This is a genomic window from Streptomyces sp. NPDC051664, assembly GCF_044453545.1.
Lineage (GTDB): Bacteria > Actinomycetota > Actinomycetes > Streptomycetales > Streptomycetaceae > Streptomyces.
Window position 1 is genome coordinate 1 of the sequence record NZ_JBITCU010000018.1, and the last position, 57,671, is coordinate 57,671.

A 57,671-nucleotide genomic window follows, 5' to 3' on the forward strand; every position below is an offset into this window, starting at 1 on the left:
AGCGCCGATGGTACTGCAGGGGGGACCCTGTGGGAGAGTAGGACGCCGCCGAACAATTATTCCGGGAAAGCCCCGCACCTCTGGTGCGGGGCTTTTCTGCGTTTATCGGATGCCGAATCGCCGGGGTGCCGGCACGCCGTGTCGGACCGTGGGGCGGGCGAAGGCAGGTGCCGACGATAAGGTTTGGACTCAGGCCGCGCGTGGTTATGACTCACCCTGAGTTCGGGGTATGCTCTATCTCGTTGCCACCGCGCAGCAGGCCCCAATAGCTCAGTCGGTAGAGCGTCTCCATGGTAAGGAGAAGGTCTACGGTTCGATTCCGTATTGGGGCTCAGGTAATGCGAAAGGCCCCCGCCGATGGCGGGGGCCTTTCGCATGTCCGGTGCCTACAGGCTCACTCTTCTGGAGGTGGTCCGGGTTGCCGCTGCCGGGGGCGGCGAGCAGCTCACCGATGAGTCGCTGTCAGGCCGTGTGCGGTTCCGGGACCCGCATGGCCAGGATGGCCATGTCGTCGGAGGCCGGTTCGGCGGCGAAGCGTTCGACGGCCCGCAGGACACGGGACGCCACCGCTCCGGCCGTGAGGCCCGTACAGGTGGTGAGAACGTCGGCCAGGCCGTCGTCCCCCAGCATGCGGGTACCTTCACGGCGTTCTGTCACGCCATCCGTCACGCAGAGCAGGACGTCGCCGGGGGTGAGGGTGACCGTCTGCTCGTACAGTTCGAGGTCCTCGATGACGCCCAGCAGCGGCTGCGGTTCGGCTGCTGCCTCGACCGTCCCGTCCTGGCGCAGGCGCAGTGGCAGGGGATGCCCGGCGCACACCACCTTGAGCAGGGCGCTGCCGTCCTTCTGGGGCCACAGCTCTCCGTAGAGGAGGGTGAGGAAGCGGCTGCGGGAGCCCTCGTCGAGGATGGCGGCGTTGAGACGCTCCAGGACGGCCGGGCCGCTGAAGCCCTCGCGGGCGAGCAGGCGCAGGGCGTGGCGGGCGAGGCCCGTGACGGCCGCGGCCTCCGGGCCCGTACCGCAGACGTCACCGATGGCGAAGCCGTATGCGCCGTCGCGGATCGGGAAGACGTCGTAGAAGTCGCCGCCGACCTCGTTGCCCTCGCCGGCCGCCCGATAGATGACCTCGATCTCGACATTGGGGACATCGGGGAGGCCCGGTGGCAGCAGGCTCCGCTGCAGGGACTGACTGATCGCCATGCGCTCCGAGTAGAGACGGGCGTTGTCGAGGGCGAGGGCGGCGCGGCGGGACAGGTCCTCGGCCAGTTCGAGGATCTCCTGGCGGAAGTGGTCGTCGGACGGTTTGCCGAGCGTGAGCATGCCGATGACGCGGTTCCGGGCGACGAGCGGCAGGACCACCGTCTCGCCGCCCACCGCGGCCGCGGTGGCCAGCGTCGTGCGGATGCCCGCGCCGAGAGCGGTGGACTCGCTGAGGCCGAGGCTGCGCATGGAAGTGCGCAGGGCCGCCTCGTGGGTGGCCTCGGAGGGTGCGGCCCAGACCCGGGCGCCGGGTGTCGGCACGGGGTCCGGCGGGGAGATCTTGGAGAGCAGCGCCTTGAGGCCGTCGATGAGTTCCTCGTCCTCGTGCAGCACATACGAGAGGTACGGCTCCGAGGACTGGTCGGCGATCGTGTAGACGGCGCACCAGGTGGCCAGGGTGGGAACCGTCATCTGGGCCATCAGCGCCAGTGTCTGGTCCCGGTCGAGCGTGCCGGCAAGGAGGTCGGAGGCCTCGACGAGGAAGGACAGCGAACCGCGGCGCAGCCGCTCGAGCTCGCCGAGGCGGGCCGATTCGACGGCGAGGGCGATACGGTCCGCGGCGAACTGGAGGCGCAGGGCTTCCTCGTTGGTGTACCGGCCCGGTGCTTCGGCGGCGACACCGAGTGAGCCGGTGAGCCGGCCTTCGACCTTGAGCGGGACGGTGACGACGGAGCGCATGCCGGTCCCGCCGAGCAGGGGTACGGCCCCGGGTACGGCGGTGAGGTCCTCGTGGACGGCGGGCATCCGGGCGGAGCCGTACCGTCCGGTGCCGGCCTCGACAGGGACCCGGGCGAAGCGCTGACGGGCGGACGGGAGGCCGGTCGTGGCCCGTACCTCCAGCTCCGTCTCGTCGTCCGTGGCCAGCAGCAGGAAGGCCGAATCCGCGTCGAGTATGTCGCGGGCCCGCTCGACGGTGCGTTGGAGCAGTCCGTCGAGGTCGTCGGGGGCGGGGGAACCGATGAACACCTCGAACGGGTCCGTGGTGCGGCTCTCGGCGCCGACGTCGGTGACGGGGGTGCGGACCGGGGACTGCAGCACGGCGCGCTCGTAGTCGCGGACGAGCAGGCAGACTGTCGACGGTTCGCCCTGGGTGTCGCGGACTCTGAGGTGCGAGGCATAGACCGGGATGGTGCGGCCGTCGGCGCCGCGGATCCCGTAACTGCCCTCCCAGCGGGAGAGCTGGAGCGCGTCGGCGATGCCTGTGTTGGTGCCGGGGGTGTGCGGCCACGCCATGAAGTCGGTGAGTTGCTTACCGGTGACCTGATCCGCGCTGTAGCCGAAGAGGTACGCGCAGTCGTCGTTCCAGGCAGCGATGGAACCGGAGCCGTCGATCTGGACGACGGCGACCCGGACACGTTCGTCGGCGACCGGGAGGAGATCGGTGGGGAGCAGGGGGCCGGCGGAGCGGATGCCCACCGGGCGTTCGGGGAGTTCGAGCTGGAACCAGACATGTTTGTGCGTCGGGGAGTACTCGACGCCCCACCGGGAAGCGAGCGCCGCGCAGAGCAGCAGACCGCGGCCGCTCTCCCGGTCCGGGCTGCCGAAGTCCAGACCGGTGCTCTGGAGCGGGATCTCCCGTTCCGGATAGTGGTCGGAGACCTCGACCCGGACGCCGTCCTCCGTACGCAGACACAGCACGTCGGCGGCGGTGCCTGCGTGCACCACCGCGTTGGTCACGAGCTCGCTGGTGAGGACGACCGCATCGTCCACGATGTCGGTGTACCCCCAGCCCTGAAGGGTGTCACGCACAAAGGCACGGGCGGTCGCGACGGAGCGCCCGACCGGGTCGAAGGTGGCAGCCGCGCGCGCGGTGATCACAGCACTCCCCATATGGTGTCTCGTCGCTTCCCCGAGTCCTGTGCCCGTTTCTCGCCGCTTCGATTCGCTTAGCCAGGCTAGACGCTCGGTCTCGGTCCCGGGTACACGAGGTCCGAGTTCGGACAAGGGCGACCAGGATGTGGTCGGTGACTGGACAAGTGTGGGCTTCCCAACGGAGGTATGAAGGACAACCGTTGGAGGTTCCACCTCGATCTGTTTCGGCCTGGTACGTTTCAACGATTTGACGTCCGCATGGTCACCCGTCAACGGTGGGCAGTGGCGGTGAGCCAATGTGGAACTGGGCAAGCTCCCAGATAAAGGCCCGAGCGATACGGTCAACCCCTGCGGGAGGGACACGGTGGAGTCTGGCGTGGCGGCGCGGGGATCAGGCACGCGCACAAAAGGCGGACAGTCCGTGAAGAAACAGCGCAATGGAACGATCGACGTGGATGCGGCGGCGCTCAACAGACTGCTCGCGGGCCTGGTGGCCATGCGCGACGGGAACTTCCGTCGGCGTCTGACCGTGTCGGGCGACGGCGTGATGACGGAGCTCGCGGCGGTCTTCAACGAGGTCGCCGACCGCAATCTCCATCTCACCAGCGAACTGGCACGTGTACGTCGCGTGGTCGGGCGCGAGGGGAAGCTGACCGAGCGGCTGGAGACAGGGGCCTGCGAGGGCTCCTGGGCCGCTGCCATCGATGCCTCGAACGAGCTGGTCGACGATCTGGCGCGGCCGGTGTCGGAGGTCGGGCGGGTGCTCTCGGCGGTTGCCGACGGTGATCTCGAACAGCGGATGGAGCTCCGGTCGCACACGTCCGACGAGACCGTTCGACCGCTGCGCGGCGAGTTCCTGAAGGTGGCCCGTACGGTCAACAACCTGGTCGACCAGCTGTCAGCGTTCACCGAGCAGGTGACGCGGGTTGCGGTCGAGGTGGGTACCGAAGGCAAGCTGGGCGGGCAGGCCCAGGTGCGCGGAATGTCCGGTTCCTGGAAGGATCTCACGGACTCCGTCAACACCATGGCGTACCGGCTCACCGCGCAGGTGCGGGACATCGCTCTGGTGACGACGGCGGTCGCCAAGGGTGATCTGTCGCGGAAGGTCACCGTCCATGTGGCCGGCGAGATGCTCCAGCTGAAGAACACCGTCAACACGATGGTCGACCAGCTGTCGTCGTTCTCCTCCGAGGTGACCCGGGTCGCCCGTGAGGTGGGCACGGAGGGCGAGCTGGGCGGTCAGGCGACGGTGCCCGGTGTGGCCGGGGTGTGGAAGGACCTCACCGACTCCGTCAACACGATGGCCGGAAACCTCACCTCGCAGGTGCGTGGCATCGCCGAGGTGACGACGGCGGTCGCCAATGGTGACCTGTCGCAGAAGGTCACGGTCAGCGCGCGCGGCGAGGTGGCGCAGCTCGCCGAGACGATCAACCAGATGACCGAGACGCTGCGGACCTTCGCGGACGAAGTGACGCGGGTGGCGAGCGAGGTCGGTGGCGAGGGTCTGCTCGGCGGTCAGGCGCAGGTTCCGGGTGCGGCGGGTACGTGGAAGGACCTCACCGATTCGGTGAACACGGTCTTCCGGAATCTGACGACGCAGGTGCGGGACATCGCGCAGGTGACCACGGCGGTGGCCAGCGGCGACATGACGCAGAAGGTCACGGTCGATGTGGCCGGCGAGATGCTGGAGCTGAAGAACACCGTCAACACGATGGTGGACCAGCTGCAGTCCTTCGGTTCCGAAGTGACCCGGGTCGCCCGGGAGGTCGGTGTCGAGGGCCGGCTGGGCGGCCAGGCCGAGGTTCCGGGTGCGGCGGGTACGTGGAAGGACCTCACCGATTCGGTGAACACGGCGTTCCGGAACCTGACGGGTCAGGTGCGGGACATCGCGCAGGTGACCACGGCGGTCGCGAACGGCGATCTGTCGCAGAAGGTCACGGTCGATGTGGCCGGCGAGATGCTGGAGCTGAAGAACACCGTCAACACGATGGTGGCGCAGCTGTCGTCCTTCGCCGACCAGGTGACCCGGATGGCACGGGACGTGGGCACGGAGGGCCGGCTCGGCGGCCAGGCGCGGGTCGACGGCGTCTCCGGTACGTGGAAGGAGCTCACCGACTCCGTCAACTTCATGGCGGGGAACCTGACCTCCCAGGTGCGTCAGATCGCCCAGGTGACGACTGCGGTCGCGCGGGGCGATCTCTCGCAGAAGATCGACGTGGATGCCCGCGGCGAGATCCTGGAGCTGAAGAACACCATCAACACGATGGTCGACCAGCTCTCCGCCTTCGCCGAGCAGGTGACCCGGGTGGCCCGTGAGGTGGGCACCGACGGGCGGCTCGGCGGCCAGGCGCAGGTGCCCGGCGTGGCCGGTGTGTGGCGCGATCTGACCGATTCGGTGAACGGCATGGCGGGGAACCTCACCGCTCAGGTGCGTAACATCGCGCAGGTCGCGACCGCGGTGGCGCGCGGTGACCTGTCGCAGAAGATCGACGTGGACGCCCGCGGCGAGATCCTGGAGCTGAAGAACACCCTCAACACGATGGTCGACCAGCTGTCGAACTTCGCGGAGCAGGTGACGCGGGTCGCCCGTGAGGTGGGCACGGCAGGAATTCTGGGCGGCCAGGCCGAGGTACAGGGCGTGTCCGGTACCTGGAAGGACCTCACCCAGTCCGTCAACGGCATGGCGAACAACCTGACCCTGCAGGTCCGCAACATCGCCGAGGTCACCACCGCGGTCGCCAAGGGCGATCTGTCCAAGAAGATCACCGTCGACGCCAAGGGCGAAATCCTCGAACTGGTGACGACCGTCAACACGATGGTCGACCAGCTGCTCAACTTCGCCGACGAGGTGACGCGAGTCGCGCGCGAGGTGGGCACCGAGGGCATCCTGGGCGGCCAGGCCCGGGTACGAGGTGCGACGGGCATCTGGAAGGACCTCAGCGACAACGTCAACCTGATGGCCAACAACCTGACCAGCCAGGTGCGGAACATCTCCCGGGTTTCGTCCGCGGTCGCCAACGGCGACCTCACCAAGAAGGTCACCGTCGAGGCCCGCGGCGAGGTCGCCGAGCTCGCCGACACCGTCAACACGATGGTGACGACGCTGTCGTCGTTCGCCGACGAGGTGACGCGAGTCGCTCGTGAGGTGGGCACGGAGGGCGAACTGGGCGGTCAGGCGCGGGTCCCGGGCGTCTCCGGTACGTGGAAGGACCTGACCGAGTCGGTGAACTCGATGGCGTCCAACCTGACCGGTCAGGTGCGCCAGATCGCCACGGTCACCACAGCCATCGCCAAGGGCGATCTCACCAAGAAGATCGACATCGACGCCCGCGGCGAGATCCTGGAGCTGAAGAACACCATCAACACGATGGTCGACCAGCTGTCGTCCTTCGCCGAGCAGGTGACCCGGGTGGCCCGTGAGGTGGGCACCGAGGGGCAGCTGGGCGGCCAGGCACGGGTCCGGGACGTGGACGGCACCTGGCGCGACCTCACCGAGTCCGTGAACGAGATGGCCGGGAACCTGACCCGTCAGGTGCGAGCCATCGCGGCCGTCGCCACCGCGGTGACCCGCGGCGATCTCAACCTCAAGATCGACGTGGACGCGGCCGGCGAGATCCAGGCCCTGCAGGACAACATCAACACGATGATCGCCAACCTGCGCGACACCACGGCCACCAACAAGGAGCAGGACTGGCTCAAGGGCAACCTCGCCCGGATCTCCGGTCTGATGCAGGGGCGCCGCGATCTCGACGACGTCGCTTCGCTGATCATGAGCGAGCTGACCCCGGTCGTCTCGGCGCAGCACGGGGCGTTCTTCCTGGCCGTGCCGACCGGCGACATCGAGGCGGTGGGCGCGGAGATCGACAAGGAAGGCGCGTATGTGCTCCGGATGCGGGGCAGCTACGGATACTCCGCGGGATCGATGCCGACGTCGTTCCGGCCGGGCGAGACGCTCATCGGCACGGCGGCGGAGGAGAAGCGGACGATCCAGGTGGACAACGTGCCACCGGGTTATCTGAAGATCTCCTCGGGGCTCGGCGAGGCGCCGCCCGCGCATGTGGTCGTGCTGCCGGTGCTCTTCGAGGGGCAGGTCCTCGGTGTGATCGAGCTGGCCTCGTTCCAGCCGTTCACCCACATTCAGCGGGACTTCCTCAACCAGCTCGCCGAGATGATCGCGACGAGCGTCAACACGATCAGTGTCAACACCAAGACGGAGAAGCTCCTGGAGCAGTCGCAGGAGCTGACCGAGCAACTGCGGGACCGGTCGGAGGAGTTGGAGAACCGGCAGAAGGCGCTGCAGGCCTCCAACGCCGAACTGGAGGAGAAGGCCGAGCTGCTGGCCCAGCAGAACCGCGACATCGAGGTGAAGAACACCGAGATCGAGGAGGCCCGGCAGGTTCTGGAGGAGCGCGCCGAGCAGCTTGCCGTCTCGATGCGCTACAAGTCCGAATTCCTGGCGAACATGTCGCACGAGCTGCGTACGCCGCTCAACTCGCTACTCATCCTGGCCAAGTTGCTCGCGGACAACGCCGAGGGCAATCTCTCGCCGAAGCAGGTGGAGTTCGCCGAGACGATCCACGGGGCCGGTTCCGACCTGCTTCAGCTGATCAACGACATCCTCGATCTGTCGAAGGTCGAGGCGGGCAAGATGGACGTCAGCCCGACCCGGATCGCGCTGGTCCAGCTGGTCGACTATGTGGAGGCGACGTTCCGGCCGCTCACTGCGGAGAAGGGGCTCGACTTCTCGGTACGGGTGTCGCCGGAGCTGCCCGCGACGCTGCACACGGACGAACAGCGGCTGCTGCAGGTGCTGCGCAATCTGCTGTCCAACGCGGTGAAGTTCACCGACAGCGGCGCCGTCGAGCTGGTGATCCGGCCTGCCGGCGCCGATGTGCCGAACGCGATCCGTGAGCAGCTCCTCGAAGCCGGTTCGCTGCGCGACCCCGACGCCGATCTGATCGCGTTCTCGGTCACCGACACCGGAATCGGGATCGCGTCCAGCAAGATGCTGGTGATCTTCGAGGCGTTCAAGCAGGCGGACGGTACGACGAGCCGCAAGTACGGCGGTACCGGGCTCGGGCTGTCCATCAGCCGCGAGATCGCTCGGCTGCTGGGCGGCGAGATCCACGCGGCGAGCGAGCCGGGCCGTGGCTCGACCTTCACGCTGTATCTGCCGCTTCACCCCAGTGAGCTGCCGCCGCAGGGCTACCCGCAGATCGGTCCCGGTCCCATCGAGGCGCATGGCCAGGCGGTCGAGGAAGGGCTGATTCCGGAGGCGGGCGCGGGCACCGTTCTGTCGGCACCGCCGCACGGTCAGGTCGGTTCCGCAGGGCTGTTCCGGCATCGCCGCAAGGCGCTCGGCGGAAGGGAGCGGAGGCCCGCGCTGTCGGCGAGGAGCACCGCGCCGCCCCAGGAGTCGTGGGCGGCGGCCGGTCAGGAGGAGCCCGAGGCCCGCAAGGTGTTCCGGTTCGATGGCGAGAAGGTGCTGATCGTCGACGACGACATCCGTAACGTCTTCGCGCTGACCAGCGTGCTGGAGCAGCACGGTCTCTCGGTGCTGTACGCGGAGAACGGGCGCGAGGGCATCGAAGTCCTGGAGCAGCACGACGATGTGACGGTTGTGCTGATGGATATCATGATGCCGGAGATGGACGGCTATGCGACGACGACGGCGATCCGGCGGATGCCGCAGTTCGCCGGGCTGCCCATCATCGCGCTGACCGCGAAGGCGATGAAGGGCGACAGGGAGAAGGCGATCGATTCCGGTGCTTCCGACTATGTCACCAAGCCGGTTGATCCTGACCATCTGCTCTCCGTCATGGAGCAGTGGATGCGCGGAGAATGATCGCCGATTGAGCGGATCGCGATAAGTTGCTGATCGACTGTGCTCGAAGGGGTGTGAGAGGGCAGTGGACGGGGAACCTTCTGGTCTCCCACCGCGTTTTTGGTATGTGCACAGTGACATCGCGGTGACAGGGTGTGGTGACGGGCGGGGTGCGGCTACCATGACCGGCACAAGGACGGACGGCGCAAGGGAGTCGTCCCCTGGGGCGGCGCCCGGTGCAATTCCGGGGCGAGGAGGACGGGCCATGGTGCAGAAGGCCAAGATCCTCCTGGTCGATGACCGGCCGGAGAATCTGCTGGCGCTGGAGGCCATCCTCTCTGCGCTCGATCAGACGCTGGTACGGGCATCGTCAGGGGAGGAAGCGCTCAAAGCGCTACTGACGGACGACTTTGCGGTCATTCTGCTGGACGTCCAGATGCCAGGCATGGACGGTTTCGAAACCGCCGCGCATATCAAGCGGCGTGAGCGGACCCGGGACATTCCGATCATCTTCCTCACCGCGATCAATCACGGTCCACATCACACCTTCCGGGGGTACGCGGCGGGCGCGGTGGACTACATCTCGAAGCCGTTCGATCCCTGGGTGCTGCGCGCCAAGGTCTCGGTCTTCGTCGAGCTCTACATGAAGAACTGCCAACTGCGCGAGCAGGCCGCTCTGCTCAGGCTCCAGCTCGAGGGCGGCGGCCGGCCGAGCGCGGACCAGGACAAGGAGCCCGCCGGACTGCTGGCCGAACTGTCGGCGCGCCTCGCGGCCGTCGAGGAGCAGGCGGAGGCCCTCTCCAAGCAGCTCGACGACGAGTCGGCGGACGCCGCGGCGGTGGCCACGGCCGCCCATCTCGAACGGAAGCTGACCGGACTGCGGCGTGCGCTCGACGCGCTGGAGCCGGGTACCGGGAGCGGCACGGCCGCGCTTCCTTCGTAACACGTCCTCCGCGGAACGCCCGGCCGGCAAGCCGTGTGCGGGGTCGGGGCGCTGACGGTACGTCCACGGTGAGGGCGCGTCAGTTTGCGGCCTCTGCACGGCGACACGGTCGGGTGAACCCAGAGGCGCACGTGTTCACGGCCGCCGACACCGGTAACCTCGGCATCATGGCCTCACGTACGTCCGGCAAGGGTTCCCAGGGCACGGCGGGCACCGCGAAGCGTCCCGGCCGTACCGCGGGTCCGGCGAAGAAAGCCGCACCCGCGAAGAAAGCCGCCGCGAAGAAGACGACGCCCGCGAAGAAGGCACCGGCAAAGAAGGCGTCGGCCAAGAAGGCGGCTGCGCCCAGACCCGCACCGTCACCCACCGGGGGCGTGTACTGGCTGGTGCGCGCCATCTGGCTCGGTGCGGCCCATGCCGTCGGCGCGATGCTCCGCGGCATAGGGCGCGGCGCCAAGGGACTCGATCCCGCACACCGCAAGGACGGTGTCGCCCTTCTGCTGCTCGGCCTCGCGCTGATCGTCGCCGCGGGCACCTGGTCGAATCTGCGGGGGCCCGTCGGAGACCTCGTCGAGATGCTCGTCACCGGCGCCTTCGGCCGGCTCGATCTGCTCGTCCCGATACTGCTCGGCGCGATCGCCGTGCGGCTGATCCTCTACCCCGAGAAGCCCGAGGCCAACGGTCGTATCGTCATCGGTCTCTCCGCCCTGGTCATCGGGGTGCTCGGGCAGGTGCACATCGCGTGCGGATCGCCGGGCCGCGAGGACGGCAGCGAGGCGATGCAGGACGCGGGCGGCCTGATCGGCTGGGCCGCCTCCAAGCCGTTGATCTACACCATGGGCGAGGTCCTCGCCGTACCGCTGCTCCTGCTCCTCACCGTCTTCGGACTGCTCGTCGTCACCGCGACCCCGGTGAACGCCATTCCGCAGCGGCTGCGGCTGCTCGGCTCCAAGCTGGGGATCGTCGACCCGGAGTACGACCCCGAGGCGGATGACGAGAGCGACGACGAGCGGTACGACGAGCAATGGCGCGACGCACTGCCCGCCCGCTCACGACGCTCCTCCGCGCGCCGCTCCGAGGCGCCCGAGGAGTACGACCCCGCGCAGGCCGAGGCCGAGGCGCTCTCCAGGCGCCGCAGGCCGCGCAGGCCCTCCGTGCAGCCCGCGATGAACCGCACCATGGACGCGGTGGACGTCGCCGCGGCCGCGGCAGCGGCGCTCGACGGGGCGGTGTTCAACGGCATGCCGCCCTCGCCGATCGTCGCCGACCTCACCCAGGGCGTCACCGTCGAGCGGGACCGTGAACGGTCGGGCACCCCGGTGCCCGGGGCCCGCGAGGCGGAGCAGGCCCAGGGGGCGGAGAAGCCGGAGAAGAGTGCAGCGCTCTTCGACGGCGTACCCGATCTGACGAAGCCCGCGCCCGACCGCGCACAGTCCCAGCCGCTCCCGGCCCGCGCCGAGCAGCTGCAGCTCTCCGGGGACATCACGTACGCGCTGCCCTCGCTCGACCTGCTGGAACGCGGCGGCCCGGGCAAGACCCGCAGCGCCGCCAACGACACGATCGTCGCCTCCCTGACGAACGTCTTCACCGAGTTCAAGGTCGATGCCGCGGTCACCGGCTTCACCCGCGGACCGACGGTGACGCGCTACGAGGTGGAGCTCGGCCCGGCTGTGAAGGTCGAGCGGATCACGGCACTCGCCAAGAACATCGCGTACGCCGTCGCCAGCCCCGACGTCCGGATCATCTCCCCGATCCCGGGGAAGTCCGCCGTCGGTATCGAGATCCCCAACACCGACCGCGAGATGGTCAACCTCGGTGATGTGCTGCGTCTCGCGGACGCGGCCGAGGACGACCACCCGATGCTGGTCGCGCTCGGCAAGGACGTCGAGGGCGGCTACGTGATGGCCAACCTCGCGAAGATGCCGCACGTGCTGGTGGCCGGTGCGACCGGTTCCGGCAAGTCGTCCTGCATCAACTGCCTGATCACCTCGGTCATGGTGCGGGCGACCCCGGAGGACGTACGGATGGTGCTGGTCGACCCCAAACGCGTCGAGCTGACCGCGTACGAGGGCATCCCGCACCTGATCACGCCGATCATCACCAACCCGAAGCGCGCCGCCGAGGCACTGCAGTGGGTCGTACGGGAGATGGACCTCCGGTACGACGACCTCGCAGCGTTCGGATACCGGCACATCGACGACTTCAACCAGGCCGTGCGCAACGGCAAGGTCAAGCTGCCGGAGGGCAGCGAGCGGGAGCTCTCCCCGTACCCGTATCTGCTGGTCATCGTCGACGAGCTGGCCGACCTGATGATGGTCGCTCCGCGCGACGTCGAGGACTCCATCGTCCGGATCACCCAGCTGGCGCGCGCCGCGGGCATCCATCTCGTGCTCGCCACCCAGCGGCCCTCGGTCGATGTCGTCACCGGTCTGATCAAGGCTAATGTGCCCTCCCGGCTCGCCTTCGCGACCTCTTCGCTCGCCGACAGCCGCGTCATCCTCGACCAGCCCGGCGCCGAGAAGCTGATCGGCAAGGGGGACGGACTGTTCCTGCCGATGGGGGCCAACAAGCCCACCCGCATGCAGGGCGCGTTCGTCACGGAGGGCGAGGTCGCGGCCATCGTCCAACACTGCAAGGATCAGATGGCGCCCGTCTTCCGCGAGGACGTGGTGGTCGGCGGCGCCAAGAAGAAGGAGATCGACCAGGACATCGGCGACGACCTGGATCTGCTCTGCCAGGCCGCCGAACTGGTCGTCTCCACCCAGTTCGGTTCCACCTCGATGCTCCAGCGCAAGCTGCGGGTCGGCTTCGCCAAGGCCGGCCGGCTCATGGACCTCATGGAGTCGCGGAACATCGTCGGACCGAGCGAGGGGTCCAAGGCACGCGATGTCATGGTGAAACCGGATGAACTGGACGAGGTGTTGGCACAGATCCGCGGGGAAACTGCTTCGTAAGGGTCTGATGGGCAACCGTTTCGCCGGGTCGCACGTCAACTTGATGGAAGGGGCAGCAGGATGTTCTTCCAGAGGGCGTCCGGCGAATGGGACGGCGTTCGCATCCGATGGTGTTCGAATCCGATGGCGTACAAAGTCCTTGCTCCCGGTTGCCTCACCCTTTCGTACCCCCCCTAGACTGAACACCCAGCAGGTGGCTCACGCTCGAAAGGCGCCCCCGTGTCCATCGGCAACTCCCCCGAAGACGACCGGCCTTCGATCGGTCGAGTGCTTCAGCAGGCTCGTATCGCCGCAGGTCTCACGGTCGAAGAGGTCAGCTCGTCCACCCGGGTGCGCATCCCCATCGTGCGCGCGATCGAGGAGGACGACTTCTCCCGCTGCGGCGGCGACGTGTACGCCCGCGGCCATATCCGCACCTTGGCTCGTGCCGTCTCCATCGATCCGGAACCGTTGGTTTCGCAGTACGACGCCGAGCACGGCGGCCGTCCTGCGCCCACGCCGGCGGCGCCGATGTTCGAAGCCGAACGGATCCGTTCCGATCCCCGTCGGCCCAACTGGACCGCGGCCATGGTCGCGGCGATCGTCGCCGTGGTCGGTTTCGTCGGCTTCACCTTCTTCAAGGGCGCTGACGACGGCGGCACGTCCACGCAGGTCGCGGAAGGCTCGACGCCCAACACGGCCAGCCCCAAACCCAAGCCCACCAAGACCACCGATCCCAAGCCCGTACCGTCCGACAGCGCCATCGCCGCGGCCCCGCGGGACAAGGTCACGGTCAAGCTCAGCGCCAGTCAGGGCAAGAGCTGGATCTCTGCCAAGGACCACAACGGGCGGCAACTCTTCGACGGGCTGCTGCTGCAGGGCCAGTCCAAGACCTTCCAGGACAAGGAGCGCATCGACCTCGTCCTCGGTGACGCAGGTTCGATCGAGCTCTTCGTCAACGGCAAGAAGGTCGAGGACAAGTTCCAGCCGGGCCAGGTCGAGCGGCTCTCGTACACGAAGGGCGACCCCGAGGTCGGCTGACGGCAATGTGTACACCGCGAGCGCCCGGCAATCCTGCCGGGCGCTCGCGTCATTGTTACTCCCTGTAAGGGCGGAACCCTGCTCGGCGGGGCGAGTGCCAGGACAAAGTAGTCTTGAGCCCATGCCCGAACGCCGTACCGTCGCCCTTGTCACTCTTGGCTGCGCCCGTAACGAGGTGGACTCGGAGGAGCTCGCAGGCCGCTTGGCAGCGGACGGCTGGGAGCTCGTCGAGGATGCCTCCGACGCGGATGTCGCCGTCGTCAACACCTGTGGATTCGTCGAGGCCGCCAAGAAGGACTCCGTCGACGCTCTTCTCGAAGCCAACGATCTGAAGGACCACGGCCGGACCCAGGCCGTGGTCGCGGTCGGCTGCATGGCCGAGCGCTACGGCAAGGATCTTGCCGAAGCCCTGCCGGAAGCCGACGGGGTCCTCGGTTTCGACGACTACGCCGACATCTCCGACCGCCTCCAGACCATCCTCAACGGTGGCATCCACGCCTCGCACACCCCGCGTGACCGGCGCAAGCTGCTGCCGATCAGCCCGGCCGAGCGGCAGGACGCCGCGGTCGCGCTGCCCGGGCACGCGCAGGAAGCCGCCCCGGCCCCTGCAGACCTCCCGGACGGGGTTGCGCCGGTCTCCGGGCCGCGCGCGCCGCTGCGCCGCCGGCTGGGCACCAGCCCGGTCGCCTCGGTGAAGCTCGCCTCCGGCTGCGACCGCCGCTGCTCCTTCTGCGCCATCCCGTCCTTCCGCGGCTCCTTCATTTCGCGGCGCCCCTCGGACGTTCTGCAGGAGACCCGCTGGCTGGCCGAGCAGGGCGTCAAGGAGGTCATGCTGGTCTCCGAGAACAACACCTCGTACGGCAAGGACCTCGGCGACATCCGGCTGCTGGAGACGCTGCTGCCGGAGCTCGCCGACGTCGAAGGGATCGAGCGGATCCGGGTCAGCTACCTGCAGCCCGCCGAGATGCGGCCCGGTCTGATCGACGTACTGACGTCGACGCCGAAGGTCGCCCCGTACTTCGATCTCTCCTTCCAGCACTCCGCCCCCGGGGTGCTGCGCGCGATGCGCCGCTTCGGGGACACCGACCGCTTCCTGGAGCTCCTGGAGACCATCCGCAGCAAGGCGCCGCAGGCCGGTGCGCGGTCGAACTTCATCGTGGGCTTCCCCGGGGAGACCGAGGCCGACCTCGCCGAGCTGGAACGCTTCCTCACGGGTGCGCGGCTCGATGCGATCGGCGTCTTCGGGTACTCCGACGAGGAGGGCACCGAGGCGGTCGGCTACGAGAACAAGCTCGGCCCCGACGTCATCGCGGAGCGGCTCGCGCACATCTCGCAGCTGGCCGAGGAGCTGACATCCCAGCGCGCCGAGGAGCGGCTCGGAGAGTCCCTCCAGGTGCTGGTCGAGTCGGTCGACCCCACGGACGACGAGCCGCGAGCGGTGGGGCGTGCGGCGCATCAGGCTCCCGAAACGGACGGCCAGGTGCTCTTCACCGGGCGCGAGGGCCTCGTGCCGGGCCGTATGGTCGAGGCAAAGGTGGTGGGCACCGAGGGAGTGGACCTGGTGGCCGAGTGTTCCGAGCTTGCGGAGGCAGCCAGATGACCGGAGTCCCGGCATCCGCGGCAGGCGGATCCGGCACGAAGCCGGTCCGCGGCGGCAAGCTGGGCACTGCGGCCGTCAACCAGGCCAGCCTGTGGAACATCGCCAACATCCTGACCATGGTGCGGCTGCTGCTGGTGCCCGGCTTCGTCATGCTGCTGCTGCACAACGGCGGCTACGACCCGGCCTGGCGCTCGGTCGCCTGGGCAGCGTTCGCCATTGCCATGATCACCGACCTCTTCGACGGTCACCTGGCGCGCACATACAACCTGGTCACCGACTTCGGGAAGATCGCCGACCCGATCGCGGACAAGGCGATCATGGGTGCGGCGCTGATCTGTCTGTCGTACCTCGGCGATCTGCCGTGGTGGGTCACGGGCGTGATCCTCTTCCGTGAGATCGGCATCACCTTGATGAGGTTCTGGGTGATACGGCATGCGGTGATTCCGGCCAGTCGCGGCGGCAAGATGAAAACACTGGCGCAGGGGACGGCCGTCGGGATGTATGTCCTGGCTCTGACCGGCCCGCTTGCCACGCTGCGCTTCTGGGTGATGGCGGTGGCCGTTGTGCTGACGGTGGTCACCGGGCTCGACTATGTGCGTCAGGCGGTCGTGCTGCGGCGCAAGGGGCTGGCGGCTGAGCGGGCCGCTGCGGCCGACCGGGCTTCCGGGACATCCGCGTCCGCCGGCGCTTCGGATTCCGCGGAGGCCGAGCGGTGACTTCCGCGGCCCGGGTGCTGCAGCTGCTCGTGGAGCGTGGTGAGACTCTCGCCGTCGCCGAGTCGCTGACCGGCGGCCTGGTCGCGGCGGAGCTGACGTCCGTACCCGGCGCCTCGCACTCCTTCCGTGGGTCCGTGACGGCGTACGCCACGCCCCTGAAGCGGGACGTGCTGGCTGTGGACGGGGCCCTGCTGGCAGCGCACGGTGCGGTGGATCCCGAGGTCGCGCGGCAGATGGCGACGGGTGTGCGGCGCGTTCTCGGTGCAGACTGGGGGTTGTCGACCACCGGCGTCGCGGGACCGGAGCCGCAGGACGGCAAGCCCGTCGGGACGGTCTACGTAGCGGTCGCGGGGCCGGACGGCGCGGAGAAAGTGGCCACGCTGCGGTTGAACGGCGACCGGGCGGACATCCGTAGAGAGAGTGTACGGAGCGTGCTCGAATTGCTCTCCGGCGAACTCGGCGAGAATGCGAGCGCACAGGATACGGAACACAACGGGGGGAATTGATGTTTGCAGCCCTGAGTGAACACGACATCGCTCCCCGCACGGCCGCAGCGCAAGGCGGTACGGTGGGGCGTGAAGGATGCGGCTACGCGGTCCGAGGAGGGAGCCACCGATGATTCTGCTCCGTCGCCTGCTTGGTGACGTGCTGCGTCGGCAGCGCCAGCGCCAAGGCCGTACTCTGCGCGAAGTCTCCTCGTCCGCCCGAGTCTCGCTCGGCTATCTCTCCGAGGTGGAGCGGGGGCAGAAGGAGGCATCCTCCGAGCTGCTCTCCGCCATTTGCGACGCGCTTGACGTACGGATGTCCGAGCTCATGCGTGAAGTGAGCGATGAGCTGTCGCTGGCTGAGCTGGCCGAGTCGGCAGCAGCCGGCAATCCGGTACCTGTACCGGTGCGCCCCATGCTCAATTCCGTCTCCGTGACGTCGGTGGCAGGTGTGCCGACGGGACGGGTGACAATCAAGGCACCCGCGGAAGCGGTGGATGTGGTCGCCGCCTGACCCGCGCACTCGGTGTGCACCGGAGCCCCGGTCGGCCCCCTCTGGGGCCGGTCGGGGCTTCTGCGTGTGCGGAGGCTCGGGCGGGGGATGTGCGGGATGAGGAGCTCCGAAAGTCTGCATATCAGTTGAATTTCCCGAATTACGGTTTCAACTCATATGTGCCATCGTGGGTGATGCGCCGACGACTATGAGGTCATGAGGCCGTACGAATGGAGGCTCGTCCGCGCCGCGCGCGCCGGTACTGCACCGGTGCGCTCTCCCGCCGGGTGATCGGGCCGGACTAGGTTCGGTCGGAGGAGGCAGCCATGGTACGGCGATGGGTGCCCGCACTCGTTCTCGGCGGGGTGTGGTGGTGGGCTGTGCTGCGACTGCTGCTGGAGCCGGAACGCGTAGGGCTGGTCGAGGGCGCGGTGGCAGCGGGCGGATGGGGGCTGAGCCTGCTGCCCGTCCATGTGGCCGCGAGCGCGGGTCCGACCGGAACGGTCGGGGCCGACGGCGACACGGCCGGGTGGTTCGCGGTCGGGATGCGCCGCGCCGGCAGCGCGTGGCGTACTGCCGGAGCGTGGCGCACCACCGGGGCGCGGCTCACTGCCGAGGCGTGGCGTACTACCAGGGCATGGCGACGCCGCCGTTCGGGCGGAGGATCTGGCCGGTCATGAAGGCCGACGCGTCGGACGCCAGGTGCAGGACCGTGTGGGCGACATCTTCCGCCTCACCCACCCGGCCGAGCGGAGAGATCCGGACCATCGCGGTCTCTGTCCGATGCTGCAGTTCCGCGTCGTGCTTGACGGTCATCGGGGTACGGATCCAGCCTGGCGCGACTGCATTGACGCGGATGGAACGAGGCCCGAGCTCGGTCGCCAGGGTCCTGGTCAGTTGGACGACCGCCGCCTTGGCGGCGCTGTAGCAGAGCAGGCCCGGACTTGCGGCGTCGACCGCGCCCGAGGCCATGGTGATCAGAGAGCCGGGTGCACCGCGCGCGATCATGCTGCGGGCCACCTCCTGGCAGGCGTACAGAACGCCTTTGAAATTGACGGCGAGGACGCGGTCCAGGTCCTCGTCCGCCGTGTCCAGGACGCTGCTCGTGTGCATGATTCCGGCGACGGCGGCCAGGATGTCGAGGTCGCCCGCTGCGGCCACCGCGTCCCGGAGCTGACTGCGGTCGGTGACATCGAGTTGATGGGTGTGGGCTGCGCCACTCGCTTTGGTGATCATCTCCTGCGTTTCCAGGAGGCCCGTCCCGTCGCGGTCCGCGCAGTGGACGGTTGCTCCCGCCTCCGCGAGCAGGACGGCACTGGCCCGGCCGATGCCGCCGGCCGCGCCGGTGATGAACGCGGAGCGGCCGGTGAGGTCGTACGCGGTGAGAGGCATGCCCGGACCGTACGACCGTATCTGACGGTGCGTCAACTACGGTGTGGGGCCCGATTGGCAGCGTGGGCACCAATATGTGGGACGGGTGTCCTGGTCCGCCTCACGAATGGGAGCGCCGCATCTCAGACAGGGGCGGTGGGCCCGGCCGTACACCCACAGCCGCTCAGTCGGGACGTACCCGTGAGCCCGGGAACCGGTGGTCGTGCGGACCGGTCGGTCCCGATTGGCTTCGAGGAGCTGCTTGGCCGTGGTGACCAGGCGCACGGCGGTGGTGGCGGGCAGGTCACCGACGGGGAGCCAGGGCGTGGCGCGGGCGAGGAAACAAAGTTCGGCCTTGTAGATGTTGCCGATTCCGGCCAGGTTGCGCTGGTCCAGGAGGGCTTCACCGAGGGGACGGGCGGGGGTGGCGAGCAGGTTGCGCAGCGCGGTGTCCGGGTCCCAGTCGGGGCCCAGCAGATCGGGGCCGAGATGGCCGACCGCCTTCTCCTCGTCGACTGTGCGGAGGAGTTCCAGGACGGGCAGCCGGTAACCGACCGCTGTGTGGTCCGCGGTGGAGAGAATCGCGCGGATCTGATGGGCCGGGCCGCCGCGCCAGCGCTCGCCCGGGGCGTAGACGCGCCAGGAACCGTCCATCCGCAGATGGCTGTGGAGAGTGAGGCCGCCCTCGATCCGGGTGAGGAGATGCTTGCCGCGCGACAGGGTGCCGAGGACGGTCCGGCCGGTGAGGTCGGCGGTCGCGAACCGAGGGACGCGCAGGTCGGAGCGGGTGAGGACCTGGTCGGCCAGTGCAGTGTGCAGACGCCTGGCGGTCTGCAGGACGGTATCTCCTTCGGGCATGTCTCCATGATGCGTGGTGGGGGCGGGGTGTGAGGGTGTGCGTGGCCGTGGCCGTGGGTGTGGGCGGGCGCGAGGAAGCCGGGGCCGGTGAGGTGAGCGCGCGTGGGGCCGGGCGGCGCGTGAGGTCAGGCCCGCAGACGGAGACCTCTCGGGGTGGCGAGGAAGCCGGCCGCCTCCAGTGTGCGGCCCAGCGGCGAGGTCAGGGACGAGGCGCCGTTGGTGCGCTCCACCGTGACCGTGCCGAGCGCCCCCGCGCGGGCCGCGGTGGCCAGCGCCTCGGCCGCCGCCCGGAGCGAGGGGTCCTCCGGATCCGTCGGCCAGGCAAGCAGGGTCTTGCCGCCGCGCTCCATGTACAGCGTCAGTTCGCCGTCGACCAGGACCACCAGGGCGCCGGCCTTGCGCCCCGGTCTGTGTCCGGCGCCGTCCGGGGGCTCGGGCCAGGACAGGGCAGCGCCGTACGCGTTGGCCGGGTCGGCGGCGGCGAGGACCAGGGCGCGGGGCGCCGCTCCCGGTTCCGTGCGGTCGCGGGCGGTGGACGCCGCACGGAGCCGGTCGACCGCTCCGTCCATCGCGAACTGGGCTGCTCCCAGGCCCTCGACGACGTAGCCGCGGCGGGCCTGCCCGTTGTCCTCGAAGGCGGAGAGGATGCGGTACGTCGCGGAGAAGCCGCCCTCGACGCCTTCGGCCTGGACCGCGCCGCGGGTCACCACGCCGTGACGGTCCAGAAGCATGCGCGCCAAGGCGTGCGCGCGGTGCGTGGGATCGGGCTCGGCGGTGGGCAGCAGGGACCAGCGGCCCGAGACAGTGGGAGGGCCGGTGCGTGACGCGGGGCGGGCGGCGGCGGTGAGCGAGCCGTAACGGCCGCGGGGCACGCTGCGCTTCGCGCGGTGGGCGGTCGATCCTGCCGTACGTCCGGACCCGAGGAGCGAACGCAGTGGCGCCAGCGTGTCGTTGGTCAGCCGGCCGGACCAGGTCAGCTCCCAGATGGCGTCGGCCAGTTGAGGATCGGTGCAGTCCGGGTGGGTGGTGGCGCGGACCTGATCGGCGATCTGCCGGAAGAACAGCCCGTACCCGCCGGTCAGGGTGGTCAGAACGGATTCGTGCAGCGCGCTGAGTTCGAGTGGGTGCGGGGGCGGGAGGAGCAGGGGCGCGCTGTCGGCGAGATAGAGGGACAGCCAGCCGTCCTTGCCGGGAAGGGCGCCCGCGCCGGCCCAGATCACCTCGCCCGTGGTGGTGAGTTCGTCGAGCAGGGCGGGGGCGTACCCCGTGACCCGGCCCGGCAGGATCAGCTTCTCCAGCGCCGATGCGGGGACGGGGGCACCCTGCAACTGTTCGACGGCGCGGGCCAGTCCGTCGATTCCGCGCAGGCTGTTGTTGCCGAGATGCTGCCACTGCGGGAGGAAGCCGGCGAGGGCGGCGGGCGGGACCGGCTCCAACTCGTGCCGGAGCGCGGCGAGGGACCGGCGGCGGAGCCGACGCAACACTGTGGCGTCGCACCATTCCTGGCCGATGCCTGCGGGGTGGAACTCCCCCTGGACGATCCGGCCGGACGCGGCGAGCCGCTGCAGAGCGCCGTCCGTGACCGCGGTGCCGAGGCCGAAGCGGGCGGCGGCACCGGTGGAGGTGAACGGACCGTGCGTACGGGCGTAGCGGGCGAGGAGATCGCCTAGCGGGTCCTTCACCGGTTCGGTGAACGCCTCGGGGACGCCGACCGGGAGGGCCGTGCCCAGCGCGTCACGCAGTCGGCCCGCGTCCTCGATCGCCGCCCAGTGGTCGGCTCCGCCTATCCGGACCCGGATGGCCCGGCGAGCTGCGGCCAGCTCCGGGGCCCACGGCTGCTCGGCACCGCGCTCGGCCAACTCGGCGTCGGTGAGCGGGCCGAGGACGCGGAGCAGGTCGGCGACGCCTTCGACGTCCTTGATCCGGCGGTCCTCGGTCAGCCACTGGAGCTCCTGCTCCAGCCCGCTCAGCACCTCGGCGTCGAGCAGCTCGCGCAGTTCGGCCTGGCCCAGGAGCTCGGCGAGGAGATGGGAGTCGAGGGAGAGCGCGGCCGCCCGGCGCTCGGCGAGCGGAGAGTCGCCCTCGTACAGGAACTGCGCCACATAGCCGAAGAGGAGCGAGCGCGCGAAGGGCGAGGGCTCCTGGGTGGTCACCTCGACCAGGCGGACGCGGCGCGCTTCGAGATCGCCCATCAGTTCCGCGAGCCCGGGAACGTCGAAGACGTCCTGCAGGCATTCACGGACCGCTTCGAGGACGATCGGGAAGGAGCCGAACTCCGAGGCCACCTGGAGGAGCTGGGCGGCGCGCTGACGCTGCTGCCAGAGCGGGGTGCGCTTGCCCGGGCTGCGGCGGGGCAGCAGCAGGGCGCGCGCCGCACACTCGCGGAAGCGGGAGGCGAACAGGGCGGATCCGCCGACCTGATCGGTGACGATCTGGTTGATCTCGCCCTGGTCGAAGACGACATCGGCGGCGCCGACGGGCGGCTGATCGCTGTCGTGCGCCGCTGCGGCCAACGGGGCCGGCTCCCGCGGCGAGTTCCGGGACGAGTTCTGTGACGGGTCAGGGGCGAGGTCCTGGGCCGGATCGAAGTCCAGGAGATCCAGGCCCATCATGTCGGCGTCGGGCAGCCGCAGCACGATGCCGTCGTCGGCATGCATCACCTGGGCGTCCAAGCCGTACCGCTCGGCGAGGCGGGCTCCCAGCGCCAGCGCCCACGGAGCATGGACCTGCGCACCGAACGGGGAGTGCACGACCACCCGCCAGTCGCCCAGCTCGTCGCGGAATCGCTCGACGAGGATGGTCCGGTCGTCGGGGACATGGCCGCAGGCGGCGCGCTGTTCGCCGATGTACGACAGGACGTTGTCGGCGGCCCAGGTGTCGAGGCCGGCGGCGAGCAGCCGCGACCTGGCGTCCTCGGACGACATTCCGCCGATCTCGCGAACGAACGCGCCCAGGGCACGGCCCAGCTCCAGCGGGCGGCCCAGCTGGTCGCCCTTCCAGAACGGCAGCCTTCCCGGAACCCCGGGGGCCGGGGACACCAGGACCCGGTCGCGGGTGATGTCCTCGATCCGCCAGGACGTGGTGCCCAGCGTGAAGACATCGCCGACCCGGGACTCGTACACCATCTCCTCGTCCAGCTCGCCGACCCGGCCGCCGCCCTTCTTGGGGTCGGCACCGGCGAGGAAGACCCCGAAGAGCCCGCGGTCGGGGATGGTGCCGCCGGAGGTGACCGCGAGCCGCTGGGCGCCGGGGCGGCCCGTGACCGTACCGGCGACGCGGTCCCAGACCACGCGCGGGCGCAGCTCGGCGAAGGCATCCGACGGATAGCGGCCGGCCAGCATGTCCAGCACGGCCGTGAACGCCGACTCCGGCAGCGAGGCGAAAGGGGCGGCACGGCGGGTCACGGCCAGCAGATCGTCCACCTGCCAGGTGTCCAGGGCGACCATGGCGACCAGCTGCTGGGCCAGCACGTCCAGCGGATTGGACGGGATCCGGAGTGCCTCGATCGAGCCGGAGCGCATCCGCTCGGTGACCACCGCCGCCTGGACCAGGTCGCCGCGGTACTTCGGGAAGACCACTCCGGTGGAGACCGCACCGACCTGGTGCCCGGCACGGCCGACCCGCTGCAGCCCGGAGGCGACCGACGGCGGCGACTCCACCTGGACCACCAGGTCGACCGCACCCATGTCGATGCCCAGCTCCAGACTGGAGGTGGCGACCACGGCAGGCAGCCGGCCCGCCTTCAGATCCTCCTCGACCTGGGCGCGCTGCTCCTTGGAGACCGAACCGTGGTGTGCGCGGGCGAGCAGTGCCGGGGCACCCTTCGCCGCACCGGACTCGGCCATGATCTCGGCGGGGGAGTGGGCCTCCGGCAGCGTCTCGCCGGTGGCCCGCTCGTACGCGATCTCGTTGAGCCGGTTGCACAGTCTCTCCGCGAGACGGCGGGAGTTGGCGAAGACGATCGTGGAGCGGTGCGCCTGGACGAGGTCGGTGATCCGCTCCTCGACATGCGGCCAGATCGACGGCTTTTCCGTCTGGCCCGCTTGATCCGGGTCGGTGGCGGGCGAACCGCCGAGCTCGCCCAGATCCTCCACCGGCACGACCACCGACAGATCGAACCGCTTGGTGGACGGCGGCTGGACGATCTCCACCTTCCGCTGCGGCGAGAGGAACCGCGCCACTTCGTCGACCGGACGGACCGTCGCCGACAGGCCGATCCGCCGTGCCGGACGAGGCAGCAGCTCGTCGAGACGCTCCAGCGACACGGCGAGATGTGCGCCCCGCTTCGTACCGGCCACTGCGTGCACCTCGTCGAGAATCACCGTCTCGATCCCCGACAGGGCCTCCCGAGCCGAGGAGGTCAGCATCAGGAACAGCGACTCGGGGGTGGTGATCAGGATGTCCGGCGGCCGGGTCGCCATGGAGCGTCGCTCGGCGGGCGGCGTGTCCCCCGAGCGGATGCCCACCCGCACGTCGGGCTCGGGCAGCCCGAGCCGCACCGATTCCTGGCGGATCCCGGTCAGCGGTGAGCGCAGATTGCGCTCCACGTCGACAGCCAGGGCCTTCAGGGGCGATACGTACAGCACGCGGCAGCGCTTCTTCGCCTCGGCGGGCGGCGGGACCGCGGCCAGCCGGTCCAGCGCGGCGAGGAACGCGGCGAGCGTCTTGCCCGATCCGGTGGGCGCGACGACCAGCACGTCCGAACCCTCGCCGATCGCGCGCCAGGCACCCTCCTGCGCGGAAGTCGGCGCGCTGAAGGCACCCGAGAACCAGCCGCGGGTGGCGGGGGAGAACGAATCGAGCGCAGAGCCGGCCATGTCCCCCATCGTGCACCCGACCACTGACAACGGACGGTGACAGTGGTCGGTACCTGCGAGAATTCGGGAATGGCGGCAGGATCGGGCCCGGGCTTCGGCCCGGCTTCGGGAGAGTGGGCGAGGTACTGGCAGTACGCGGAACTGCCGGACCTCGATCTGCTGCGTGCCCGGTACGTGCGCCACACCTTCCCGCGCCACAGCCACGAGGGCTACGTCTTCGGCACCATCACAAGGGGAGTCGAGGACGTCGGGCTGCCCGGCGGCACCGTACATGCAGGCCCGGGCGCCGTCGTCATGATCAATCCGGAGGTGCCGCACACCGCGCGGGCCGGTGTCCCCGAGGGCTGGGTGTACGCCACGCTGTACCCGTCCGCACAGGTGATCAACGACATTGCCGCCGACACGACGCGCCTGCGCGGCACTGTCGGTTTCGCCGAGACCAGCGTCGTCGACCCGGAATCGGCCCGGCTCATCGGCGAGGTGCACCGGGCGGCCGAGGAGGGCAACGCGCTCGCAGCCGACAGCGTCCTGCGCATCCTGGTCGCGCGGCTGCTCAGCAGCCATGGCAGCGTGCTGCCCACCCGCTCTCCCCGGTCGGCGGGCGCCCGGGACGCGGCACGGGCGCGTGCGGTGCTGGAGAGCAGGATGACCGAGCCGCCGACTCTGGAGGTGCTGGCCGTCGAACTCGGAACCAGCCCGTTCGCCCTGCTGAGGGCGTTCAAGAAGCAGTACGGGATGCCGCCGCACACCTGGCTCACCGATGCCCGGGTAAGGCGGGCGCGGCGGATGCTGGATGCGGGTGTGGCGCCCTCGGTCGCCGCGACCGAGGTCGGCTTCACCGATCAACCGCACCTGAATCGCCATTTCACCCGGATAGTGGGGGTGCCGCCCGGCGCCTACCAGCGCGAACGCGCAAGAACGTACAAGACCGGTCCCGGTCTGTCCCCGTAGCGTTCCGTCTGTGCCAGAACAGACAACATCCCCAGAGAAAATCGGCGAGCCCGCCGAGACAGCCGCCGGTGAGGTGAAGTCCGATGCGGCCGTCGTGCGCGATGCCCTCGGCGTCGGTATCGCCGTGGGGCTGTCCGGCTTCGCCTTCGGAGTCACCTCGGCAGGCTCGGGCCTCAGCCTGCTCCAGACCTGCCTGCTAAGCCTCCTCGTCTTCACAGGCGCCTCGCAGTTCGCGCTGGTAGGCGCGCTCGCGGCGGGCGGCAATCCGTACACGGCGGCTGCCGGGGCGTTCTTTCTCGGCGTACGCAACGCGTTCTACGGCTTGCGGCTGTCGCAGCTGCTCGCGCTCCCGCGTGCGCTGCGACCGCTCGCCGCGCAGTGGGTGATCGACGAGACGACCGCTGTGACGCTGCCCCAGCCCACCCGGCGGGCCGCGCGGATCGGCTTCACCGTCACCGGAATCACCTTGTACGTGCTGTGGAACCTGACGACCCTGCTGGGAGCTCTTGGCGCGGAGGCGCTCGGCGACACCGACAGCTGGGGACTGGACGCCGCGAGCCCCGCCGTCTTTCTCGCCCTGCTCGCACCCATGTTGAGGAGCACGACGGAGCGCATCACCGCCGCGCTCGCCGTCCTGCTCGCCCTCGGTCTGCTGCCCGTGCTGCCCGCGGGGGTACCGGTGCTGCTCTCCGCGCTGGCCGCGCCTGCCGTTCTCTTCCTGATGGGACGCAGCAACGGTTCGCCCGGTGACACCCCCGCCATGGCGGCGACCCCGACGGAGGACGGCCGATGAACGTCTGGACAGCGATCGCACTCACTGCCGTCGGCTGCTATCTCGCGAAGCTGCTGGGACTGCTGGTGCCCGCGGGCGCGCTGGAACGCCCGCTCGTCCAGCGCCTTTCCGCGCTCCTGCCGGTGGCGCTCCTGGCGGCCCTCACGGCGCAGCAGACCTTCGGGGACGGACAGCAGCTGGTGCTGGATGCCAGGGGTGCGGGACTGGCCGCCGCGGCACTCGCCCTGGTCCTGCGTGCTCCCTTCCTGGTGGTCGTGGGAGCGGCCGTGGTCGTCACGGCAGGGGCGCGTGCACTCGGATAGACGTCCGTGCGGAGCACGATCGGGCCGCCCGCACAGGTGTGTTGTGTAAGGGGCTCGGCCCCTGGGACCGAGCCCCTTACACACCGGCCACCGTCGACGGCTCAGTGCACAGGAATGCCCACCGCCGGTGTCTCCGGTACGCCGAGCCGCACCGCGTCCTTCTCCGGCCGCAGGAAGCAGACGGCGAGTACACCGGCCACCGCTACCAGCCCCGCCATCAGCAGGTACGCCGAGCGGTAGCCCGTCGGCACGGACGGGGCCGCATCCACCATCCGGCCGGTGACCAGCGGCGACAGGATGCCGGCGAGTGCATAGACGAAGGCCAGGGCACCCAGGGCCACTCCGCGCTGCCCGGACGGCGCGATCCGCGCGACGGCCGTCTGCGACACCGTGAGGATCACATTCGTCAGCGCCATCGGGCCGACCATCAGCGCGATCTTCACGCCCACCGCGTCCACTTCGGCGAACGTCGCGATCGACAGGGCGGCCACACACATCACCACGCCTCCGCCGAGCCCCGCGGGCAGCTTCGGCGCAGTCTCCTTCCGGGACGCCCGCCGCGCGAACAGTCCGTGTCCCAGCAGCACCACGGCATTGCCGACGGCCGTTGCCGTCACCACAGCCCCTGACTGCTTCAGGCTCAGCCCCGACACCTCGTGCAGGTAGTCCGGCGCCCAGGTCAGCCCGGCGGAGAGCAGCCAGTAGGCGGCGAACGTCCCGAAGGCCGCCGTGAGCCAGGTACCGGAGAGCAACAGTCTCCGGTACGGAACGGACGCGCTGCTTCCACGGTCCGAGGCGGCCGTCCCCCGCGGTGGGGCGAGCGGCCCCTCCTCGCCACGTACGTACCAGCAGAGCGCCCACGCCAGGCCGACCAGCCCCACGATGCCGAAGGCCCAGCGCCATCCCCACCCATCGATCACCACGGTGAGCAGGGGAGCGGACACCGCCACCCCGCCCGCCGCGCCGACCATCAGTACGGCGGTCGGCAGGGTCCGCTCCTTCTGCCCGAACCAGCCGTGCAGATGGTGCACCGCCACCGGTGCCGCGGGCCCCTCGGCCGCACCGAGCAGCACCCGGGTCGCCAGCAGCGTCCCGAACCCGGCGGCGCCGAGCAGCATCGGAAGCTGCGCCACGGACCACAGCAACGCCATCCCGAGCAGCAGCACGGTGGTACGGGTCCGGCGGGTCAGGAACGACACCCCGAGCGCGGCCAGGCTGAACAGGGCGAAGAAAGCGGACTGCGCCGTACCGAACTCACCTCGCGTCAGTCCTAGTTCGTCGCGGATCGGGTCCGCGGCCAGGCCCATGACGGTCTTGTCGGCGAAGTTCAGCAGCATGAAGGTGAGCAACAGCCAGGTGGTGCCCCAGGCCCCCCGCCGCAGCCGCTCGGGGTTCTCGGCTCCGATGCCCGCCTGCAGCGGTGCGGCGGCCCCCGCCGGGGCGCTCACCCACGCTCCCCGGACGCCCCGCCGCAGTCGCAGGCGTCCTCGTCCGCGACTCCGACGCTGATCATTCCGGCGGCCCGCTTCCGGCCGTCCGGAGAGCGTGTCAGTTCGGTCTCCAGGTCGGTGCCCTCCGCCACCGCCGCCGACTCCGCGGCAGCCCAGTTGAACACCCCACGGGCCATGGTCGATGTCTCGGACGCCGCCCTCTGCGCGTACACCCGCGCCCGTATCCGCGCCACTTCCACATCGGCCGGGGCGGCAAGGGCGGCGGTCTCCGCAAGGTGCGACGCGAGCCGCAGCTCCCCCTCCTCCAGCAGCTTCACCGCCCGCTGTGCCAGTGCCGGGGCGCCGCCCGCGGCGTTCGCGAACTCGGTGGCGACTGCGGCGTCCGGGGCCGGCTTGAGATGAGCCGGGTTCTGGTCGTACCACCCGCCCCACAGCCGCCACAGGTTGCGTACGACGAACTCCGGCTCGTCGTAGGCGGGATGCAGGTAGGGCTTCTGCAGCAGTTCCTGCGGCACCTGCACGCCGTGCAGTACGGCATCGAGGCGGTGGCCCGCGTTCATCAGCTCCCTGGTTTGCTCGCAGAGCGACTCCAGGAGCCGCGCCGTGTCGTCGAGCGCCCGATGGACCCGGTCCGTGCCGACGATCGGCACGCCGTGGCCGGGGAGCAGAAGTTCGGCGCCGAGCTCCTGCATGGCGCGCAGCGCCCGCGCCCAGTCCTCCGGATACCGCTGCACCTTCTGGGGATTGCCCGCGTTCGGGGTGTTCCAGATGAAGAGGTCACCGGTGCACAGGGTCTTGAGCTCGGGGACCCACACATAGGTGCTGTCGTCCGTCTCACCCTTGGCGTGCACCAGCTCGAAGGTCAGATCGCCGCGCTCGGCGGTCAGCCGGCTGCGATAGGTGGTGTCGGGATAGCGGTAGGTGGATGGCCAGTTCAGGGACGGTACGCCGAACTGCCTGCGATTGATCCAGGTGTTGTAGCCCGCCGTGCTGATGTACCGGTCGAAGCGAGCGGTGACCGCCTCGTGCGCGATCACCTCAGGCCGCTCGCGCCCCTCACTGTCCGCCTGCGCGTCGAACGGTGCGACACCGAAGACGTGGTCGACATGACCGTGCGTGTATACGACGGTGCTGACCCGCTGCTCACTGAAGGCCCCGACCGCCTCGTGCAGCGGACCTGCCGTACGGAAGTCCCCGGAGTCCACGAGCACCAGCCCGGCACCCGTGTCGAAGACCGCCACATTGGCGAAGGCGGGCAGAAAACCGACCCGTTCGCGAACAGTCACCAGGCCCGCACCCGAGTACGCACCGGACAGATGCGGCAGCAGCGTGTCCTCACCCTGCCACACCCGGTCGATATAGCTGAGATAGTCCGTCGGCTTGTGCTCGGTCATACCTTCGACTCCTTCGGTGCTGTACGGCAGATCGCCCGGAAACCGAGTCTCGGCCTCCGAAGTGACCTCCGACACCCGCCCTCGTCACACCGCTTCGCGCTGCGTACTGTGACGCGTCACAAGGGCCACCCGGGTGCAGGGAGAACCGCCATGCCACTGTCCGATGCGGCCAGAGCCCTCGCCCTGCGCTGCGAGCCCAGGGTCAACGAGCTGGCGCGGCACATGGCCCGTAAGTCCTTCGAGCAGCTCCCCGGTTACACCGGGCTCCCGGACGATGTGAAGGACCTGGAGATCGCCGCAACCGCCCGGCACGGCGTGCGTCTTTTCCTGCGCCGGGCCACCGAACCGCACCCCAGCCCGGGCGGGCTCCGGCTCTTCCGCGAGCGTGCGGCGCAGCGCGCCGAGGAGGGGATGCCGTTGCACCTGCTGCTGCGCAGCCACGGACTCGGCATGTACGTCCTGTGGCAGGCGCTGTGTGAGGCAGCGCAACCCGGTGAGGAGAGCGCGCTCATCGAACTTGCCGATCTGCTGCTCCAGTCGCACCACTCGCTGGTCGGTGCGGTGGCCGAGACGTACATGGACGAGCGCTCGGCGCTGGAGGCGGAACAGCGGGAGCAGCGCCGCTCCCTCGTGCGCGGATTCCTTGACGGGACTCTGGAACCAGGTCACTCCCCGTCGGCGCAGCTCGGCCTCGACGGGCCCGCGCTGGTGCTCGCCGTCGTGCTGGAACCGTCGGAACCCGGTGCGGGGCCAGGGGACATGGAGCCGGGCGGCGCGGAGGCCGGGAACGCGGGGTCCGGCAGCTCCGGCACCGGCAGTCCGGTGACCGTACGGCGCCGGATGCGGCGCATCCAGACCGTGCTCGACCAGACATTCGGTACGGAGTTGCTCTTCCTGTTCGACGCGGGCGCAGGCCGTGCTGTCGTACCGCAGGAGTGCGAACCACCCGGCGATCTGGCCCGGCGGCTGACCCGTGCCTGCGGCGCCGACGTCCGGGTCGCCGCAGTTCCGGCCGAAGCACCCGGGGCGGTCCCCGAGGCGTCCCGTACGGCCGTGGAGATCATCCGGGTCGCCCGGGCGTGCGGGCTGCCGCCGGGACTGCACAGCCTCGACGACGTGCTCCTCGAGTTCCAGCTGTCCCGCCCCGGCCCCGGCAGCCGCCGGATCGCCGCCCTGCTGGACCCCGCTGCCGCCCGCCCCGAGCTGCTGCGGACCCTGCGGACCCACCTGGCACACCAGCAGGACAGGCGCCGCACCGCGACCCTGCTGGGGTTGCATCCCAACACCGTCGACAATCGGCTGGCGAGGCTCGCCGAGCTGACCGGGCTCGATCTGGTGTCGCCGCGCGGCACCGCGCTCGCCATCGCGGCCCTGCTGCTGCACGACAGCGGCCACGGGACCGACGGCACACACGGCGCAGGATGAGCGACCGGGCGGCGGCCGTCCGGCCGACTACCGAAGGCCCGCGGCGGACGGCCTGGTCACGGCCGTCCGGTGGGCCCGCTCACGGACGGTTGGCGGTGTGCCTCCGCCCCGGCGCTCAGCCGAGGCTGCGGCCATGGGCCCGTAGCGTCTGCAGTGCCTTCAGCGTCACCAGAGGCCGCCCCTCCAGAGCTGTGCCGGGTGCCCACTGCCGCCAGTTCAACGGCCAGCCGCCGTCCGCCTGCTGTTCCGACGCCAGATGGTCGAGGGAGCGTTCCAGCTCCGCGTCGGTGAACCAGCGACGGGCGAGCGAATCGGGTGTACGGGCGTAGTCGTACGGGAAGTGCTGCTCACCCGGTGCGTATCCGGCCGCCACCGGGTACTCCGCGCGCCGCTCCGGATCCAGCACGGCCAGCCGCTGTTCCCGCACCAGCCGTCCGATACGGTCTGCCGCGGCCTCCGCCCGCGCCCGGTCCGGTGCACCGTCCAGGAAGGCGACCGCCGCCTCGATCTCGTACGGATGCGAGTGCTCCAGCGCGTTGACCGCCTCCCAGCAGAAGTCGGTGGCCCGGAAGAGCCAGGCGTGCCAGACCGCATTACGGTGCAGCAGCCCGACGACAGGACCGGTGGCGAGCAGCTCCGCCGGCGGGTCGTCGACGAGCTGGATGAACGGCGCGGCCGGATAGCCCCGCTGCGAGGGAAGGAGGGCGGGCAGCGCACCCTCCTTCGTCGACACATCGGTCAGGAAGCGGCAGATCCGTTCCACCCGCAGACCGCTGCAGCGCCCGATGGAGTCGAGAACGTTCAGCGCGTGGGCCGTGTGCAGCGGCTGGCTGACGGGGCCCCGCAGATCGGGTTCGAGTGCGTGACCGTATCCGCCGTCCTCGTTGAGATAGGCGGTGAGTGCGGTCTCCACGGCGTCGGCGCTTCCTGCCAGGAAGTGGTGGGCGAACCGCCGCTGTTCGAGGACACGGGCCGTGAGCCAGATGAACTGCTCGGCGCGGTTGAGGGGGCTTGCTCCTGTTCCAGCCATGGACCGACCGTAGGCCGGTAAGCGCTCTCGACATGTCGTAGGGACACGGCTGCACTCTCAGGAGCGGGATACTGAAGTCATGCGGTTGACGATTTTCTGGGAACGGATGGAAGACCACTTCGGCGCGGGGTACGCCGACTCCTTTGCGCACGACCATGTGATGGCCGAGCTCGGCGGGCGGACGGTGCACCAGGCGCTGGCCGCGGGCTGGGAGGCGAAGGACGTCTGGCGCGGCGTCTGCACGGCGGTCGGCATCCCCGCCGACAAGCGCTGACGAACTGCTCGTCCCCGCGGGACCGCACCCGCTCTCCGGGGTGGGCGGCCGGCTGTCACAGCCGTGGGCGAGACTGGGTCCGTGGCACTGACAGACGAGACCGCCCAGAACCCGCCCGCCCCCACTCCGCCCGTCCCGCCGGCCGCGCCACCGACCCAGCCGTCCGGCGCCGGGGCGGCCCGAATGCCTGCATGGCTGCCGCGCGCCATGGTCCTCGCCCTGGCGCTCTATGCCTGCTTCCGGCTCGGCAGCTGGGCGTTCGACCAGCTCATCGGGCTGTTGATCAACGTGCTGATCGCCTTCTTCCTGGCGCTCGCCATAGAACCCGCGGTGGGCCGGATGTCCTCACGCGGCATGCGTCGCGGCCTGGCGACCTTCCTGGTGTTCTTGTTGATCCTGATTGCCGGGGCCGGGTTCGTCGTACTGCTCGGATCGATGCTTGCGGGCCAGATCGTCGAGATGGTCGAGGAGTTCCCCAAGTACCTGGACTCGGTGATCAACTGGGTCAACCAGAGCTTCCACACCGAGCTCTCGCGGGTCGAGGTGCAGGACAGCCTGCTGCACTCCGACTGGTTGCAGAAGTATGTCCAGAACAGCGCGACCGGTGTGCTCGATGTCTCCACCACCGTGCTCGGTGGGCTGTTCCGACTGCTGACGATCTTCCTGTTCTCGTTCTACTTCGCGGCCGACGGCCCCCGGCTGCGCCGCGGTCTCTGCTCCGTACTGCCGCCCGCCCGGCAGGCCGAAGTCCTGCGGGCCTGGGAGATCGCGGTCGACAAGACCGGTGGTTATCTCTACTCGCGCGGGCTGATGGCACTCATCTCCGGAATCGCGCACTACATCCTGCTGGTGTCCCTCGATGTGCCGTACGCGCCGGCGCTCGCGGTCTGGGTCGGTCTCGTCTCGCAGTTCATCCCCACGATCGGTACGTATCTGGCCGGCGCCCTGCCGATGCTGATCGCGTTCACCGTCGACCCCTGGTACGCCCTGTGGGTGCTCGGATTCGTCGTGATCTACCAGCAGTTCGAGAACTACGTGCTGCAGCCCAAGCTCACCTCCAGGACCGTGGACATCCATCCGGCGGTCGCCTTCGGCTCGGTCATCGCCGGTACGGCGCTGATGGGCGCCGTGGGCGCGCTGATCGCCATCCCGGCCGTCGCCACGCTGCAGGCGTTCCTGGGCGCCTATGTGAGGCGCTACGACGTGACGGACGACCCACGGGTGCACGGCCGTCACCAGCGGCGGCGCGGTGAGTCGGTGTTCTCGCGGCTGCGCCGCGCGACCCGGGCTCCCGGGGACGAAGAGGATGCGGAGCGACCGGAAGCACCGGGTCCGCGGCCACGGGTCTGAGCGACGGCGGGACGCGGGAGTTCCGGCGCGGTGCGGGAGCTCCGGCGGGGTGCGCGAGGCCGGGGCGGTGAGGAGGTCTCGCAGGGTGCTCAGCGATAGCCCGTCACGTCGGCCGGCCGGCCCGCGTCCTGGACTTCGGGCACGTACCTCCAGGCATCGGGCCGGCTGCCGTCCAGATCGGTGAAGCCGTAGACCCGAGCCAGTTGCCCGCTGGACAGCGACTGCCCGTTCCAGCGAGCCACCCCGGGGTCCTGCGCGAGTGCGGCCACGGCGCGGCCGACGAAGGCCGGACTCTCGGAGATCGCGAAGTGGGGTGCGTGGGCGATCGCGTCGCGCCAGTTCGCTTCGGTGACGCCATGGGCGTCCAGCATCGCCTCGGACCGCAGCCAGCCGGGCGTGAGCGACACCGCGGTCGCGCCGTGGGGCTTCAGCTCGTGCGCGAGGGCGAACGCCATCCGGTTCACCGATGCCTTGGCCAGGTCGTAGAAGAAGGAGACCCGGTAGTGGACGGCGTTGTACTCATCGGTGCCGTCGGTCACCTCGACGACCAGGCCCCCTGGCTGCTCGATGAGGAGCGGAAGCGCGTAATGGCTGGTGATGGCGTGGGTGTCGACGGCCAGACGCAGGGTGTGCAGACCTGTCTCCAGGCAGGATTCCCAGACCGACCTGTCCCACTCGATCCCGGCTCCCCAGATGTCGTTCACGAGGACGTGCAGTCGGCCCTCGTCGCGCCGGATGCGCGTCACGAGCGCGCTGACTTCCGAGGGCACGAGGTGGTCCACCCGGACCGGGATCCCGTGGCCGCCCGCCTCGTCCACGAGAGCTGCGGTCTCCTCGATGGTCTCCGGGCGGTTCATCTCCGACCGCTGGGTCGTGGTCGTCCGTCCGGTGACATAGACGGTGGCTCCGGCCGCTCCCAGTTGAACGGCGATCCCACGGCCCGCACCTCGCGTGGCGCCGGCGACCAGGGCCACTTTCCCTGTCAGTGATGTCCCCATACGGCCGGAATCTAGCATGATGTTGACCACTTGATCTTGACTCGTCAAGTGTAGAGTGCTAGGGCGCTACTCTGGGGGGCGGGCCGGTCCGGAGCGGTGTGCTTGACACCGAAATCGAACATCCATTCTCATGGGATTCCGGCCGGGTTTTCCCGGGCCCGACCGTGGAGTTGTCCACAGGCCGGGAGGACGTCGAGGCCCATTGTCAGTGGCAGGGGTTAGCGTCTTTGACGTGAAGCGATCGACTCAAGCAAATCGGGTGGAACCCATGGCAGGAACCGACCGCGAGAAGGCGTTGGACGCCGCACTCGCACAGATTGAACGGCAATTCGGCAAGGGCGCGGTGATGCGCCTCGGTGAACGGCCGAACGAGCCCATCGAGGTGATTCCCACCGGGTCGACCGCACTCGACGTCGCCCTCGGCGTCGGCGGACTGCCGCGCGGCCGTGTGGTGGAGGTGTACGGGCCGGAGTCCTCCGGTAAGACGACGCTGACGCTGCACGCGGTGGCGAATGCACAGCGGCTCGGCGGCTCGGTGGCCTTCATCGACGCGGAGCACGCCCTCGACCCCGAGTACGCGAAGAAGCTCGGCGTCGACATCGACAACCTCATCCTGTCCCAGCCGGACAACGGTGAGCAGGCGCTCGAGATCGTGGACATGCTGGTCCGCTCGGGCGCTCTCGACCTGATCGTCATCGACTCCGTCGCGGCACTCGTGCCCCGTGCGGAGATCGAGGGTGAGATGGGCGACTCGCACGTGGGTCTGCAGGCCCGACTGATGAGCCAGGCACTCCGCAAGATCACCAGCGCGCTCAACCAGTCCAAGACCACCGCGATCTTCATCAACCAGCTCCGCGAGAAGATCGGTGTGATGTTCGGCTCCCCGGAGACCACGACCGGTGGCCGGGCGCTGAAGTTCTATGCATCGGTGCGCCTCGACATCCGTCGTATCGAGACGCTGAAGGACGGTACCGACGCCGTCGGCAACCGCACCCGCGTCAAGGTCGTCAAGAACAAGGTCGCGCCGCCCTTCAAGCAGGCCGAGTTCGACATCCTCTACGGCCAGGGCATCAGCCGTGAGGGCGGCCTGATCGACATGGGCGTGGAGCACGGCTTCGTACGCAAGGCGGGCGCCTGGTACACGTACGAGGGTGACCAGCTCGGCCAGGGCAAGGAGAACGCCCGCAACTTCCTCAAGGACAACCCCGATCTCGCCAACGAGATCGAGAAGAAGATCCTCGAGAAGCTGGGCATCGGTGTCAGGCCGGAGGCGGCTCCGTCCGCCGAACCCGGGGCGGACGCGGCGGGCGGCGCGGCGGCTGCGGCCGACAGCGCGGCGAAGTCGGTGCCCGCTCCGGCCGGCAAGGCGAAGCCGGCCAAGACTGCGGCGGCCAAGAGCTAGACCGTGACACGTCGTACGGAGTGGCCGGGCAGTGATGCCGAGCCCGCCCCCGGCCCCGGCGCCGGTCCCGATTACGGCACCGGCTCGGGTGGAGGGTTCGGCGAGGGCGCGGGCCGTCGGGCCCGCTCCCGCTCCAGGAGCAGCGGCTCCCCTTCCTCGTCGAGGGCCGAGAAGGGGGAGCCGCGAGACCCGGTCGAGCAGGCGCGCAACATCTGTCTGCGTTTGCTCACCGGGACCCCGCGCACCCGCAAGCAACTTGCGGACGCACTGCGCAAGCGGGAGATCCCGGATGAGGCAGCCGAAGAGGTGCTGTCGCGCTTCGAGGATGTCGGGCTCATCGACGACGCGGCGTTCGCGGATGCCTGGGTGGAATCCCGGCACCACGGCCGGGGCCTGGCCCGTCGTGCTCTTGTGCGGGAACTGCGCACCAAGGGGGTGGACTCGGCGGTGATCGACGAGGCGATCGGGCAGCTCGACTCCGAGCAGGAGGAGGAGACCGCCCGGGAGCTCGTCGCGCGCAAGCTGCGCTCCACCCGCGGCCTGGACCGTGACAGGCGTCTGCGCCGCCTGGCGGGCATGCTCGCGCGCAAGGGGTACGGGGAGGGGATGGCCCTGCGTGTGGTGCGTCAGGCACTCGAAGAAGAGGGTGAGGACACGGAAGGTCTCGACGAGCCGTTCTGACGTGGTGCGCATCGCTGACGGTGGGCGCCTCGGGGGGTGCGCGCAGAGGTTCGGCGGGGGAGCGAAGCCGGGCGCGGGAGGCGGGGCCGTTGCGCGGTGGGTGGCGTGTAGGAGTCAGTGTCCGGCGAACGAGGCGCGACGGATGGTGGCGTCCAGCAGGGCCAGGGCATCCGATGCGGTGCGGCTGGGGTGGCGGTTCCAGGGGCCGATGAGGTCGGTCCAGCCCTGCGAGCGGAGTTCCGCGATGAGCCAGGCGCCGGCCCGGTCCACGGTGTCGAGGGAGCCGTAGCCCAGACGGTGCGCGGTGAGGAGGGCGCCGCAGATGCAGCGGGCGCCGCGGGCGTTCCGCAGCCGGTACGGGGTGTTCTGCCAGCCCCACTCGGTCAGGATCTGCCGTGCGTAGGCGAGGTGGATGGAAGGCCGTAGTTCGGGCTGCCCGATGCGACGCCAGGCGTGGAGCCGGTCCGGGAGGATGGCGCCGAGTCGTCCGGGAAGTGGGCGCTCGCGCGGCGGGGCCGGGGGCAGGACGCGCACCGAGTCGGCGATCAGCTGGTCGACCGGCACGGACAGCAGATCGCGCCAGTCGGCCGGGTGCCGGTCCGGCGGGTGCGGCGCGCTGTCGGGCGGGACAGGACGCACGGGTTCGGGGGTGGTGATGTCCCAGCCCGCGACGATCTGCTGCCAGGTCTCCGTGTCGTGGAGACGTGCGGCCTGACGGTCGAGCTGGTCGGGGGTGAGGGTGGTGGTCGGCATCGGTGCGACGTCTCCGTCATGTCAGTCCTTGGCGTTTGGGGTAAATGTCCGCCTTATGGTGAATTTACTCCACTGGGGTGAGGCGTTCGGGTGTGTCGGGGTGGGATTCGGGGGACAAGAAAGCCGCCGAGAGGGGGGCCGGCCCCGCATGAAAGACGCAGGCATGCTCCAGTGCACAGGTATCTGTGCGCAGAGCAATGTGTGACGCATGGCAGAGAAGCCCGGCGGCACCGAGATCACAGAGCCGGCCGCTCTCGAGGCGCTCGCTCAGCCGCGACGCCAGCAGATCCTTCAACACCTGACCGGGACGTCCCGGCGGCCTCCACGATCCTTGCCCGCCTGTCGGTCCTGCTGATCGCCGCTGCCCTCGGCACCGGCACCGGCATCGCACTCGCCGTACTCACCGCCTTCAGCATCGGCATGACCGGCAGCGCGGTGCCCACCGTCATGCCGGTGGTGTACGCGACGGTGGTGGGTGCAGCCGCGCTGCCCGGCCAGGTGGCTGCTTCCAAGCAGTGACACGCCAGTGGCAGTGCGGCCCGTGTCCCACGCGGGCACCGCGGCCGCAACTGTCACCCGTCAGGCGTCGACCGGGAGCCCCGCCGCCCGCCACGCCTGGAACCCGCCGATCAGATCGGTCGCCCGGTGCAGTCCCAACTGCTGCAGGGACGCGACCGCGAGACTCGACGCGTAGCCCTCGTTGCACACCACCACCACCTGCAGGTCATGGCTGACCGCTTCCGGTGCGCGATGGCTGCCCTGCGGGTCGAGCCGCCACTCCAGCTCATTGCGTTCGACGATCAGTGCCCCCGGAATCAGTCCGTCCCGGTCGCGCAGCGCCGCATAGCGGATATCCACCAGCAGGGCCCCGTCCGCGGCGGCGGCCGCCGCCGCGTGCGGACCGATCCGGTCGAACCCGGCCCGGACCCGCTCCAGCAACTCGTCGATTCCCACCCGCCCCGTACCGCCGTTCCGGTCGCCGCTCACTGCCAGTCCTCCGGGTGCTCGACGTGCTCAAGACGGAGTACCGCGCCCGTGCGGCTGTAGCGCCGGATCTGCGGCAGCGGCGGATAGTACGCATGGACGGAGACGGCGTGCTCGGTGCCGGACTCGTTCAGCACCTCGTGCACATGGTGCCGGCCGAACGCCCGGCCCTGACCGGTCGACAGCTGTCGGGACCGATCGACGCCTTCGGCCAGTTCAAGCGTCTTCCAGCCGTCGGTGGGCAGCCGCACCGCGAGCGACTGCTCCTTCAGGGTGCCCGCCGCCGTGCAGAAGGCACCGAGCGAGTCGGCGTGGTCGTGCCAGCCGGTGCCGGTGTCCGGCGGCCAGCCGATCAGCCAGGCCTCACTGCCACCGGGCCCGTCGAGCCGGATCCAGGTGCGGCCTTCGGGATCGACGGGGAGCGCGGCGATGAGATCGGTGTCCGCCGCCGTGTGGCAGACGAATTCGAGCAGTTCCGCGGCTGTCGGGCCGGGTCCGGCACCGGAGTGCGGACCGGAGACAGGCGTGCGCAGGGAGGGCGAAGGAGAGGGAGAGGCAGACACAGGGACCGTCCTGAGAGTTCGCGTGTGGTGCCCGGGGTACGACAGAGCGCACACCGCAGCAGGAAGAGGCGATTCAGCAGGACGGACGACACACGCAGCCCGCGTAGCGGACGAGGTCCATATGGACCCTCCGCCACAAGCGCACATCAGTGTCGGTCACGTTTCGGAGTACACCATGTGCCGCCTGCGGGGGTCAATTGATGTCTGCGGTCTGGTCGGCGCGTACGGACGCACGTGGCTCACCGCCGCGCGCCGCGTCCGCCGCAGCGAAAAGTTCCGCCGGCCGGACCCCGCCGAACGACGCCACCAGGTGTCCGTCCGGCCGGACCAGCAGCACAGTGTGGGCCGACGCCCCGGGGTAGGCCTCGGTCACCAGGAGCTCGCCCCTTACCGGCAAGGCGTCGACCGCCTCGACGAGCCGCGGCATCACGCCCGCCATCAGCCAGTGCCGCCGGTCCCACACCCCGGTCCCCGGAGCGACCAGCAGCACCAGCAGGTGCCCCTGCCCCAGCCGCTCGCGCAGTCGTACGGTCGTGCCGTCGGGCGCCGTCACCCGCACATCGGCAACCGGGGCACCGGGGGGCGTACCGACCGTTGTGTGCGCCTCGGCGCGTGGAGGCGCAAGGGGGGAGTGCGTGTACGAGGGGGGCGCACCGAGCGCGCCACAGCCCAGATGACCGTCGGCGAGCAGCGAATCGTGCCCGCGTGCGCCCCCCGGAACCAATGTCCGCAGACCTCCGCCACCACGCAGTATCGGCAGCGACTGGTCCGCGGCGCGCAGCCGCGAGGCGACCGCAGCCCGGCGCTCCGTCTGGTAGCTGTCGAGCAGTACGTCCGAGGCGCCGTGATGCCAGGCCTGTGCCAGCTTCCAGGCCAGGTTCTCGGCGTCCCGCAGCCCCTCGTCGAGCCCTTGCGTACCCAAGGCGCCCAGCAGATGTGCGGCGTCCCCGGCCAGGAAGGCCCGCCGGACGCGCCAGCGCCGGGCCAGCCGGTGGTGCAGCGTGTACACGCCCGTGTCCAGGAGTTCGTACGGCGGGGTCTCACCACCGCACCAGCCGGCGAGGGTGTCCCGCACCCGGGTGATCAGGGCGTCGGGCGTGACGAACTCGCCGCGCGGCGGAAGCAGCCAGTCCAGCCGCCACGCGCCGTCCCGCAGCGGCCGCGCGGTCACCTCGGCGCCGCCGCTGCGCCACGGCGGCAGCCGGTGCAGCACGGCCTGGCCGGGCCAGGGCAGCTCGGTGCGCAGCGCGGCGACGGCATGCCGCTCCACCGCCGTGCGTCCGGGGAACCTGATGTCCAGGAGCTTGCGCACGGTGGACCTGGCGCCGTCGCAGCCGACCAGGTAACTCCCGCGCCACCACGTCGAGTCGGGCTCCCTGGTGTGTACCGTGACGCCGGCCGGGTCCTGTTCCAGTGTGTCGATACGGCTGAGCGGAGCCATCTGCACCAGCCCCTGCCGGGCGATCGCGTCCCGCAGCCCGCGCATCAGTGCATGCTGCGGCACATGGACCGGGGCCGGCAGCTGATCACCGTACGGGGCGTCCTCGCCGAGCGACAGTTCGCTCACCAGCTGCTTGCGTCGCATGGACCGCCAGCCGGACCACCGGACGCCCTCGTCCCGGAGCGTCGTGCACCCGAGCCGTTCCACCAGCGCCGCGGTGTCCTCACGCAGCACCACGGTCCGGGCGGGACGTGTCTCGTCCTTCCCCGCATCCTCGTCGAGAAGTACGGAGGGGACGCCCTGCGCGGCGAGGGCGAGCGACAGCACCAGGCCGACGGGCCCGGCACCGACGACGATCACCGGGTCCACGGCGCGACTCCCTGGGCCCGTGCGGTCGTGAGGGTGGTGACGGATGTGGAAGCGAGCGTTCGGTCGGCGATCACAGAACGTATGCAACCCACTGCCGGTGCTTGCGTCAAGTGACATCGGAACGCGGCGAGGGGCGCCGGTGGATGCACCGGCGCCCCTCGCAGGTAGATTGTCGACGAGTCGTCAGACGCCGCGTCCGTCGTCGATGTTGAGCGTCGGCGCACCGATGGTCTCCAGACCGCCGCCGGGTCCGGCACCGACCACGGCACCCGAGCTCTTCTTCCTGCGCCGCAGCCGGCCCTCCAGCCAGCTCGCGAACGAGGTGAGCGCGAAGTTCACCACGATGTAGATCAGAGCGACGATCGTGAAGCACGCGATGGTGTTCGCGCCGTAGTTCGCACTCATGGGGCGGACCGACGCCAGCAGCTCGGGGAAGGTCAGCACCCAGCCGCCGAGGGCGGTGTCCTTCACGATGACGACGAGCTGGCTGACGATCGCGGGCAGCATGGCGGTCACGGACTGCGGAAGCAGCACGTACAGCATGGTCTGGCCCTTGCGCATACCGATCGCCTTGGCCGCGTCCGTCTGTCCGTTGGGGAGGGACTGGATCCCGGCCCGTACGATCTCGGCGAGCACCGAGGCGTTGTACAGCACCAGACCCGTGACCACGGCGTACAGCGGGCGGGACTCGCTGCTGATCGTCGTGTACTCGGAGTACGCCTGGTTCGCGGTGATCATGAGGATCAGCACCGGGATGGCGCGGAAGAACTCCACGACGACGCCGGCCGGCATCCGCACCCACCGGTGGTCCGAGAGCCGCCCGATTCCGAAGAGGGCACCCAGTGGCAGAGCGATGACCAGGGCGAACGCCGCTGCCTTCAGGGTGTTCTGCAGTCCCGGCCAGATGTAGGTCTGCCATGGCTGGGAGCTGGTGAAGAACGGCTTCCATTTGATCCAGTCGAGCTGGTGCTTGGAGGCCAGGCTGTCGTACAGCCACCACACCGCGGCAGCGGCGACGAGCAGGAAGAGGACCGTGTACAGGATGTTGCGCTGCTTGGCGCGCGGCCCCTGGGCGTCGTAGAGGACGGAAGTCATCGCTTCACCGCCACCTTCTTGCTCACCCAGCCGAGTATCAGGCCGGTCGGGAGGGTCAGACAGATGAATCCGAACGCGAAGACGGCGGCGATCAGGATCAGCTGCGCCTCGGCCTCGATCATTTCCTTCATCAGGTATGCCGCTTCGGCCACGCCGATTGCGGTGGCGACCGTGGTGTTCTTCGTCAGCGCGATCAGCACGTTGGCCAGCGGATTGACGACCGAGCGGAAGGCCTGCGGAAGGACGATCAGACGGAGCACCTGCGTGAAGCTCAGACCGAGCGCACGCGCTGCTTCCGCCTGGCCGACCGGCACGGTGTTGATGCCCGACCGGAGCGCCTCACAGACGAAGGCCGAGGTGTAGACGATCAGCGCGAGGACCGCGAGCCGGAAGTTGATGTCCGTGAAATCGCTGGCCCCGAGCTTGATGCTGAGCGTCTGGAAGAGACCCAGCGACGAGAAGACCATGATGACGGTCAGAGGAATGTTCCGGACGACGTTCACATAGGCGGTGGCGAAACCGCGCATGAGGGGGACCGGACCGACCTTCATGCCGGCCAGCAGCGTTCCCCATATGAGGGAGCCGAGGGCGGAGTAGACGGTGAGCTGCACCGTCACCCAGAAAGCCCCCAACAGGTCGTAACCTTCAAGAAAGTCGAACACGATCTCCCGCGCTTCCGCGTGTAGGAGGGCATGGCGCGCCGCCGTTCACGGACGGCGCGCCGGGTCAGCCCTGCTTCACTTGACGATGTTGCCGATCTTCGGGGCCTGCTCGTTCTTGTAGTTCGCCGGACCGAAGTTGGCCTTCACGGCCTTCTCCCAGGAGCCGTCCGAGACCATCTTGGTGAGCGCGTCGTTGATCTTCTTCTTGAGGTCGGCGTCGCCCTTCTTCAGGCCGATGCCGTAGTTCTCGTTGCTCATCTTGAAGCCGGCCAGCTTGAACTTCCCCTGGAAGTCCTTCTGCGCGGCGAAGCCGGCCAGGATGCTGTCGTCCGTGGTCAGCGCGTCGACAACCTTGTTCTCCAGGCCGGTGAGGCACTCGGAGTAGCCGCCGTACTCCTGCAGCTGGGCCTTCGGCGCCAGCTTCTCCTTGACGTTCTGGGCCGAGGTCGAGCCGGTCACCGAGCACAGCTTCTTGCTGTTCAGGTCGGCCGGCGACTTGATCGTTTTGTCGTCGGAGCGGACCAGGATGTCCTGGTGCGCCAGCAGGTACGGGCCCGCGAAGTCGACCTTCTGCAGCCGCTCGTCGTTGATCGAGTAGGAGGCGGCGATGAACTTGACGTCACCGCGCTCGATCGCCGTCTCGCGGTCGGCGCTCTTGGTCTCCTTGAAGTTGATGTCCTTGGCGTCGTAGCCGAGTTCCTTGGCGATGTACGTGGCGACATCGACATCGAAACCGGTGTACTTGCCGTCGGGCGTCTTCAGACCGATACCGGGCTGGTCGATCTTGATGCCGATCGTGATCTTCTTGCCGCCGCCCGCCGAGTCGCCGCCCTTGTCATCGGAGGAGCCACAGGCGGTGGCGGTGAGAGCGAGCGCGAGCACGGCGGCCGATGCGGCGGTGACCTTACGAAGCTGCATGGTGAACTTCCCTAGAGTTGACGCGATGTGAGTGAACGGCTGATCCGGAAATCAGTGGTGCAGGATCTTCGAAAGGAAGTCCTTGGCACGGTCACTGCGCGGGTTGCTGAAGAACTGGTCGGGCGTTGCCTCTTCGACGATCTTCCCGTCCGCCATGAAGACGACACGATTGGCCGCCGAGCGCGCGAAGCCCATCTCGTGGGTGACGACGACCATGGTCATGCCGTCCCGGGCGAGCTGCTGCATGACCTCCAGCACCTCGTTGATCATCTCCGGGTCGAGCGCCGAGGTCGGCTCGTCGAAGAGCATGACCTTGGGGTTCATCGCCAACGCCCTTGCGATGGCGACCCGTTGCTGCTGGCCGCCGGAGAGTTGGGCGGGGTACTTGTCGGCCTGCGTCGCCACGCCCACCCGGTCGAGCAGCGACCGTGCCTTGTCCTCGGCAGCCTTCTTGTCCGCCTTGCGGACCTTGAGCTGCCCCAGCATCACGTTCTCGAGCACCGTCTTGTGCGCGAAGAGATTGAACGACTGGAAGACCATGCCGACATCGGCACGCAGCCTGGCCAGCTCCTTGCCCTCCTGGGGCAGTGGCTTGCCGTCGATAGAGATCGCGCCCGAGTCGATCGTCTCCAAGCGGTTGATCGTGCGGCACAGCGTGGACTTCCCGGACCCGGAAGGCCCGATGACGACCACGACCTCGCCCCGGGCGATGGTCAGGTCGATGTCCTGGAGCACATGCAGCGCGCCGAAGTGCTTGTTGACGTTGCTCAGTACGACAAGGTCGTTCGCCGCAGGTACGGCATCCTCGGCGGCCTTGGTCACTGAAACTCCGCTCATCGGCTTCTTGCTCCGTCCTCCTCGGTTGGGAAGGACCCTAATGACGCAGTGCGACCACCGTCATTACATCTGAGCGGAAATTGAGCATAACGATCCGGCGGCAACCGGACACACCGCGTGAACGGGACGGTGGAAGAGGTAGCGGGGGCGTACCGGGTGCATAACGGAAACCTCGATGTAATGGGCGGGCTCTTGACTGACGTACCGGTCATCGGCGTGGATGCCCTGATAGACCTTGACGTGAAACACCCCGGTACGGGGAAGTACCGGGAAGTATGGACAAGCGCTCGGAAGCGCTTGAAGACAGCGCCGCGGGAGAGACCTCATCGCGGAGAGGAAGGGGGGCCATGAGACTGCTGCTCGTCGAGGACGACAACCATGTGGCGGCCGCCCTGTCCGCGGTGCTCGCCCGGCACGGCTTCCAGGTCGTGCACGCGCGAAGTGGCGAGGAGGCCCTGATGGCCCTTCTGCCTGCGGACACGGAACCCTTCGGGGTCGTGCTCCTCGACCTCGGACTGCCCGACCAGGACGGCTACGAGGTGTGCGGGAAGATCCGTAAGCGCACCTCCACGCCGGTGATCATGGTGACCGCGCGGGCCGATGTCCGGTCGCGGATCCACGGCCTCAACCTCGGAGCGGACGACTACGTCGTCAAGCCGTACGACACCGGCGAACTGCTCGCCCGCATCCACGCGGTCAGCAGGCGCAAGTCGACCGGCGAGGACACGGTGCCGACGCCCGTCGCCGCGCTGCGGCTCGGCCATGTCCACATTGAACTTCCGACCCGCCGGGTCAGCGTCGACGGCACCGAAGTCCAGCTCACCCGCAAGGAGTTCGATCTGCTTGCGCTGCTCGCCCAGCGCCCGGGTGTGGTGTTTCGCCGGGAGCAGATCATCAGCGAGGTGTGGCGCACCAGCTGGGAGGGAACGGGCCGCACGCTCGAAGTGCATGTCGCGTCCCTGCGTTCCAAACTGCGGCTGCCCGCACTGATCGAGACCGTGCGCGGGGTCGGCTACCGGCTCGTCGCCCCGTCCGCGTAAGGGCGTACGTCCCAGGTGCGTACCCGTCTCCTTCCCCTGCTCATCATCCTCATGGCGGGTGTGCTGCTCGCCCTCGGCTTCCCGCTCGCCGTCAGCGTGGCCGCCGCTCAGCAGCAGCGCGTCGTGATCGATCGCATCGACGACACGGCACGCTTCGCCGCGCTGGCCCAGTTCGTCGCGGAACAGACCAGCGGCACCGATGAACGGCGTCGCACGCTCCAGGACGAACTCGAGACGTACGACTCGGTGTACGGGATCCGGGCCGGCGTCTTCTACCGCGACCGCAGCGCCATGGCGGTGGCTCCGGCAACTTGGCGGCTCCCGGTCGAGGGTGAGGGGCGGGAGGCGTTCAGCGAGGCGCTCCTCGGGCGCCGCAGCCACGATCCGCCACAGGTCTGGCCTTGGCAGCGCGGCCGGGTCGTCGTCGCCTCGCCCGTCGTGCGGGACGGCGATGTGGTTGCCGTCGTGGTTCTCGACTCGCCCACCAGTGAAATGCGCTCCCGGACGATACGTGGCTGGCTGCTGATCGCGGTCGGCGAAGTGGTCGCGATGCTGGTGGCCGTCGGTGCCGCGATCCGGCTCACCGGTTGGGTCCTGCTGCCTGTGGAGACCCTGGACGCGGCGGCGCACGACATCGCCAGCGGCCGGATGAGATCCCGGGTGGTGGCCTCCGGAGGACCGCCGGAACTCAGGCGCCTGGCCCGGTCGTTCAACGAGATGGCGGACAACGTCGAAGAAGTGCTGGAGCAGCAGCGCGCCTTCGTCGCCGACGCCTCGCACCAGCTGCGCAACCCCCTCGCCGCGCTGCTGCTGCGCATCGAACTCCTCGCGCTCGAACTTCCTGAGGGAAACGAGGAGATCGCCTCCGTCCGTACGGAGGGCAAGCGGCTCGGTCAGGTTCTGGATGACCTGTTGGACCTGGCGCTGGCCGAGCACACCGCAGCCGATCTCCAGCTCACGGACATCGGCGCGCTCACCGCCGAACGGGTCACCTCGTGGCGTCCGTTCGCGGAGGAGAGCGGGGTACGGCTGACGGCGGACGGGGCATCCGCCGTGACCGCCTGGGCGGACCCCGTCGCACTGTCGAGCGCCCTCGACGCCGTCATCGACAACGCGTGCAAGTTCACCCCCGCCGGTGAGGAGGTCCGGGTGACGGTCGCCTCCGGCCGGGAGGATGTCACGGTGGTCGTCGCGGACCGCGGGCCGGGCCTGACCGACCAGGAACTGGAGCGGATCGGTGACCGTTTCTGGCGCAGCACCCGGCATCAGAACGTGCGGGGATCCGGTCTCGGGCTCTCCATCTCGCGCGCCCTGCTCGCTGCGGGCGGCGGCTCCCTCACGTACGCACCGCACGAGCCCCACGGACTGCGGGTGACGGTGACGGTCCCGCGCAACGGTCCGCACGGCTGACAGTGCGCGCGGTACCGGCGTGGGGGCACGCCTTCGTGCGGCCGAGCACGGAGAGCACGGGGGTGCGGGGGCGCCACCTCCGCACTGAGGGGCTCGACCGGGCGGAAGCGCGCGGGACGCCACCACCCAGTGTCAGGGTTTGACCGAGCGGTAGTAGCGTCTCGCCCCGTCGTGCAGCTGCAGCGGATTCGTGTAGATCGCCGTCCGCAGGTCCACCAACTGCGCCGCGTGCACCTCGCGCCCGATGCGGTCCCGGCTGTCGATCACGGTCCGGGTGAACGCCTCGGTCATCGCGTCATCCGTACGGTCCGTGGTGACCACCACATTGGCGACCGCCACCGTCGGCACGGCCTGTCCCCGCTGCGCGTTGCGATAGGCGTCGGCAGGCATCATGGCCGAACGGTAGTAGCGGGTCGACCCGCCGCCGGCCTGAAGCTGCTTGATCAGCGGGTCCTCCAAGGGCACCAGCCTGATCGCGAACCGGTCCGACAACTCCTGCACCGCGGTGGTCGGCAGCCCGCCGGACCAGAAGAACGCGTCGAGCAGGCCGTTCTCCAGCCGCTTCGGCATCGTGTCGATACCGGCCGGAACCGGAGTGATGTCATGCGTCGGATCAAGACCCGCAGCAGTCATCAGACGGTCGGCGACCAGCCGCACGCCCGAACCCGGCTGCCCCACCCCGACCTGCTTGCCCATGAGGTCCGAGACCTGCTGCACGTCGGAGTCCCGGGGCACGACCAGTTGGACGTAGTCGTCGTACAGCCGCACGCAGCCGCGCAGTCGTTCGGCACCCGGCTTGTCGTCCCGCAGATACGTGGCCAGGGCGTCGGCCGTGGCGATGGTGAAGTCGGCCTTCCCCGTGGCCACCCGCTCGATGTTCTGCTGGGAGCCCTCCGAGGTCTGCAGCCGTATCGACACCTCTGGCATGTCCTTGGCGAGTGCCCCTCTGAGCCGCTCGCCGTAGCGCTGGTAGACCCCGCTGCGCACCCCGGTGCTGAAGGTCAGCGACCCGCTCGGGGTGGGCTCCCCGAGCGGCAGCACCCACCACAGGAGCAGCCCTAGAACGACGACCGTCGCGGCGCCCCCCTGGAGGGCTCGCCGCCGGCCGGTACGGGACAGTGCATCGAGCATGGCGCGATCCTGCCAGGTCACTGAGCGCGATGGCCAGAGCCGGGCCTGTGGAAGGGGGCGGCGGGAGGGCCGCGCGACCTCGTACCCTGGTGGACGAGATGAGCGAGGTAGAGGGTTTGAAAACGTACGAGGTGCGCACCTACGGGTGCCAGATGAACGTCCACGACTCCGAGCGGCTGTCGGGGCTGCTGGAGGGCGCTGGTTACGTACGTGCGCCCGAGGGCGCCGACGGTGACGCCGATGTCGTCGTCTTCAACACCTGCGCGGTGCGGGAGAACGCCGACAACAAGCTCTACGGCAATCTCGGCCGGCTCGCTCCGATGAAGACGAAGCGGCCCGGGATGCAGATCGCGGTCGGCGGCTGTCTCGCGCAGAAGGACCGCGACACGATCGTCAAGCGGGCCCCGTGGGTCGACGTCGTCTTCGGCACGCACAACATCGGCAAGCTGCCGGTGCTCCTGGAGCGCGCCCGTATCCAGGAGGAGGCGCAGATCGAGATCGCCGAGTCCCTGGAGGCGTTCCCCTCCACCCTCCCCACCCGCCGCGAGTCCGCCTACGCGGCGTGGGTCTCCATCTCCGTCGGCTGCAACAACACCTGCACCTTCTGCATCGTCCCGGCGCTGCGCGGCAAGGAGAAGGACCGCCGGACCGGCGACATCCTGGCCGAGATCGAGGCGCTGGTCGACGAGGGTGTCTCCGAGATCACCCTGCTCGGTCAGAACGTGAACGCGTACGGCTCCGACATCGGGGACCGGGAGGCCTTCTCCAAGCTGTTGCGGGCCTGCGGGAAGATCGAGGGCCTGGAGCGGGTCCGCTTCACCTCGCCGCACCCCCGCGACTTCACGGACGACGTGATCGCGGCGATGGCCGAGACGCCGAATGTGATGCCGCAGCTGCACATGCCGATGCAGTCGGGATCGGACACGATCCTGAAGGCGATGCGCCGCTCGTACCGACAGGATCGGTTCCTCGGCATCATCGAGAAGGTGCGTGCCGCGATGCCGGACGCCGCCATCTCCACCGACATCATCGTGGGCTTCCCCGGCGAGACCGAGGAGGACTTCGAGCAGACCATGCACGCGGTCCGCCAGGCGCGCTTCGCGAACGCCTTCACCTTCCAGTACTCCAAGCGCCCCGGAACCCCGGCCGCCGAGATGGAGGGGCAGATCCCGAAGGAGGTCGTCCAGGAGCGGTACATGCGCCTGTCCGCCCTCCAGGAGGAGATCTCCTGGGACGAGAACAAGAAGCAGGTCGGCCGGACCCTGGAGGTCATGGTCGCGGAGGGCGAGGGCCGCAAGGACGGCGCCACCCACCGGCTCTCCGGCCGCGCTCCCGACAACCGTCTGGTCCACTTCACCAAGCCGGACGAGGACGTGCGGCCGGGCGATGTGGTGACAGTCGAGATCACCTACGCCGCCCCGCACCACCTGCTCGCCGAGGGCGCGCCGCTGAGCGTACGGCGCACCCGTTCCGGCGACGCCTGGGAGAAGCGCACCGCGGCCGAGGCCGCCAAGCCGGCCGGGGTGATGCTGGGGCTGCCCGGCATCGGCGCACCGGCGCCGCTGCCGGCCGCGTCGGCTCCCGGCTGCGGGTGCGACTGACCAGCAGCGGAAGGCGGTGACCCGCTGGCTGCAAGCTCGCGGGCGACGGGAGTCCGCAGGCGGCAGGAGTCCTCAGGACGTGCGACCAGGGGAGAAAGCCGACGCAGTACGCTGCCCAGCATGCTTGTCGCCGCAGCTGTCTGCCCCTGTCCGCCCCTGCTGGTACCCGAGGTCGCCGCCGGCGCCGCGTCCGAGCTCGACGCCGCGAGGACCGCGTGCATCGACGCCCTGGGCGTGCTCGCCGCGGCCCGCCCCGACCTGCTGATCGTGATCGGGCCCGCGGACGTCGACGGGCGCGGTCCGCATCCCGAGGGGAACCAGGGCTCCTTCAAGGGGTTCGGCGTCGATCTCGATGTGAGGCTGGGGCTCGGGGGAGACCTCGGCGCCTCGGTGGAGCGTCCGCTGCCACCGTCCCTCGCCGTGGGCGCGTGGCTGCTTGCCCGTGCGGACTGGGCCGACGCCCCGGTCGAGGGCCTCGGGGTGGGCGAGACGCTCGAGGCCGAGCGCTGCGCGAACGCCGGGCGGGAGCTGGCGGCCAGGGCCGACCGGGTGGCTCTGCTGGTCATGGGTGACGGCAGCGCCTGCCGCACGCTCAAAGCCCCCGGCTACCTGGACGAGCGCGCCGTTTCGTTCGACACGGAGGCGTCCCGGGCTCTAGCCGCCGCGGACCTCGCCGCGCTGAGCGCGCTGGACGAGTCACTGGCGTACGAACTGAAGGTGGCGGGCCGGGCGCCGTGGCAGGTGCTGGCGGGCGCCGCGGAGGGGGCCGGCCTGAGCGGTCGGCTGCTCTACGAGGGCGCCCCGTACGGGGTGGGATACATGGTCGCCACCTGGTTCTGAGAACGCGTCACACGGAGCCAGGGCCGGACGCCCGACGGCCGTGAAGCGATGCGGCTCCACGGGCGTCAGGTGTGTGCCATGACATGAGGGTGTCGAGGTCAGGGAGTCGGCGGCATACCGCCTTCGCTCTTGTGGGACAGCCGTTCGACCGCATCCTTGGCCTTTCGTGTGCCGGACTCGATCTTGTCGGTGTACTTGCCCTTGGTCTTTTGATCGACCGTCCGAGCAGCCTTGTCGAGTCCTTGGTCGATCTTGTCTCCATGCTGCTGCGCGAAATCGCCGACCTTGTCCCTTGCCGGGCTGAGCTTGGCCTTCAGACTGTCCATGAGGCCCATCGGACACCTTCTCTGCTGGGGGACTGAGGGCGGGCGTCCTCTGCGTCTCGTCAGTCGTTGTGATGGCGGCTGCCGCTTCCCCGACCGCCCTGAAGGACGACTGGCGAAACTGTGGAATAACGCCCATATCTGCTCAATATTTTACTCGGGCGAACGTAATCCCGCGCCGACCGGGAGCCTCATTGCGCCCCTCGCGGCTCGTGTGCGCGCCGGGGCTGCGGACGCCTCCGGCCTCGCACCGTCACGTAGCCGGGCTCAGGAAGTCGCACGTAGCTGGTTCAGGAAGGGGTCCGGAGGTTTGCGAGACTGGGGCGGTGAGAAGTCCATCTCCCGCACCGCGGGTCATTGCCGTCGTCGGTCCCACCGCAGCCGGAAAGTCCGATCTGGGGGTATTTCTTGCCCAGCAGCTCGGCGGTGAAGTGGTCAACGCCGACTCCATGCAGCTCTACCGGGGGATGGATATCGGCACGGCCAAGCTGACGCTCGCCGAGCGCGGATCCGTACCCCACCGGCTGCTGGACATCTGGGACGTCACCGAGACCGCCAGCGTCGCCGAATACCAGCGACTGGCCCGCCTCGAGATCGACCGGCTGCTCGCCGAGGGCCGCACCCCCGTCCTGGTCGGCGGCTCCGGGTTGTACGTGAAAGGTGCCATCGACGCCCTGGAGTTCCCCGGTACGGACCCCGGTGTACGCGCCGGGCTGGAGCAGGAACTGGCGGAGCACGGCTCCGGTGCGCTGCACGACCGGCTCGCCGCCGCGGACCCCGAGGCGGGCCGGGCCATCCTGCCGAGCAACGGGCGGCGCATCGTCCGGGCCCTCGAAGTCATCGAGATCACCGGCAAGCCGTTCACCGCCAATCTTCCGGGCGACGAAGCGGTCTACGACGCCGTTCAGATCGGGGTGGACGTGGCTCGCCCGGAACTCGACGAACGCATCACCCTCCGGGTCGACCGGATGTGGGAGGCCGGGCTCGTGGACGAGGTGCGCGCCCTGGAGGCGCAGGGGCTGCGCGAGGGGCGAACCGCCTCCCGTGCGCTGGGCTATCAGCAGGTGCTTGCCGCTCTGGTGCAGGAGTGCACCGAGGACGAGGCCCGCGCCGAGACGGTACGCGCCACCAAACGCTTCGCGCGCCGTCAGGACTCCTGGTTCCGCCGCGACCCGCGTGTCCGGTGGCTGAATGGTGCCGCCGACCACCGCCGGGAACTCCCGCACGAGGCGCTGGCGTTGGTCGAACGAGCGGTTACAGCCTGATCACGTGATGGCATCGGGAAGCCCTGCCCGTCATTTCGGTGACCGGGAGCGTGCCATCATCGAGCATCGATCGACCAGTGGAGTCCGAGTTGGGAGGGCGCGTGGCGATGGAGGCCGGCCCTCGCGACACAGAACAAGACGCACCGGACACGCAGCACGAGGCGGGACGTCTGAGCCCTGACGGGCCCGACGAGCTCGAGGTGACCCCCGAGGTGGAGGTCGAGCTGCGGCCCGCACGCCGTCTGCGGATCTGGCAGCTCGCCCCGATCGTCATGCTCGCGGCGGTCGGCTCGCTGATGTTCGCTTTTCCGCTCGCCTTCGAGTTCGGCGACGGCGGTGCGGTAGTCGCCATGCTGGGACTGCTGATCAGCTGCTGCGCCGCCGGCTGGGGCATGATGGCCGCCCGCCGGGTCGGGCACACCTGGCCGGGCCTGCCCGCCAGGGGCATGGGCGAGCGCCCCGACTGGCGCGTGATCGCGCTGTACGTGGCCGTGTGCGGGGTGCTGGTGGCGCTGGCCGTCTGGCGCGTGGCCCGACTGCGCTGACGCGGATCCCGGCGCGGCCGGCCCGTCTCGTCCCTGCCGTCCCGCCTTCGCTCGGCCCGTCGACCGCGTGGCCCGCCTTCGCCCGCTGTCGGTGCGGCCTCGTACAGTTGCCCTGTGAGCACCTCGCAGATCGCCTTCCTCAAGGGCCACGGCACCGAGAACGACTTCGTGATCGTTCCCGACCCGGACGACGCCATCGACCTGCCCGCATCCGTCGTCGCCCGGCTCTGCGACCGCCGGGCCGGTATCGGAGGTGACGGTCTGCTGCACGTCGTGCGGTCTGCCGCGCATCCCGAGGCGCGAGCCATGGCGGGCGAGGCCGAGTGGTTCATGGACTACCGCAATGCCGACGGCTCCATCGCCGAGATGTGCGGCAACGGTGTGCGGGTCTTCGCCCACTATCTGCAGCGCGCCGGGCTCGTCGAGGAGGGCGATCTCGCGGTCGCGACCCGGGGCGGCGTGAAGAAGGTCCACATCGCCAAGGGCGGCGACATCACGGTCTCCATGGGGCGCGCCCTGCTTCCCGGCGCTGGCGTCACCGTCACGGTGGACGGCCGCAGCTGGGACGCCCGGAACGTCAATATGGGCAACCCCCACGCGGTCGCCTTCGTCGACGACCTGGGGCACGCCGGTGAGCTGCGCTCCGTACCGCCGTTCACCCCCGCTGCCGTCTACCCCGACGGCGTCAACATCGAGTTCGTCGTGGACCGCGGACCGCGCCACGTCGCGATGAGGGTTCACGAACGCGGTTCCGGCGAGACCCGCTCCTGCGGCACCGGCGCCTGCGCGGTGGCCGTCGCCGCAGCCCGCAGGGACGGCGCCGACCCCGCTCAGACGGGCACTCCGGTCACGTACAGGGTCGATCTGCCCGGCGGGACCCTGCTGATCACCGAGCAGCCGGACGGCGAGATCGAGATGACCGGGGCCGCTGTCATCGTCGCCGAAGGCATGATCGATCCGGCCTGGCTCGAAACGGTGACCGGCTGAAGCTTCGCTCGAATGGGTGATCCGTTTCACGCTGAGCGAGAGCCGGACTCCGCCACGTGGTGGGGTCGGTAGCATCAAGCACCGGCCCGGAGGCGCGTCCGCACCTCCCCACCGCCGGTCGACGTTTGCCGGAGGTGCCCCCATGAGCGCAGAGGCCACCGACCCAGGTGCTCCCATCCGCAGACGAGGCCGTCCCCGGATCGATCTTCGCAGGCTCGGCCGGGTCGCCCTGCTCGGACCCGTCTCCCGCGACCGGCTGCCCGATGCGATCGGCCATGTCGCCGAGGCCCACCGGGCCCATCATCCGGACGCCGATCTGACCGTCCTGCACAAGGCCTATGTCCTGGCAGAGTCCTCCCACCGGGGGCAGATGCGCAAGAGCGGTGAGCCGTACATCACACACCCGCTCGCGGTCACGCTGATCCTCGCCGAACTCGGCGCCGAGACGACGACGCTCACCGCGTCCCTCCTCCATGACACCGTCGAGGACACCGAGGTAACCCTTGATCAGGTGCGGGAGCAGTTCGGCGAAGAGGTCTGCTACCTCGTCGACGGCGTCACCAAGCTCGAAAAGGTCGACTACGGTGCGGCGGCCGAGCCCGAGACATTCCGCAAGATGCTTGTCGCCACCGGGGACGACGTCCGGGTGATGTCGATCAAGCTCGCCGACCGGTTGCACAATATGCGCACCCTCGGGGTGATGCGCCCCGAGAAACAGGCCAGAATCGCCAAGGTCACCCGCGATGTGCTGATCCCGCTCGCCGAACGGCTCGGGGTACAGGCGCTCAAGACCGAGCTGGAGGACCTTGTCTTCGCGATCCTCCACCCCGAGGAGTACGAACACACCCGGGCACTGATCGCCGCAGCGTCACCAGGGTCGGCCGCCCCGGGCGAAGCGGGCCCCACCGCCGCCGCCGATCCTCTCTCCACCATCGCCGAGAACGTCAGAGCCGTGTTGCGGGAGGCCGGAATTCCCGCCGAAGTCCTCATCAGGCCGCGCCATTACGTCTCCGTGCACCGCGTCCGGATCAAACGCGGCGAACTGCGTGGCACCGACTTCGGCCGCCTGCTGGTGCTTGTCGGCGAGGACGCCGACTGCTACGGCGTCCTCGGCGAACTCCACACCTGTTTCACCCCGGTGATCTCCGAGTTCAAGGACTTCATCGCGGCCCCCAAGTTCAACCTCTACCAGTCGCTGCACACCGCTGTCGTCGGCCCGGGTGGCGTGGTCGCCGAAGTCCTCATCCGAACACATCGGATGCACAACGTCGCCGAAGCGGGCGTCATCGCGCTCGGCAACCCCCACACCGCGGACAGCACCTCCGCGCCGCAGACGGCCGAACCCGCGGACGGCGAGCGCGCCGACCCGACCCGGCCCGGCTGGCTCTCCCGGCTCCTCACATGGCAGCAGTCCGCCCCCGACCCGGACACCTTCTGGACCACCCTCCGTGCCGACCTGGCCGAGGACCGCGAGATCACGGTCTTCCGTACCGACGGCGGCACCCTCGGCCTCCCCGCCGGGGCCAGTTGCGTCGATGCCGCCTACGCGCAGTACGGCGATGAGGCGCACAGCTGCATCGGAGTCAGGGTCAACGGCCGGCTCGCCAGGCTCTCCACCGTGCTCAGCGACGGAGACACCGTGCAGCTGCTGCTGGCCGAGGACGCGACGTCCGGTCCCTCACCCGACTGGCTCGACCACGCCCGTACGCCCGCCGCACGCATCGCGATCACCGGCTGGCTCGGCGCCCACCCGCAGGACCTCCAGGGTTCCTACGGCAGCCGGCCCGTGGGCCGCAGGCCCGAACCGCAGCCCATGGCTTCGGCACCTTCCGGAAGCGACCGGTCCGCCGACCGCGCGGCGACCGTCGTCGTGGGCCGGCCGGACGCCACCGTGCGTCTCGCGGGCTGCTGCACACCCGTACCGCCCGACGCCGTCACCGGATTCACCGTCCGCGGCGGCGCCGTCACCGTGCACCGGCAGGAGTGTCCCGCGGTGGCCCGGATGCAGGCCGCCGGCCGGACGCCCGTCGCGGTCGGCTGGGGCGATGCGGCGGCCTGCCGGGTCACCCTCGTCGCCGAGTCCTTCGGACGCCCGCGGCTGCTCGCCGATCTCACCGAGGCCATCGCGGCAGCGGACGCCGCGATCATCGCCGCCACCGTCGAACCACCCAGCGAGCAGCGCGTCCGGCACACCTACACCCTTCAGCTCCCGGACGCCGCCGGACTGCCCGCGCTGATGCGTGCGATGCGTGACGTGCCGGGGGTGTACGACGTGAGCCGTGCCCAGCATCCGGCCGCCGCCGTCTGAACCACCGCCTCGCAGCGCCCGGCCGCCGCACCGGCCCTCGTTCGAGTGGCGCGGCGCGCGCCGCACCCGGACCCGGCGGTCCTCGCTGGTAGCCGTAGTCCATGCCGTTCATCCCCCGCCGCCTGCGGGCCGCCCTGCTGGCCACTGCCTCGGCCACCCTCGTCGCCGCCACCCTGCCCGCACCCGTGCCGCTCGGCATCGGAGATTCGCTCTTTCCTCACCTCGGCAACCCGGGCTACGACGTCCTCTCTTACGACATCGGGTTCACTTATCACGGCAACAACAAGCCACTGGACGCCGTCACCACGATCGACGCGCGGACCACCGAGCCGCTCGACCGGATCAACCTCGACTTCGCCCGCGGCACTGTCCGTACTGTCGACATCAACGGTCTGCGGGCCGACTTCGCCGCCGCGGACGAGGACCTGGTCGTCGAGGCCCCCGGCAGGCTTCCGGCCGGAGTGCCGCTCCACATCACCGTCCGGCACACCAGCGACCCGAGCGGCGACCAGAACAGCGGCGGCTGGCTGCGCACCTCCGACGGCCTCGCCATGGCCAACCAGGCGGACGCCGCCCACCGGGTCTTCCCCAGCAACGACCACCCGGCGGACAAGGCGTACTTCACCTTCCGGGTCACCGCACCCAAGGAACTGACGGTGGTCGCCAACGGCCTGCCCGCAGGCAAGGTCCGGCACGGCTCCTCGACCACTTGGACGTACCGGACCGCACACCCCATGGCCACCGAGCTGGCCCAGGTCTCCATCGGGCGCTCCACCGTCCTTGAGCGGACCGGACCCCACGGACTGCCGGTTCGCGACGTGGTGCCGGCCGCCGATGCCAAGGACCTCGAACGGTGGCTGAAGAAGACGCCGGGGCAGTTGGAGTGGATGGAGCGGCAGGTCGGCCCCTACCCCTTCGAGACGTACGGACTGCTGGTCGCCGACACGAAGACCGGCTTCGAGCTGGAGACCCAGACGCTCACGCTCTTCGAACGGTCCGTGTTCACCTCAGGCATCTATCCCGAGTGGTACGTCGACTCACTCATGGTGCACGAGCTGGCCCACCAGTGGTTCGGCGACAGCGTCTCCCCGCAGGCATGGTCCGATCTATGGCTCAATGAAGGACACGCCAGCTGGTACGAGGCCCGCTACGCCGAGGAACACGCCAAGCGGCCGCTGGAACGCCGGATGCGCGACGCATACACCAGGTCCGACAGCTGGCGCGCCGCCGGAGGCCCGCCCGCCCGCCCCGCCGCCCCGGCGCCCGGCGAGAAGATCAGCATCTTCCGGCCGGCCGTGTACGACGGCAGCGCACTGGTCTTCTACGCGCTGCGCCAGGAGATCGGCGAGCCCGCCTTCGACCAGCTGGAACGCCGTTGGGTCAGCACCCATCGCGATTCCACCGTGACCACGAAGGACTTCGTCCGGCTGGCGTCGCAGATCGCGGGGCGTGACCTGACCGCGTTCTTCCACGGCTGGCTGTACGGGACGAAGACCCCGCCGATGCCGGGGCACCCGGACTGGCACAGCACACAGCCCGCCGGACGGGGGTAAACCCGGGTGACGGACCCAGCCGGGCCATGCCACTATCGACGGGTCGCCGCGGCGGCCGGACCGGAGATTCTCCCTTGAGGGAATCATCCAGGAAGGTCACACGTTGTGACTGATGTAACGGACTTCTATCGACGTAAGGATCCAATGACCTCCTCTTCTTCCCTTCCCCAGGACGCGCAGAACGCGCAGAGTGCCACGGAGAACGTCACCGAGAGCCTCACCGAGAGCCTTCGGGCCGACGCCCTGATGGAAGAGGACGTCGCCTGGAGCCAAGAGATCGACGGAGAGCGGGACGGCGAACAGCTCGACCGTTCCGAGCGTGCCGCGCTGCGGCGTGTGGCGGGCCTTTCCACCGAGCTCGAGGACGTCACCGAGGTCGAGTACCGACAGCTGCGCCTGGAGCGCGTGGTGCTGGTCGGCGTGTGGACCTCCGGGACCGTGCAGGACGCGGAGAATTCGCTCGCGGAGCTTGCCGCACTTGCGGAGACGGCGGGCGCCCAGGTGCTCGACGCCGTCTTCCAGCGTCGCGACAAGCCCGACCCGGCCACGTACATCGGCTCCGGCAAGGCGCTGGAACTGCGCGACATCGTCCTCGAATCAGGGGCCGACACCGTCGTCTGCGACGGTGAGCTCAGCCCCGGCCAGCTGATCCATCTCGAGGACGTCGTCAAGGTCAAGGTGGTCGACCGGACCGCCCTGATCCTCGACATCTTCGCCCAGCACGCCAAGTCCCGAGAGGGCAAGGCGCAGGTCTCGCTCGCTCAGATGCAGTACATGCTGCCGCGACTGCGCGGTTGGGGTCAGTCGCTGTCCCGGCAGATGGGCGGTGGCGGGTCCAGCGG

47 protein-coding genes and 1 tRNA gene (1 of these 48 running past the window's edge) are annotated in these 57,671 nt (G+C 69.6%); 29 read left to right on the forward strand and 19 right to left on the reverse strand.

The window, feature by feature from the left end:
* The first annotated feature begins 259 nt into the window (after positions 1–259).
* Positions 260–332, forward strand: a tRNA-Thr gene (locus tag ACIA8E_RS27695).
* Positions 333–462: 130 nt separating this feature from the next.
* On the opposite strand, the gene ACIA8E_RS27700 is transcribed toward ACIA8E_RS27695, so the two are convergent.
* Positions 463–3,090, reverse strand: a complete 2,628-nt coding sequence (locus ACIA8E_RS27700) for a SpoIIE family protein phosphatase (protein WP_399302024.1) — start codon at positions 3,088–3,090, stop codon at positions 463–465.
* 403 nt (positions 3,091–3,493) lie between these two features.
* Between ACIA8E_RS27700 and ACIA8E_RS27705 the strand changes: the two genes are divergently transcribed.
* The 9 genes from ACIA8E_RS27705 (at position 3,494) to ACIA8E_RS27745 (ending at position 17,787) form a co-directional block, all read left to right on the forward strand.
* Positions 3,494–8,917 (forward strand): HAMP domain-containing protein, encoded by a 5,424-nt coding sequence (locus ACIA8E_RS27705; protein ID WP_399302025.1) that lies wholly within the window; start codon positions 3,494–3,496, stop codon positions 8,915–8,917.
* A 244-nt stretch (positions 8,918–9,161) separates the two neighbouring features.
* Complete coding sequence (locus tag ACIA8E_RS27710) at positions 9,162–9,839, forward strand: response regulator (protein WP_313939502.1); 678 nt, start codon at positions 9,162–9,164, stop codon at positions 9,837–9,839.
* A gap of 167 nt (positions 9,840–10,006) precedes the next feature.
* Positions 10,007–12,793: a DNA translocase FtsK gene (locus ACIA8E_RS27715; protein ID WP_399302026.1), complete on the forward strand. Its 2,787-nt coding sequence runs from the start codon at positions 10,007–10,009 to the stop codon at positions 12,791–12,793.
* Positions 12,794–13,012: 219 nt separating this feature from the next.
* A complete protein-coding gene (locus tag ACIA8E_RS27720) occupies positions 13,013–13,813 on the forward strand; it encodes a helix-turn-helix domain-containing protein (RefSeq protein WP_399302027.1) in 801 nt (266 codons plus the stop codon).
* A gap of 121 nt (positions 13,814–13,934) precedes the next feature.
* Entirely contained in the window at positions 13,935–15,413 is a 1,479-nt protein-coding gene (gene rimO, locus ACIA8E_RS27725) for a 30S ribosomal protein S12 methylthiotransferase RimO (protein WP_399302028.1), read from the forward strand.
* The gene (gene pgsA, locus ACIA8E_RS27730; RefSeq protein ID WP_399302029.1) at positions 15,410–16,129 is read left to right on the forward strand and encodes a CDP-diacylglycerol--glycerol-3-phosphate 3-phosphatidyltransferase; all 720 of its coding nucleotides are present in this window, start codon (positions 15,410–15,412) and stop codon (positions 16,127–16,129) included. The genes rimO and pgsA overlap by 4 nt, the downstream gene beginning before the upstream one ends.
* Positions 16,126–16,635, forward strand: coding sequence for a CinA family protein (locus ACIA8E_RS27735; RefSeq protein ID WP_399302030.1), 510 nt, complete (start codon positions 16,126–16,128; stop codon positions 16,633–16,635). The genes pgsA and ACIA8E_RS27735 overlap by 4 nt, the downstream gene beginning before the upstream one ends.
* Before the next feature lie 109 nt (positions 16,636–16,744).
* Positions 16,745–17,128 (forward strand): helix-turn-helix transcriptional regulator, encoded by a 384-nt coding sequence (locus ACIA8E_RS27740; RefSeq protein WP_355768613.1) that lies wholly within the window; start codon positions 16,745–16,747, stop codon positions 17,126–17,128.
* Positions 17,129–17,433: 305 nt separating this feature from the next.
* Entirely contained in the window at positions 17,434–17,787 is a 354-nt protein-coding gene (locus ACIA8E_RS27745) for a hypothetical protein (RefSeq protein WP_399302031.1), read from the forward strand.
* Here ACIA8E_RS27745 and ACIA8E_RS27750 read toward each other — a convergent pair.
* From ACIA8E_RS27750 to ACIA8E_RS27760, 3 genes are all read right to left on the reverse strand, one after another.
* Complete coding sequence (locus tag ACIA8E_RS27750; RefSeq protein ID WP_399302032.1) at positions 17,735–18,499, reverse strand: SDR family NAD(P)-dependent oxidoreductase; 765 nt, start codon at positions 18,497–18,499, stop codon at positions 17,735–17,737. The genes ACIA8E_RS27745 and ACIA8E_RS27750 overlap by 53 nt on opposite strands.
* 36 nt (positions 18,500–18,535) lie before the next feature.
* Positions 18,536–19,336, reverse strand: coding sequence for a DNA-formamidopyrimidine glycosylase family protein (locus tag ACIA8E_RS27755; RefSeq protein ID WP_399302033.1), 801 nt, complete (start codon positions 19,334–19,336; stop codon positions 18,536–18,538).
* Between the two features lie 125 nt (positions 19,337–19,461).
* Positions 19,462–24,153: a DEAD/DEAH box helicase gene (locus ACIA8E_RS27760; protein WP_399302034.1), complete on the reverse strand. Its 4,692-nt coding sequence runs from the start codon at positions 24,151–24,153 to the stop codon at positions 19,462–19,464.
* A gap of 69 nt (positions 24,154–24,222) precedes the next feature.
* Between ACIA8E_RS27760 and ACIA8E_RS27765 the strand changes: the two genes are divergently transcribed.
* From ACIA8E_RS27765 to ACIA8E_RS27775, 3 genes are read left to right on the forward strand one after another with little or no spacing between them, the layout of a single operon-like run.
* Positions 24,223–25,104, forward strand: coding sequence for an AraC family transcriptional regulator (locus ACIA8E_RS27765; RefSeq protein WP_399302035.1), 882 nt, complete (start codon positions 24,223–24,225; stop codon positions 25,102–25,104).
* Positions 25,105–25,144: 40 nt separating this feature from the next.
* Positions 25,145–25,897 carry an AzlC family ABC transporter permease gene (locus ACIA8E_RS27770; RefSeq protein ID WP_399302119.1) on the forward strand — a complete coding sequence of 251 codons (753 nt, stop codon included), beginning with the start codon at positions 25,145–25,147 and terminating at the stop codon, positions 25,895–25,897.
* The gene (locus tag ACIA8E_RS27775; protein WP_399302036.1) at positions 25,894–26,199 is read left to right on the forward strand and encodes an AzlD domain-containing protein; all 306 of its coding nucleotides are present in this window, start codon (positions 25,894–25,896) and stop codon (positions 26,197–26,199) included. Before ACIA8E_RS27770 ends, ACIA8E_RS27775 begins: the two co-directional genes overlap by 4 nt.
* Positions 26,200–26,300: 101 nt before the next feature.
* Here ACIA8E_RS27775 and ACIA8E_RS27780 read toward each other — a convergent pair whose 3' ends face one another.
* Positions 26,301–27,647, reverse strand: a complete 1,347-nt coding sequence (locus tag ACIA8E_RS27780; protein WP_399302037.1) for an MFS transporter — start codon at positions 27,645–27,647, stop codon at positions 26,301–26,303.
* The gene (locus ACIA8E_RS27785; RefSeq protein ID WP_399302038.1) at positions 27,644–29,044 is read right to left on the reverse strand and encodes an alkyl sulfatase dimerization domain-containing protein; all 1,401 of its coding nucleotides are present in this window, start codon (positions 29,042–29,044) and stop codon (positions 27,644–27,646) included. Before ACIA8E_RS27785 ends, ACIA8E_RS27780 begins: the two co-directional genes overlap by 4 nt.
* Before the next feature lie 150 nt (positions 29,045–29,194).
* On the opposite strand from ACIA8E_RS27785, the gene ACIA8E_RS27790 reads away from it, so the two are divergent.
* Positions 29,195–30,469 (forward strand): PucR family transcriptional regulator, encoded by a 1,275-nt coding sequence (locus ACIA8E_RS27790; protein ID WP_399302039.1) that lies wholly within the window; start codon positions 29,195–29,197, stop codon positions 30,467–30,469.
* A 115-nt stretch (positions 30,470–30,584) separates the two neighbouring features.
* Here ACIA8E_RS27790 and ACIA8E_RS27795 read toward each other — a convergent pair whose 3' ends face one another.
* The gene (locus ACIA8E_RS27795) at positions 30,585–31,499 is read right to left on the reverse strand and encodes a hypothetical protein (protein WP_399302040.1); all 915 of its coding nucleotides are present in this window, start codon (positions 31,497–31,499) and stop codon (positions 30,585–30,587) included.
* Positions 31,500–31,578: 79 nt separating this feature from the next.
* On the opposite strand from ACIA8E_RS27795, the gene ACIA8E_RS27800 reads away from it, so the two are divergent.
* Complete coding sequence (locus ACIA8E_RS27800; RefSeq protein ID WP_030974167.1) at positions 31,579–31,773, forward strand: DUF3046 domain-containing protein; 195 nt, start codon at positions 31,579–31,581, stop codon at positions 31,771–31,773.
* A 183-nt stretch (positions 31,774–31,956) separates the two neighbouring features.
* Complete coding sequence (locus ACIA8E_RS27805; protein WP_399302120.1) at positions 31,957–33,123, forward strand: AI-2E family transporter; 1,167 nt, start codon at positions 31,957–31,959, stop codon at positions 33,121–33,123.
* An 89-nt stretch (positions 33,124–33,212) separates the two neighbouring features.
* On the opposite strand, the gene ACIA8E_RS27810 is transcribed toward ACIA8E_RS27805, so the two are convergent.
* A complete protein-coding gene (locus ACIA8E_RS27810) occupies positions 33,213–34,121 on the reverse strand; it encodes an SDR family oxidoreductase (protein WP_399302041.1) in 909 nt (302 codons plus the stop codon).
* Between the two features lie 268 nt (positions 34,122–34,389).
* On the opposite strand from ACIA8E_RS27810, the gene recA reads away from it, so the two are divergent.
* Positions 34,390–35,523: a recombinase RecA gene (gene recA, locus ACIA8E_RS27815; protein ID WP_356665708.1), complete on the forward strand. Its 1,134-nt coding sequence runs from the start codon at positions 34,390–34,392 to the stop codon at positions 35,521–35,523.
* Positions 35,524–35,526: 3 nt separating this feature from the next.
* Positions 35,527–36,204 carry a recombination regulator RecX gene (recX, locus tag ACIA8E_RS27820; protein ID WP_399302042.1) on the forward strand — a complete coding sequence of 226 codons (678 nt, stop codon included), beginning with the start codon at positions 35,527–35,529 and terminating at the stop codon, positions 36,202–36,204.
* Between the two features lie 114 nt (positions 36,205–36,318).
* On the opposite strand, the gene ACIA8E_RS27825 is transcribed toward recX, so the two are convergent.
* Positions 36,319–36,957: a hypothetical protein gene (locus ACIA8E_RS27825; RefSeq protein WP_399302043.1), complete on the reverse strand. Its 639-nt coding sequence runs from the start codon at positions 36,955–36,957 to the stop codon at positions 36,319–36,321.
* A 201-nt stretch (positions 36,958–37,158) separates the two neighbouring features.
* On the opposite strand from ACIA8E_RS27825, the gene ACIA8E_RS27830 reads away from it, so the two are divergent.
* Entirely contained in the window at positions 37,159–37,476 is a 318-nt protein-coding gene (locus ACIA8E_RS27830) for a hypothetical protein (protein WP_399302044.1), read from the forward strand.
* Between the two features lie 60 nt (positions 37,477–37,536).
* Here the strand turns inward: ACIA8E_RS27830 and ACIA8E_RS27835 are convergent, their stop codons facing one another.
* From ACIA8E_RS27835 to ACIA8E_RS27870, 8 genes are all read right to left on the reverse strand, one after another.
* Positions 37,537–37,944 (reverse strand): rhodanese-like domain-containing protein, encoded by a 408-nt coding sequence (locus tag ACIA8E_RS27835; RefSeq protein ID WP_399302045.1) that lies wholly within the window; start codon positions 37,942–37,944, stop codon positions 37,537–37,539.
* Entirely contained in the window at positions 37,941–38,504 is a 564-nt protein-coding gene (locus ACIA8E_RS27840; protein WP_399302046.1) for a cysteine dioxygenase, read from the reverse strand. Before ACIA8E_RS27840 ends, ACIA8E_RS27835 begins: the two co-directional genes overlap by 4 nt.
* Before the next feature lie 73 nt (positions 38,505–38,577).
* The gene (locus ACIA8E_RS27845) at positions 38,578–38,664 is read right to left on the reverse strand and encodes a putative leader peptide (protein ID WP_311605579.1); all 87 of its coding nucleotides are present in this window, start codon (positions 38,662–38,664) and stop codon (positions 38,578–38,580) included.
* A gap of 33 nt (positions 38,665–38,697) precedes the next feature.
* Positions 38,698–40,314 carry an FAD-dependent monooxygenase gene (locus ACIA8E_RS27850; protein ID WP_399302047.1) on the reverse strand — a complete coding sequence of 539 codons (1,617 nt, stop codon included), beginning with the start codon at positions 40,312–40,314 and terminating at the stop codon, positions 38,698–38,700.
* A 183-nt stretch (positions 40,315–40,497) separates the two neighbouring features.
* A complete protein-coding gene (locus ACIA8E_RS27855; RefSeq protein ID WP_399302048.1) occupies positions 40,498–41,409 on the reverse strand; it encodes an amino acid ABC transporter permease in 912 nt (303 codons plus the stop codon).
* Positions 41,406–42,071 carry an amino acid ABC transporter permease gene (locus ACIA8E_RS27860; RefSeq protein ID WP_399302049.1) on the reverse strand — a complete coding sequence of 222 codons (666 nt, stop codon included), beginning with the start codon at positions 42,069–42,071 and terminating at the stop codon, positions 41,406–41,408. The genes ACIA8E_RS27855 and ACIA8E_RS27860 overlap by 4 nt, the downstream gene beginning before the upstream one ends.
* A 75-nt stretch (positions 42,072–42,146) precedes the next feature.
* Positions 42,147–42,989 carry a glutamate ABC transporter substrate-binding protein gene (locus tag ACIA8E_RS27865; protein WP_399302050.1) on the reverse strand — a complete coding sequence of 281 codons (843 nt, stop codon included), beginning with the start codon at positions 42,987–42,989 and terminating at the stop codon, positions 42,147–42,149.
* Between the two features lie 51 nt (positions 42,990–43,040).
* Positions 43,041–43,826: an amino acid ABC transporter ATP-binding protein gene (locus tag ACIA8E_RS27870; protein WP_267001031.1), complete on the reverse strand. Its 786-nt coding sequence runs from the start codon at positions 43,824–43,826 to the stop codon at positions 43,041–43,043.
* A gap of 347 nt (positions 43,827–44,173) precedes the next feature.
* Here ACIA8E_RS27870 and ACIA8E_RS27875 point away from each other — a divergent pair, with 347 nt between their 5' ends.
* Complete coding sequence (locus ACIA8E_RS27875) at positions 44,174–44,866, forward strand: response regulator transcription factor (RefSeq protein WP_399302051.1); 693 nt, start codon at positions 44,174–44,176, stop codon at positions 44,864–44,866.
* 15 nt (positions 44,867–44,881) lie between these two features.
* Entirely contained in the window at positions 44,882–46,276 is a 1,395-nt protein-coding gene (locus ACIA8E_RS27880; protein ID WP_399302052.1) for an ATP-binding protein, read from the forward strand.
* 132 nt (positions 46,277–46,408) lie between these two features.
* Here ACIA8E_RS27880 and ACIA8E_RS27885 read toward each other — a convergent pair whose 3' ends face one another.
* Entirely contained in the window at positions 46,409–47,407 is a 999-nt protein-coding gene (locus tag ACIA8E_RS27885) for a TAXI family TRAP transporter solute-binding subunit (RefSeq protein ID WP_399302053.1), read from the reverse strand.
* Positions 47,408–47,505: 98 nt separating this feature from the next.
* Between ACIA8E_RS27885 and miaB the strand changes: the two genes are divergently transcribed.
* Together miaB and ACIA8E_RS27895 are read left to right on the forward strand one after the other, a co-directional pair.
* On the forward strand, positions 47,506–49,008 hold the full coding sequence (miaB, locus tag ACIA8E_RS27890) for a tRNA (N6-isopentenyl adenosine(37)-C2)-methylthiotransferase MiaB (protein ID WP_399302054.1): 1,503 nt from the start codon (positions 47,506–47,508) through the stop codon (positions 49,006–49,008).
* Positions 49,009–49,128: 120 nt separating this feature from the next.
* Positions 49,129–49,848: a class III extradiol dioxygenase subunit B-like domain-containing protein gene (locus ACIA8E_RS27895; protein ID WP_399302055.1), complete on the forward strand. Its 720-nt coding sequence runs from the start codon at positions 49,129–49,131 to the stop codon at positions 49,846–49,848.
* 98 nt (positions 49,849–49,946) lie between these two features.
* On the opposite strand, the gene ACIA8E_RS27900 is transcribed toward ACIA8E_RS27895, so the two are convergent.
* The gene (locus ACIA8E_RS27900; RefSeq protein ID WP_234432894.1) at positions 49,947–50,174 is read right to left on the reverse strand and encodes an antitoxin; all 228 of its coding nucleotides are present in this window, start codon (positions 50,172–50,174) and stop codon (positions 49,947–49,949) included.
* A gap of 323 nt (positions 50,175–50,497) precedes the next feature.
* Here ACIA8E_RS27900 and miaA point away from each other — a divergent pair, with 323 nt between their 5' ends.
* The 6 genes from miaA to hflX all read left to right on the forward strand — a co-directional run.
* Positions 50,498–51,436 (forward strand): tRNA (adenosine(37)-N6)-dimethylallyltransferase MiaA, encoded by a 939-nt coding sequence (gene miaA, locus ACIA8E_RS27905; RefSeq protein WP_399302056.1) that lies wholly within the window; start codon positions 50,498–50,500, stop codon positions 51,434–51,436.
* 107 nt (positions 51,437–51,543) lie between these two features.
* Positions 51,544–51,981, forward strand: coding sequence for a hypothetical protein (locus ACIA8E_RS27910; RefSeq protein ID WP_093777337.1), 438 nt, complete (start codon positions 51,544–51,546; stop codon positions 51,979–51,981).
* Positions 51,982–52,095: 114 nt separating this feature from the next.
* Positions 52,096–52,968, forward strand: coding sequence for a diaminopimelate epimerase (dapF, locus tag ACIA8E_RS27915; protein WP_399302057.1), 873 nt, complete (start codon positions 52,096–52,098; stop codon positions 52,966–52,968).
* A 142-nt stretch (positions 52,969–53,110) separates the two neighbouring features.
* On the forward strand, positions 53,111–55,276 hold the full coding sequence (locus ACIA8E_RS27920) for a RelA/SpoT family protein (protein ID WP_399302058.1): 2,166 nt from the start codon (positions 53,111–53,113) through the stop codon (positions 55,274–55,276).
* Between the two features lie 101 nt (positions 55,277–55,377).
* Positions 55,378–56,829 carry a M1 family metallopeptidase gene (locus ACIA8E_RS27925; RefSeq protein ID WP_399302059.1) on the forward strand — a complete coding sequence of 484 codons (1,452 nt, stop codon included), beginning with the start codon at positions 55,378–55,380 and terminating at the stop codon, positions 56,827–56,829.
* 144 nt (positions 56,830–56,973) lie between these two features.
* Positions 56,974–57,671: the beginning of a GTPase HflX gene (hflX, locus tag ACIA8E_RS27930; protein WP_399302060.1), read on the forward strand. The gene runs 823 nt beyond the window's last position; only the first 698 of its 1,521 coding nucleotides appear in the window; the start codon lies at positions 56,974–56,976; the stop codon falls past the right edge of the window.

Excerpts from the sequence above, each read along its gene's own strand:
- ACIA8E_RS27700 (WP_399302024.1), bottom strand. The coding sequence starts at position 3,090 with ATGGGGAGTGCTGTGATCACCGCGCGCGCGGCTGCCACCTTCGACCCG.
- ACIA8E_RS27710 (WP_313939502.1), top strand. The coding sequence starts at position 9,162 with ATGGTGCAGAAGGCCAAGATCCTCCTGGTCGATGACCGGCCGGAGAAT.
- ACIA8E_RS27715 (WP_399302026.1), top strand. The coding sequence starts at position 10,007 with ATGGCCTCACGTACGTCCGGCAAGGGTTCCCAGGGCACGGCGGGCACC.
- rimO (WP_399302028.1), top strand. The coding sequence starts at position 13,935 with ATGCCCGAACGCCGTACCGTCGCCCTTGTCACTCTTGGCTGCGCCCGT.
- pgsA (WP_399302029.1), top strand. The coding sequence starts at position 15,410 with ATGACCGGAGTCCCGGCATCCGCGGCAGGCGGATCCGGCACGAAGCCG.
- ACIA8E_RS27740 (WP_355768613.1), top strand. The coding sequence starts at position 16,745 with ATGATTCTGCTCCGTCGCCTGCTTGGTGACGTGCTGCGTCGGCAGCGC.
- ACIA8E_RS27745 (WP_399302031.1), top strand. The coding sequence starts at position 17,434 with ATGGTACGGCGATGGGTGCCCGCACTCGTTCTCGGCGGGGTGTGGTGG.
- ACIA8E_RS27750 (WP_399302032.1), bottom strand. The coding sequence starts at position 18,499 with ATGCCTCTCACCGCGTACGACCTCACCGGCCGCTCCGCGTTCATCACC.
- ACIA8E_RS27755 (WP_399302033.1), bottom strand. The coding sequence starts at position 19,336 with ATGCCCGAAGGAGATACCGTCCTGCAGACCGCCAGGCGTCTGCACACT.
- ACIA8E_RS27760 (WP_399302034.1), bottom strand. The coding sequence starts at position 24,153 with ATGGCCGGCTCTGCGCTCGATTCGTTCTCCCCCGCCACCCGCGGCTGG.
- ACIA8E_RS27765 (WP_399302035.1), top strand. The coding sequence starts at position 24,223 with ATGGCGGCAGGATCGGGCCCGGGCTTCGGCCCGGCTTCGGGAGAGTGG.
- ACIA8E_RS27775 (WP_399302036.1), top strand. The coding sequence starts at position 25,894 with ATGAACGTCTGGACAGCGATCGCACTCACTGCCGTCGGCTGCTATCTC.
- ACIA8E_RS27785 (WP_399302038.1), bottom strand. The coding sequence starts at position 29,044 with ATGACCGAGCACAAGCCGACGGACTATCTCAGCTATATCGACCGGGTG.
- ACIA8E_RS27790 (WP_399302039.1), top strand. The coding sequence starts at position 29,195 with ATGCCACTGTCCGATGCGGCCAGAGCCCTCGCCCTGCGCTGCGAGCCC.
- ACIA8E_RS27795 (WP_399302040.1), bottom strand. The coding sequence starts at position 31,499 with ATGGCTGGAACAGGAGCAAGCCCCCTCAACCGCGCCGAGCAGTTCATC.
- ACIA8E_RS27800 (WP_030974167.1), top strand. The coding sequence starts at position 31,579 with ATGCGGTTGACGATTTTCTGGGAACGGATGGAAGACCACTTCGGCGCG.
- ACIA8E_RS27805 (WP_399302120.1), top strand. The coding sequence starts at position 31,957 with ATGCCTGCATGGCTGCCGCGCGCCATGGTCCTCGCCCTGGCGCTCTAT.
- ACIA8E_RS27810 (WP_399302041.1), bottom strand. The coding sequence starts at position 34,121 with ATGGGGACATCACTGACAGGGAAAGTGGCCCTGGTCGCCGGCGCCACG.
- recA (WP_356665708.1), top strand. The coding sequence starts at position 34,390 with ATGGCAGGAACCGACCGCGAGAAGGCGTTGGACGCCGCACTCGCACAG.
- ACIA8E_RS27825 (WP_399302043.1), bottom strand. The coding sequence starts at position 36,957 with ATGCCGACCACCACCCTCACCCCCGACCAGCTCGACCGTCAGGCCGCA.
- ACIA8E_RS27855 (WP_399302048.1), bottom strand. The coding sequence starts at position 41,409 with ATGACTTCCGTCCTCTACGACGCCCAGGGGCCGCGCGCCAAGCAGCGC.
- ACIA8E_RS27865 (WP_399302050.1), bottom strand. The coding sequence starts at position 42,989 with ATGCAGCTTCGTAAGGTCACCGCCGCATCGGCCGCCGTGCTCGCGCTC.
- ACIA8E_RS27870 (WP_267001031.1), bottom strand. The coding sequence starts at position 43,826 with ATGAGCGGAGTTTCAGTGACCAAGGCCGCCGAGGATGCCGTACCTGCG.
- ACIA8E_RS27875 (WP_399302051.1), top strand. The coding sequence starts at position 44,174 with ATGAGACTGCTGCTCGTCGAGGACGACAACCATGTGGCGGCCGCCCTG.
- ACIA8E_RS27885 (WP_399302053.1), bottom strand. The coding sequence starts at position 47,407 with ATGCTCGATGCACTGTCCCGTACCGGCCGGCGGCGAGCCCTCCAGGGG.
- miaB (WP_399302054.1), top strand. The coding sequence starts at position 47,506 with ATGAGCGAGGTAGAGGGTTTGAAAACGTACGAGGTGCGCACCTACGGG.
- ACIA8E_RS27895 (WP_399302055.1), top strand. The coding sequence starts at position 49,129 with ATGCTTGTCGCCGCAGCTGTCTGCCCCTGTCCGCCCCTGCTGGTACCC.
- ACIA8E_RS27900 (WP_234432894.1), bottom strand. The coding sequence starts at position 50,174 with ATGGACAGTCTGAAGGCCAAGCTCAGCCCGGCAAGGGACAAGGTCGGC.
- ACIA8E_RS27910 (WP_093777337.1), top strand. The coding sequence starts at position 51,544 with ATGGAGGCCGGCCCTCGCGACACAGAACAAGACGCACCGGACACGCAG.
- ACIA8E_RS27920 (WP_399302058.1), top strand. The coding sequence starts at position 53,111 with ATGAGCGCAGAGGCCACCGACCCAGGTGCTCCCATCCGCAGACGAGGC.
- ACIA8E_RS27925 (WP_399302059.1), top strand. The coding sequence starts at position 55,378 with ATGCCGTTCATCCCCCGCCGCCTGCGGGCCGCCCTGCTGGCCACTGCC.